This is a genomic window from Paraherbaspirillum soli, assembly GCF_042654985.1.
Lineage (GTDB): Bacteria > Pseudomonadota > Gammaproteobacteria > Burkholderiales > Burkholderiaceae_D > Paraherbaspirillum > Paraherbaspirillum soli.
The window spans coordinates 1-56,780 of record NZ_JBHSMT010000024.1 but is presented as its reverse complement, the minus strand read 5'-3'; the positions used below and the strand labels follow the sequence as shown (position 1 = coordinate 56,780).

Below are 56,780 nucleotides of genomic sequence, written 5' to 3'. Positions count from 1 at the left end.
TGCGCCTGCACGCCGATCACGAGGGGCCGACCCTCATCTTCAATAAAGCATCGCAGCGGCCGATACTTCGGCTTTTGCGTTCTTGACACACGGCGGCAGACGGCAGGGTTCACAGACCGGTACAAGAAGAAAAACCGGCAGCCCGAGGGCTCCCCACCATCACCGCCCATAGGGACGTGCGACGGTGTACGCACAAACCGCGTTGTGCGATTTGCGCGCTTCTTGTATTCCAGGCTGTGAAACCTCATCCCTTGATCTGTTTCTCAGGGACGGGGCCGACTATAAACGCTATTGGATGCCATGACAATCCGGACATTGGCGTGGTTGGGTTGACAAGCCTAACGATTGCGGCATCGGACAGAATAAATGCTGTTAAAACCAACTATCCCGGCAATCCTCGACAGCCGTCTCGCTGCCAAAAAAATCCAGCATGCTGGCGAAGACCGTCTTGCGGTCATTGTCGATGCAAATCAGGTGGTAACTGTTTTCCAATACGACCGCACGCGCGTCCGGTATCGCGCCGCACAGGAAAGCGGCCGACTTCAAGCTGGTCAGTTCGTCGTCCCGGGCATGGACGATCAAGGTCGGACAGCCGATTCGGCAAGCGCGCTCGCGCACCCAATCCCTCAACCGGTCGACTTGCTGCAGGCAGGTGAGCGGCACCCAGCGGTAATGGAAAGCGTCGCCGCGCTCGAATTTGGCCTTGACCAGCCCCCCGCACGAACGCATTCTTGACGCCGAACGGCTCGGATTCCTCGACTTTGACACGCGCCGCAAGCGCCGGTATGCGATACAGCAGGTGCCGCACATCCCGATACCAGGGGGTCGACCAGCCATCGAGGTAGACCGGCGCGGCCAGGATCACGAGCCGGCCCTTGTAGTGCTGCTCGCGTTCGCACAAAGCCAGCGCAAGCAGTCCGCCCATGCACATGCCGATCACATGAAACGTGTCGTAGCGATTGATCAGTTCCCGATATTTTTGCGTCAGCGCGTCAAGCCAATGCTCGGCTTGCACCTCGACCAGATCTGCGGGATGGCCGCCGTGGCCGGGCAAGGTCAAGGTGTGCGCGTCGATATCCGCGCGCCGCAACGCCCTATGCATTGCCCCAAGATCGAATTGGGTGCCGCCCAATCCGTGAATCAGCAAAGCACCGGTTCGCCTGCTCATGATGCCGCCTGGACCGGGTGCGGCGCGCCGTTAGCGTCGGCTTGCCAGGCGCCGGCAATCACCGCCACCTTGCCGTCCGCATCGACGATCGGGCGGCTGGTATCTATCAGGGTATGCGCTGCTGCGGCGTCTAACGGGACCCGGAATTGCCGTGTCGCATAGTCCCGTCCGTATCTTTCGATGGACCAATAGCGCCGCATGAACAAGCGCTCCGCGGGCCGGACCAGCGCCAACACTTTCTCGATGTGGTCGAGATCGCCGGGCGCGCAACCGAGCGTGCCCACCACGTCCCCGTCCCACGCCATGACACCCGTTTGCGGGTCCAGGCAATAGACGAGAGGACCGCGCGTCACAGACCAATTCGACGTGCGAGACGCAGTGCCGGCACCGGAATACGCGATGCCCCACGATAGTGCTGCCGCAATGCGATTTACCTGAAATTTCGTCAACCGCTCAATGTCAGTCTGGCGCATGTTCATAACCCGGCGCTCCTTGTCTTTTCAAAAGAATAATAAACACGAAATATGCAAATTCCTGCGAGAAACACGGACATTCTCGCGGGCAACATATGATTTGTATTTAGGAATATTCTTAAAAAAGAATGGCTGATTGAGCTATTTTTGAGGGTATATCCGAGAGTGCTGCAACGCTGCAAAACCTAACAATGTCGACGTGTGCGGCCGATGCTAGCGAGACGCCTCTGTAAGGTGTCTCGCGTATCGAGCGAGCGAACGGTTGTACCTTGGAAGATAACGGGAAAGCGCTTCAAGGCTTATCGCTACTGCTTCGCGTTCGCGCCCAAGATCGACCAGGGCCAGCGCCAGGAATGCACGTACCGCGCCATCCAGATCGTCGTTCGCAGTTTCAAGTTCGACCGTCAGTAGCTCCGCCGCACGCAGAGGGTTGCCTAAATTGCGCAGCGAACTCGCCATTTGAATGACCGCCCGGCGACGACGCAAACCGGTTAAGCCGATGTCGAGAGCGGCCTGATATAAAGGGACAGCAAGATCGGGATGACCTGTAGAGTCTTGCGCGGCGCCGCGTTCAAACAGTGCAATGGCGCTTCCTGGCGCCAGCTCGGACGCCAACAGGTCGAGTCGCGCGACAAATGCCTCAGGCGCGTAGTCGTCAAATGCGCTCCATAGTTCGGCAACCCGCGCTTCCCATAGTGCTTCAGTATTGCTCATCAAAATTTCCTCAGTAATATCGAATACGCGCCAGACCTGCGTGAGCGGGTTTGGCCGGTTTGCGCCACCCTAAAACGAACGTTCAACCAACAATGAAGCGAGCCATCCTTACCAGATCCCCGGAATCAATCTCGCCGATTGTTTCTTGTAGAGCGCATATTCACTCCCAAACAATTCGGCAAGCTTTTTGTCTTCAACCAAAATCATAGAATTCATCGCGGACGATGGAATGTTCGTTCTACTTAGTGACGCCGATGGCAAAGAATTTTCCAAGGGTTTTTCTAGGGCCTGTTGGCATAACGCCAGACCAATTGCATTGACCGCCCACCCCATGCGGATACCAGCGTACGCCCCCATGGTCATGTCGGCCAAGGTCATGCCGGACGATCGGGTTGGAAGGCCCAACGACTGTTGCAGCAATTAGCAAAAGGGCCAGGATTTATTCAGCGATAAATCCGCCGAACAAACCCTGACCCTTTTAATCTTGCGTAAAACAATATCGCTGGATATTGCTTACTCAATTGCGCCGGCCTGGTGATGACTAATCCATTCCCAGCCGCCGCACTTTTCGCAATTACGCCTTCTTGGCAGCCTTGTGATGGTGCTTCACTTGATGCTTCACTTTGGCCACGTGCTTCGCGCCTTTGTGCGCTTTGTGTGCAACAGGCGCATGCTCGTAGGACTCTGCAGCAGGACGGTCGTTACGGGCTTCTGGATGGCCGGCCAGAGCGTCGTTGCCTTGCGCTTGTGCCAGTGGCGAGAAAGCGAGGATGATTGCAGCAATGCCAAGTAATTTTTTCATGTTCGTTCCTTCGAGTGATCAGGTTTCAAAAGCCGCATTCGCTGCGGGATGAGATAAGAACGCTGCCGGAGATATTCGGTTGACAGGAAGGAAGATCTTCCATAACGAACTCTGACGCCGTTTAACTACAGAAGCCTGATCGCTTAAACAGCAACCGCCTGTCCCACTTCGTCGTCGTCCGCCTCTTCCCCCAGAAAGCCGCCACTCTGATGCGCCCACAGCCGCGCATACAAGCCGCCCCGTGCCAGCAGCGTATGGTGATCGCCCTCCTCCACGATGCGCCCTTTGTCGAGCACGATCAGGCGGTCCATCGCGGCGATGGTGGACAGGCGGTGGGCGATGGCGACCACGGTTTTGCCTTCCATCAGGCGGTACAGGCTGGCTTGGATCGCCGCTTCCACTTCGGAATCGAGCGCGCTGGTGGCTTCGTCTAGCAACAGGATAGGCGCGTCTTTCAGCATCACGCGCGCAATCGCGATCCGCTGCCGTTGTCCGCCCGACAATTTGACGCCGCGTTCGCCGACGTGGGCGTCGTAGCCGGTGCGGCCCTTGGGATCGGTCAGGGTCTGGATGAAGTCGTCCGCCTCGGCGCGCTTGGCGGCCGCCAGCATGTCGGCGTCGGTGGCGTCGGGCCGGCCGTACAGCAGGTTGTCGCGCACCGAGCGATGCAGCAACGAGGTGTCTTGCGTGACCATGCCGACTTGCGCCCGCAGCGTGTCTTGCGTGACTTCGGAGACGTCCTGGCCGTCGATCAGGATGCGGCCTTGCTCGACGTCGTAGAAGCGCAGCAGCAGGTTGACGATGGTCGATTTGCCGGCGCCGGAACGGCCGACCAGGCCGATCTTTTCGCCGGGACGGACGTGCAGCGACAGTTGTTCGATCACCGGGCGCATGCCGCCGTAAGCAAAACTGACTTGTTCGAAATGCAGTTCGCCGCGGGTGACCTTGAGCGGCTTGGCGTTGGGCTGGTCTTCCACCGCGTGCGGGCGCGATAGCGTGTTGATGCCATCCTGCACCGTGCCGACCTGCTCGAACAGCGATGCCATCTCCCACATGACCCAGTGCGAAATGCCGTTCAGGCGCAGCGCCATGGCGGTGGCGGCGGCGACTGCGCCGACTCCGACCTGGCCTTGGGTCCACAGCCACAGCGCGACGCCGGCGGTGCTCAGGATCAGCAGCATGCTGATGGCGTGGTTGGCGATTTCGAAACCGGTCACCAGACGCATCTGGCCGTGCACCGTCAGCAGGAATTCCTGCATCGCTGCACGCGCGTAACCGGCTTCACGCCCGGCGTGGGAAAACAGTTTGACGGTAGCGATGTTGGTGTAGGCATCGGTGATGCGGCCGGTCATCAGCGAGCGCGCATCGGCTTGCTTTTTGGCGACCCGGCTCAGGCGCGGCACAAAGTAGCGCAAGGCAAGCACGTACAGCGCGACCCAGCCCAAAAACGGCGCCAGCATCCAGCCGTTGAAGCTGCCCACCACAGCCACCATGGTGATGAAGTAAATCAGCACGAACACCAGGATGTCGCACAGGATCATGCAAACGTCGCGTACCGCCAGCGCGGTTTGCATGACTTTGGCGGCGACCCGGCCGGCGAACTCGTCCTGGTAAAAGTGCATGCTTTGACTGAGCATCAGGCGGTGGAATTGCCAACGCAGCAGCATCGGGAAATTGCCGGCCAGCGCCTGCTGCTTGAACATGCTTTGCAGGGCAATCAGCACCGGGCTGGCCACCAGCACGCCGGCCAGCGCCAGCAGATGGTTACGTTCCTGGCTCCACAGCATGGCCGGCTGCACATGGCTCAGCCAATCGACGATGCGGCCCATCATCGCGAACAGCAGCGCTTCGAACGCACCGCAGGCGGCGGTCAGCAGCGTCATCGCGGCGATATAGCGCCGCAAGCCTTTGGTGCAGGCCCAGATAAAAGGAAGGAAGCCGCGCGGCGGCGGAGTTACGACGGCGTCGGGGTACGGGTGCAGCAACTTTTCAAACCAGCCAAACATGCCAATGCTCCAGGAAGTATTTATCGCAAGGTCCAACTCAAGGCAGGCAGTATATTGCCATGCTTTAATGTTTTCTCGACGCTTCTTTTAGCGACACCTGTCAGCCCTTCTAAAAAACCCGCTGGCCCACTGCCGGCGGGGTCCATTGATACAGCCAAGTCTCGCTCAACGGTCGGCCGTCGGCCGACGATCATGTTGATTTTAGTCGTGCTGAGGCTCTTAAAACCTAATTACCGAGAGCGCAGTTTGTATGAGCTTATAAATTCAAATTAAGCATTGTCTTATACATTTACCAACTTAAGACTCTTACAATGCAAGCCCTCAACTTGTCTTGCAGGAGATCTTGATGCCTAGCGCCGGCCACGGTTTCTTTATTCACATTTACCAAGGAGACCAATCTTGCTGATCAGCCCGCCCTTCCTGCCGCAAGGCAGCTTCACCGAAGAAGGCTTTTTGAACGCCGCGATGCCGCCGCCGATCTCTGCCGTCAGCGGCACCGGCGGCGCGCCTGAAGGCAGCTTCCCGGTCAGTGGCGGCTTCGAATGGCATAACGGCCTGCACCTGGACTCACCGATCTTGCCGCATGGTTATGGCTGCTTGCCGGTCTGCGCGATTGCCGACGGCGTCGTCATCTACGCCAAACCGCCGCCGCAAGAATGCACGGACCTGAACCACGGCCAAACCTACGGCGCGTTCAGCAATGAGAAAGGCGCCGTCACCTGGACCGACATTGGCATGCTGGTGCTGGCCCACACCACCGAGATCGGCGCCAGCGGCCATGTTCCGACCACGGTCACCTTCTATTCGGCCTATATGCACCTGTCGCAACTGGCGCCCGGCATCGTGCCCGGCAAAAAAGTGGCGCGCAAGGAGGTCATCGGCCAAGGGGGGCAAATCTACGGCCATCGACGCCAGATCCATTTTGAAATCTGCTGCGACGACGCCAATCTGCAAAAACTGATAGGCCGCAAAATCGTCAACGACTACAGCACCCCGTGCTTTCCTGGTCCCTGGAGAGCGGTGGACCAGGTGCCGCCGGAGGATGGCCGCAGCGACAGCGTGTTCGGCCAGATCCATATCTATCTGCCGCCCGAAACCCCGGTCAGATCCAACCCGCCGAGCAGTCACCGGCGTAGCGGCGACGGCAAACGCCTGGAGCAAGAGTTGTGGCTCAGCATCGCCTACCAGCAAGGCCGCAGCATCCTGACCACCCGCGACAAATACGGTCAGGTGATCGCCAGCCGCGAAGAAAAAGAACCGGAGCAGTTCGAGTACAAGCTATATAAAACCGCCAGCGAGCGCCACGCCAGCTTAACGGACGCAAGCGATTCCAGTCCCAGCGGCTGGTACGAACTGCTGCGCTTCGGCCGCAATCTGGGCCGCGATCCGCTGCCGGCCGATGCCCCACACTGGCGCAAGATCGCAACTGCCGACGGCGAACTCTGGGCCGACCTGAATGGGCCCGGCACTCGCAAATTCAGCGACGCCGATTGTCTGCCGGTGATGGGCTGGAATTGCTACGACGACGATCCAAGCCCGGACGACCAGCGCTGCAATTCACTGAAAATGAAAGTGCTGGTGCGCGACCCGGCCGACCCGGAAAGCCTGCTCGACCGGGTCAAACTGGCGGCGCGGCTGGGCAAACCAGAAGTGCGAGCCAAACTGCGGCGCACGATTTGCAAAACGCCGTGCGAATGGGATCGGGCGACGATCGCGAAACGTTACGGCTGGGTGCGGGAACAGATGGATAAGCCGGAAGACTGGGGCCGTTTCGAGCGGCATTTGCTGGCGACGACATTTGACGATTTGCCGCAGGAATATCTGGATGCGCAATGGCATTTTCATCCGCATGAGTTCATTGCGCATTTCAGGCAGTGCGGGTGGTTGAGTCTTTCGGAAATGATTGGCTTGCTACCAGCCGGATTCAAGTCTTACAGGCATATGGCAGAAATTCTAGTATTGGGTCAACGCGCCAAGCTACAGATTTTGCCGTCGCATATAGGCGTTGGCCTCAACAATATGTTGCGTAAATATGGCTTGAACACGCCGCTCCGTACCGCGCACTTTTTTGGTCAAGCGGTGCTGGAGACCGATTATTTGCAGACGGTGGTGGAGTATGCGGATGGATGGGCGTATGACAAGAGGGATGATCCCGACAAAGCTGTGGAGTTAGGGAATGAAGATATTGGCGACGGACCCAAATATAAGGGCCGCGGCCTGATTCAGACGACGGGCAAAACCAACTATGCCAAATACGGAAAACATCGCGGCATTGACATGACCATCGGCGACAACAACCTACTGTTTGAGCATGACGCGTATACAGCCTGTGATTCGGCAGGCTTGTACTGGGTATCGTTACGTACCCGCGACAGAAATCCTGTGCCCAATGTCAAGCCAAAATGGATATTGGATGGCCGTCTCAATATCAGTCAGCGTGCCGATAAATCGCAATTTCAGGGACTGACGGATGCCGCCGGCATCAAGGCCAGCGTCAGCAGAGTGACACGGCAAATCAACAGCGCAGAGAAGCATTTGCCGGAGCGCTGCAAATTTTTTACTCATGCGTATAGCGCCTTGTCGGATTTGACCGAGGGCATGACCCGCAATATGAAAAAGGAAGAGAAATGATGTGTATCGAAACTACCTCGTTATTTTTCTTGCGCACCATACGGAACGCTTGTGCGCTGTTCTTCCTACTAACAACATTCGTCCATGCCGAAATCATAACGTTCACTTGCAAGGGCGCAGAAGTAAAAATTGATGTTCCAAAGTATTTTGAATTGGCGAGGGCAAGCGAAGATTCCTGCACATTCTGGCGGAACAGAGAAGAAAATCCTGATTATTCCGGGTATTACTTTGAGGGAATCGTATCTCTAAGTGCAGTCGGCGATAAAAAACCACGCCGATTTGTAAGTACCTCATATGAACGAGATGACACCTGGAATAAGCTGCTCAGTAAAAAAACCATCCTGGTTCAAGATGGCAAAGAAAAATTCTTGCGTATAGACCAGGGAAATTTCCGATCAAAATTCATCAGGATGATTTCCCCGATGGAGATGGAGGAAAACATAGAGCGCATCACAAGGATAGAGGGAAAAGTATTCAGCAAAGGCGTCTGGGTTGAGGTCGGCTTGGCGCTGCCCTATAAAACACTCACCAAGCAACAAGCGATCGACATGATCAAGTCAGTAGAGGTGGTACGTGGTTTTGATGCAGAGACCAAATAGCGTGTAGACGTCGCAATCAATTTGGCTGGCCACATTGGCAGCCAATCACCCTGGAGCAAGTGCAAGTGCTGATAGACGGGCAAAAACTGGGGATCGACAACCTGATCATGAATAATCCGCCGTATAGCCTGGAGCAACTGTTCCTGGATGAATGCGCACCATCAAATCAGAAAAAAAGAAAGTCCGATTTTCAATGTCAAACCTGCTGCAGATCAAAAAACCCGCTGAGCCGCTGCCGGCGGGGTCCATTGATACAGCCAGGTCTCGCTCAACGGTCTACCGTCGGCGGCGGCCAGGTAGAGCCGCAAGTCGATCGGCGCGACGCTGTCGTCGGTCGGCTTGATGTCGAACATTGCGCGGTAGCCGTGTATCGCATCGAGCGGACGGGCCGAGGTGATTTCGACCTTGCCGCGCGAGGCGCTGATGACGGCTTGCACCTTGGCCTCCTTGCCCAGCTGGGCTAGGTTGGCGCCGGCAAAATCGACCGCGAAACGCCACGAATAGTAGGTCCGGTTGTGGCCGACCACGCCGCCCAGGCCGGTACGGGTCGCCACCACTTGCGCCAGCGGCGGCGTGGATGGCATCTTGCTGCCCCAATGCAGGCGATAGCCGAACAGATATTCCTGCCCTGCTTGCGGCTTGTCGGCCGGGTTCCAGAAGGCGACGATATTGTCGAAGGTTTCGTCGACGGTCGGGATTTCGACCAGTTGCACCGAACCTTTGCCCCAGCCGGATTTCGGTTCCACCCACAGGCTGGGGCGGCGGTCGTAGAACACGCCGTCGTCCTGGTAATGGTCGAAGTTGCGGTCGCGTTGCAGCAGGCCGAAGCCGCGCGGGCTCTCATCCTGATAGGCGTTGAAACGCACTTGTTCGGGGTTGGTCAACGGCCGCCAGATCCACTCGCCGTTACCGCGCTGCATGGCTAAGCCGTCGGAGTCGTGGATCTCGGGCCGCCAGTCGTTGGACGCTTTCGGGCGGCGGTCGTTTTCCGCGTATTGGAACATGCTGGTCAGCGGCGCCACGCCCATCCGTTCGATGGTCTTGCGCGGATACAGCGCGACATCGACCTCCATCACCAGCGTCGCCGAGGGCTGGATTTCAAAGCGATAAGCCCCGGCCACGCTGGGCGAATCGAGCAAGGCGTACACCACCAGCTTGCCGGCATTTTTGGCCGGCCGTTCCAGCCAGAAGTCGGTGAACACCGGAAACTCTTCCGGCCGCTGCATGCCGCTGTCGATCGCCAGGCCACGTGCCGATAAACCGTATTGGCCCTCGACGCCGACGGCGCGGAAATAGCTGGCGCCCAGAAATGCAGTGATGTCGCGTTCCAGGTCGGTATGCGCATTGACCCGGAATCCGGCGAAGCCGAGGTCCTTAGGCATTTGTGCCGCATGCAAGCCGCTTTTGCCGTAGTTGAACATGGCCGGGTCGTAGGCCAGTTGCTGCGCCTGGCCGTTCTTCAGTTCATGAATCCGGACCGGGGTCTTGAAGTACAAGCCGAGGTGAAAGAATTTGACCTGGAATGGCAATTGATCGTTGGCCCACAGCGCATGATCGGCGCGGTAGCCGATCGCCTGATACTGCTCCCAATCGAGTGCCTTGACTTGCTCCGGAACATGGCTTTCCGGCGCTCGGTAAGGCTGGCCGGCCAGGTGTCTGGCGTGGCCTTTGAGCCAGGCGTAATCGAAGGCTTTCGGCTGGCCCAGGAAACTCAGTTTATCCGGGGCCGCCGCTGCCGCCAGCAGCGAACTTGCCGGGAAGCCAGCGGCTGCCAGGGCCGCCGACGCTTTCAAAAAATCGCGTCGTTGCATCGTACCTAATCCTTGTTTCTAAGAGACAGTCAAGCCATCAGCAATTCTTGCCAGCGCTGATGCGCCTGGTTCGAACTCCACACTTCGAAATGCAATTGCGACAGCATCAGCGGGTCGTCCAGCAAGGCGTTTTTTTGTTTCTGCGACAAGCTGTCCGGGCCGTCTTGCAATGCGCTCTGCACCAGCGTTGCGCGCGCCGCCCGGGTGTTGGCCGGCACGCCTGGGCGGGCGGTCAGCGCCGCGCACAGCAAGGCGTTGACGAGCGGGTCGAGCACCGCCTGGTTGAAGCCGGCCAGCGCTTTGCCGTTGTCGTTGTAGACGGTAGTGGCGGCCAGTTCCGACGGCAGGTCGACCTCCTCCGGGATCACGAACAACCGGGCGCGGCGGAAACCGCGGCCGAGCGACACCCGGCTGGAAAACACCGAGATCGGGATCGACAGCATCAGCGAGCCGACAATCGGCAGCAGCCACCACAGGAAACCCGGCTCCAGCCAATACACGCCGCTGCCCCAGACCAGACCCAGCACGGTATGCCAGCCATGTCGGCGGCAGGCTTCGCCCCAACTGGTTTCGGCGTCTTCGCGCGGCGGCGATTTCCAGCTGATGGCCCAGCCGAGAAATGCGGCGACCACGAAGCGGGTATGGAACAGCATGCGCACCGGCGCCAGCAGCATCGAGAACAGCAATTCGATCAGCATGCTGACAGTCAGCCGCAATCCGCCGCCGAACTCACGTGCGCCTTTGGCGCAGATCAACACCACGCTGAGGATCTTGGGCAGGAACAGCAAGGTCGCGGTGGCGGTGAACAAGGCCAGCGCCCGTTCCGGATGCCATTCCGGCCAGACCGGGAACAACTGCCCCGGGGTCACGAAGTATTCCGGTGCGATCAGCGTGTGCATCGCCAGCAGGATAGTGGACAGTACCAGCGACAGGAACCACAGCGGAGCCGACAAATAAGCCATCACGCCGGTCACGAACACCGCCCGATGGACGGTATGCATGCCGCTCGCCAGGAACAGCCGGAAGTTCATCAGGTTGCCTTGGCACCAGCGACGGTCACGCTTGAGCTCATCCAGCAAATTGGGAGGCATTTCTTCGTAACTGCCGGCCAGGTCATAGGCGATCCAGACGCCCCAGCCGGCGCGCCGCATCAGCGCCGCTTCGACAAAATCGTGCGACAAAATCTCGCCGGCCAGCGAGCCTTCGCCCGGCAGCGGCGCCAATGCGCAATGCTGCATGAACGGTTGCAGGCGGATGATGGCGTTATGTCCCCAATAGTGCGATTCGCCCAGTTGCCAGTAGTGCAAGCCAGCGGTGAACAAGGGGCCGTAGACGCGGGTCGAGAATTGCTGGATCCGGGCATACAGGGTGTCGCGGCCGGCGGCGCGCGGCGCGGTCTGGATGATGCCGGCGGTCGGATTGGATTCCATCAGCCGCACCAGCGTCGCCAGGCAGGTGCCGCTCATCACGCTGTCGGCATCCAGCACGATCATGTAGCGATAGTTGGCGCCCCAGCGCCGGCAAAAATCGTCGATGTTGCCGCTCTTGCGCTTGACCCGGCGCCGGCGGTGCCGATAGAAGATGCGGCCGAAGCCGCCGACCGTGCGGCACAGGCTGCTCCAGGCATCCAGTTCGGCGGTGCAGATATCGCTGTCGCCGCTGTCGCTGAGGACGAAGAAATCAAAGTGGTCGAGTTCGCCGCTGTTGGCCACCGACTCGTAGGTGGCGCGCAGTCCGGCGAAGACGCGGGTCACGTCCTCGTTACAGATCGGCATCACGATGGCGGTCCTGGCATCGGCAGCAATCGGGCCGGGGGCCGCGTCTTCGCGTGAAATCACATAGCGGTCGGTGCCCCGCATCAAGACCAGGAAGCCTGCCATCGCGGTCCAGAAGCCGGCCGAAACCCAGCAAAACAGCAGCGCAAACAGCCCCAGCGTGACCATTTCCAGCGGCTTGGCGCCGTGGTAAGGCAGCACCGCGCTCATGAAATAGCTTGCCAGCGCGGTCTGCGCCAGCATCAGGATCAGCAGCACGATGCGCCGCATATTGCCGCGCAGCGTGCTTTTATGGTGATCCTGGCTGTCGCTCGCGGCTGGCGTTTGCGGTTCCGGCAACGCTTGCGCGCCGGCGCTCGAACGCAGCTGTTTTTTATGGCGGCGCGGTGTGGTGAGCGGGCGCAGGTCGAATTTTTTATTCGCCCTGTCGACCCAGCGCACCAGCGGGTTCAGCGTACCCCACGGGTGGGCGACAATCGGGGTCCGCTTCAGCGGCGGCGCAATCTGGACCCGGGTCCGGCCGCAGGCGTCGGTGCTGATGGCCGGACCGGATTGGTCGGCCTCAGTGTTTGGCAAGCCGAACCCCAGTTGCAGTCGCGCCGCCACCGAGCCGTAGGCCGGGCTAACGTCGGGCAAGGCGGCGCCGGCCGCCGTTGCAGCGTTCTCGGCCAGCGCTTGATGCAGGGCGGCCAGTGGCGCATCGGCCGCCGCATCGCAACGCGCGGACAAGGCCGTGCGCTGCTCCGGCGTCAATGGCAGACGGTCGAGATAACGATTGCAATTGGTCGGCGTGGCCGACTCGTGCGCCTGGTCGCGCACTAGTTGGGCGGTAATATGTAACTCCACGTTTCAGATAAGGTTGTACTGCCGCCACGCAGGAAACCGCGTAATTCGACAGCTTTGTTGTCTTCATTGCGGCGCACCCGCAGCATCATGCGCCAGCCGCCGGTAGCTTCGTTCTTGACCACTTTGGTGTCCAGCAGTTTGCCGTTGTCGTCGACGCTAACCACCGCTTCCGGCGGGGTCTTGGCAGACAGTTTTTGAAATACCGGCCCTTCGAAATCGACCACTAGGCCGACGCTATTGTCATCGGTCTTCTTTTGATAGCCCTGGCCGCGCCGGGTTTGCGCCACCCATGACAGCGGCGGCCGCTTTTCGGCATTTTTTTGCCACAGCAAGCTGTATTCCAGATCGAAAGGCTGGCCGACCTTGGGCGGATTATCCGGCACCCAGAAGGCGGCGATATTGTCGTTGGTTTCGTCCGGCGTCGGCAGTTGCACCAGTTCGACCCGACCTGCGCCCCAGTTGCCTTTCGGCTGGACCCAGGCGCTCGGACGCTTTTCGTAATGGGAATCCAGATCCTGGTAATTGGCAAAATCGCGATCGCGCTGCATCAGGCCAAACCCGGCCGGATTGCTCAGCGCATACGACGTCACCAGCATGCGCTTCGGATTGACCAGCGGCCGCCAGATCCACTCGCCGGTGCCCGAGGCCACCGACAGGCCGTCGGAGTCATGCACCTCGGGCCGGTAGTCCTCGCCCTGGGTACGTTGGTTTTCGCCGTGCAGGTACATGCTGGTCAGCGGCGCCAGGCCCAGTTTGGTGACGTTTTCGCGCAGGTACAAGCGGGCTTTGACGTCGATCGCGGTATCCGCCCCGGGTTTCAGCACGAAGCGATAAGCGCCGGTCACGCGGCGCGAATTGAGCAGCGCGTAAATCGTCAACTCCTTGGCGTTCGCTTGCGGCCGTTCGACCCAGAATTCGACAAATTGCGGAAACTCCTCGCCGGAGCCCAGGGCCATATCAATCGCCAGTCCGCGTGCCGACAAGCCGTAGTTTTGGTCCTTGCCCAGTCCCCTAAAAAAACTGGCGCCGAGGAACGACAATACCTCGTCCTTATATTTGGCGGTATTGACCGGGTAATGCACGCGGAACCCGGCAAAGCCCAGGTTACGCAGCTTGCGCGAGTCGACCCGGTTCGCGCCGAAATCGAAATCGCGCGGATCGAAACGGATTTCACGCACGCTCTTGCCGTTGATTTCGTTGATCTTTACCGGCTGGTCGAACGCATATCCTTCATGGAAGTAGGCCAGTTCGAACGGCAACTTCTGGTCGCGCCAGGTCGATTTTTCCGGCCGGAAATGGATGTCCTTGTATTGCATGTAGTCGAGACTGGTGATCTCTTTCGGCAACTTGCTGACCGGCTTGCTGTACGAAGCCGCCGCCAGCTCCTTGGCGCGGCTGGCGACGTTGTTGAAATCGAACGCGGATGCGCTGTCGGCCACCCACGGCAATAGCAGGGCGAGCGCAAGCGGCACGACCGCCACCCGCGCACGCGCTGACGCGACAATGCGTGGCTGCGTCCGCTGAAACAAATTTAAATGCATTGGATTCCCATCTGACACTGCTTTGAATGAGCCGCTCGGCTATACCGCTCCGGCGGCATCGCGAGTAGGCGGTAGTTTACCAGTGTTCCATTGATATTTATGTCTAGTAAGCAACGATTCTGTAACAATTTACATCCATATTTGTGACGCTTGGCTAGCCCACGAGTTTTCCATAAAGCAAATCCAGCGTTAGCGCTTAAGAGCGCATGGAGGCGGACAAAGTTCCATCCGTTACTTATAGTAAGATCTGCCCTTTCCTTGACCTTTCCTATTTACGCTTGACTATTTCAGGCCAATCTACCACCGCCCATGAGTTCTAGCCTGACCATCATCGTCGCCATGGATGCCCACCGCGGCATTGGCATACGCAACACCCTGCCCTGGCATTTGCCGGAGGATCTGGCGCATTTCAAGCGCACCACGTCGGGCCATCCGATCATCATGGGCCGCAAGACTTTCGACTCCATCGGCCGAGCGCTCCCTAACCGGCGCAATATCGTCATCACCCGCAATCCGGACTGGCGTCACGACGGCGTCGAAAGCGCGCCATCGCTGGCGGCGGCAGCGGCCATGGTCGGCGCTGCCGAAGCGTTCATCATCGGCGGCGCTGAAATCTATGCTGCCGCGCAGGCCATGGCGGAGCGCATGATCGTCACCGAAATCGCGCAAAGTTTCGATTGCGACGCCTTCTTCCCGCCGTTCGACCGGCAGCAATGGCAGGAAGTCTCGCGCGAAAACCATCACTCCGCCGCCAACGGCCTGGACTACGCTTTTGTGGTGTATCAACGGCGCTGACCTGAGCTCCAAATTGATAGCTAAACAACATCTGTTATTCGCAACAGATTTTTAGCTATCTTTTCCCCAATTTCCCGCATATCTGCGAGAATTCGGCTTTCGTTTTTTTGGCATCGCCTGTCGCATGCGGCGATGAACCAAGCACTGGCCCGGCAATTTATTTTGTGCTGCAAGGCAACATCCAGATCCGATCGCCATTACTATTAGCGTTTTTGTTCGCCGCGATTATTCGTGGTTTGTTATCAACCACCGTCTCTTGGAGACCTTGATGAAATTCCGCTTCCCGATCGTCATCATTGACGAAGATTTCCGCTCCGAAAACACGTCCGGCCTCGGCATCCGCGCATTAGCCGATGCAATGGAACAAGAAGGCATGGAAGTGCTGGGCGTGACCAGCTACGGCGACCTGTCCCAGTTCGCCCAGCAGCAGTCGCGGGCATCGGCCTTTATCCTGTCGATCGACGACGAAGAATTCGGCACCGGGTCGTTCGAGGAAACCGACAACGCGCTCAAATCATTGCGCGCCTTTGTCGAAGAAATCCGCCACAAGAATGCCGACATCCCGATCTATCTGTATGGCGAGACCCGCACCTCGCGCCATATTCCCAACGACATCCTGCGCGAACTGCACGGCTTCATCCACATGTTTGAAGACACCCCGGAGTTCGTCGCCCGCCACATCATCCGCGAAGCGAAGTCGTATCTGGACGGCTTGTCGCCGCCGTTCTTCCGCGCTCTGGTGCATTACGCCCAGGACGGTTCCTACTCGTGGCACTGCCCCGGACACTCGGGCGGCGTGGCCTTCCTGAAATCGCCTATCGGCCAGATGTTCCACCAGTTCTTCGGCGAAAACATGCTGCGCGCCGACGTCTGCAACGCGGTCGAAGAACTCGGCCAGTTGCTCGACCACACCGGCCCGGTGGCCGACTCGGAACGCAATGCGGCGCGCATCTTCAATGCCGACCACTGCTATTTCGTCACCAACGGCACCAGCACCAGCAACAAGATGGTGTGGCACTCGACCGTGGCGCCGGGCGATATCGTGGTGGTCGACCGCAACTGCCACAAGTCGATCCTGCATTCGATCATCATGACCGGCGCGATCCCGGTGTTCCTGATGCCGACCCGCAATCACCTCGGCATCATCGGCCCGATTCCGCTGGAAGAGTTCACGCTCGAAAGCATCCGCAAAAAGATCGAAGCCAATCCTTTTGCACGCGAAGCCAAAAACAAAAAGCCGCGCATTTTGACCATCACCCAATCGACTTACGATGGCGTGATCTATAACGTCGAAACGCTGAAAGACATGCTGGACGGCGAAATCGAAACCCTGCATTTCGACGAAGCATGGCTGCCGCACGCCACCTTCCATGACTTCTACAAAGACATGCACGCGATCGGCAAGGACCGTCCGCGCGCCAAGAAGTCGATGATCTTCTCGACCCAGTCGACGCATAAATTGCTGGCCGGCCTGTCGCAGGCATCGCAAATCCTGGTGCGTGAATCGGAAACCGTGCAGCTCGACCAGGATGCTTTCAACGAGGCCTACCTGATGCATACCTCGACCTCGCCGCAGTACTCGATCATTGCCTCCTGCGACGTCGCGGCGGCCATGATGGAAGCGCCGGGCGGCACCGCACTGGTTGAAGAAAGCATCCTGGAAGCGCTGGATTTCCGTCGCGCGATGAAGAAGATCGACGAAGAATGGGGCAAGGACTGGTGGTTCCAGGTCTGGGGTCCGAACAGCTTCGCCGAAGACGGCATCGGCAGCCGCGAAGACTGGATCATCCGGGCCGAGGACGACTGGCACGGCTTCGGCAACCTGGCGCCCAATTTCAACATGCTGGACCCGATCAAGGCCACCATCGTCACCCCCGGCCTGTCGCTCGAAGGCAAGTTCGGCGAAAACGGCATCCCGGCCTCGATCGTCACCAAATACCTGGCCGAGCACGGCGTTATCGTCGAAAAGTGCGGCCTGTATTCGTTCTTCATCATGTTCACCATCGGCATCACCAAGGGCCGCTGGAACACGCTGCTGACCGCGCTGCAGCAGTTCAAGGACGACTACGACAAGAACCAGCCGATCTGGCGCATCCTGCCCGAGTTCGCGGCCGCCAACCAGGGCAAGAACGCGCGCTATGAGCGTCTCGGCCTGCGCGACCTGTGCCAGCAGATCCACGAAACCTATCGCGCACACGACGTGGCGCGCCTGACTACGGAGATGTATTTGTCCGACATGCAGCCGGCGATGAAACCATCGGATGCATTCGCCAAGATGGCGCATCGCGAAATCGAACGGGTGCCGCTCGACCAACTCGAAGGCCGCGTCACCTCTATCCTGCTGACGCCTTACCCTCCGGGCATCCCGCTGTTGATTCCAGGTGAGCGCTTCAACAAGACCATCGTCGACTACCTGAAATTCGCTCGCGATTTCAACGAGAAATTCCCAGGCTTCGAAACCGACGTGCATGGCTTGGTCAAACGGGAAGTGAACGGCAAGCGCGATTATTTCGTGGATTGCGTGAGACAGTAACGGGCACCTCTAAAAACCTACTGCGCGGCCCAATCTCGGGGCTGTGATGCTCGCCGTACAGGAGTACGGCTGCAGGTGTTGCAACATCGTCGCCCCGACCTTGAGCCGCTCGCGGTTTTTAGAGGCGCCCAGAAGTAATTTACAAGTACCAAAAAGCAAAAAGCCCTGTGCGACGTGTTGAGCGTCGCACAGGGCTTTTTTTAAAGAATCCAGTAATCAGGTCTTCGGCAAAGTCACGCCGTGCTGGCCCTGATACTTGCCGCCGCGATCCTTGTAGGAGGTCTCGCAAACCTCGTCGCTTTCAAAGAACAGCACTTGGGCGCAGCCCTCGCCGGCGTAAATCTTGGCCGGCAACGGCGTGGTGTTGGAAAACTCCAGCGTCACATAACCTTCCCATTCCGGCTCGAACGGCGTGACGTTGACGATGATGCCGCAACGGGCGTAAGTCGACTTGCCGAGGCAAATGGTCAGCACGCTGCGCGGGATGCGGAAATATTCCATCGTGCGCGCCAGCGCGAATGAATTGGGCGGGATGATGCAGACATCGCCTTTGAAATCGACAAACGATTTTTCGTCGAAGTTCTTGGGATCGACGATGGTCGAATTGATATTCGTGAAAATCTTGAATTCGTCGGCGCAGCGAATATCGTAGCCATACGACGAAGTTCCGTAGGAAACGATCTTGTGGCCGTTGGCCTCGCGCACCTGGCCCGGCTCGTACGGCTCGATCATGCCGGTTTCCTGCGCCATGCGGCGGATCCATTTGTCAGATTTGATTGCCATTGCTTTCTCTTTGCACTCTGTTCGTTTCACATAGCCAAATTAGCTAAATTTTGCGACATTTTACGCTAATCGATGCTCAATTCGGGCTTAAAACACCTATCGCCGTAGCGAACATCAACAATTAATTGCGCGCATCCTTGGGCCGGTCGCCGTTCGGCCAATCCCCGGCTTGCCCGGCATAGGCCGGCCGCGGCTGATGCGTAAAGAATTCGGCGATGTCCAGCGCCTGCTGGTCGCTCAGCGATCCGCCCTGCCCCAACGGCATATTGTGTTTGACGAATGCAGCCGCGGTATACGTGCGCGCCATGCCGGCCCCGACATTAAACGTGTCCGCGCCCCACAACGGTGGGAACACATAGCCGCCGGCCGGGTTCTTGAGGCCGCCGCCATCGGCCGCGTGGCAACTGGCGCATTTCTCCGCGTACACCTGAGCGCCGTGCTTGGCATCCGGCTTCAGCTTTTGATCGATGGCGCCGAAGCCGCGCCCCTTGACGCTGACATTGGTCGGCACCGTGCTCGACAACCACTGCATATACGACAGGATCGCGTTCATCTCCCTGGAATCGAAAGCCAGCGGCTTGCCGTTCATCGAACGCTGGAAACAGTCGTTGACGCGCTCTTGCAGGGTGATCACTTTGCCGCTGCGGGAGCGGTATTCCGGGAACACGCCCCAGATGCCGACCCACGGCGCGGCATTCTGCGTTTTGCCGCCGTTCAGATGACAGCTGGTGCAATTCAATCCATTGCCCACGTTTTGCGGCAACAGTTTATGGGTATCGGTCAGCAACCGCTGACCAGCCCTGATCGCTTCGCCCTTCGGCCCATTCGGCATGGCGGCATCCTCGGGCGGATTGAAATCGGCTGCGGCGATTTCGGCCTGCGCGACGACGGGCAATGCCAGCGCCGAGGCGACGACAATCGCGATTGCGAGGGAAATGGTAGTGCGCGGCTTGCCTGACATGTCTGTTCTCCTGATTGGTCGGGCTGAATTTTAGCAATCTTTGAGAAATGTTTCTCATTGTGCAAGCCGCATTCAGAATGAGCGCTCGATTGAAGGGCACCTCTAAACGCAATCGACATCATGCCCCGAGGAGGCGACACATGGGTTTGTCGTGTCCGCCTGCAACGGCCAACCATTTACTCACAAAAGGATGCACTTTCACATGCAAAAAAATAATTCGCGCAGCAAAACGCTTCTGCTGCTGTCCCCTCTGGTCGCCTGCTTATCGATGGCGTTCGCGCAGCAGGCCGCTGCCCATGGTTACTTACAAACCCCTCCCAGCCGGGTGTTGATGTGCAATAGCGGCGCCAACGACTGCGGCGGCGGCTGGGGCGCAATCAGGACCACCCCGCAAGGCGTCGAAGGCGAGGATGGCTTCTTCGAATCGGCACAATCCGCCGGCAAAGTGGCATCGGGCGGCGTTTACGCTTACGAGAACCTGGACGAGCAAACCGCCGACCGCTGGAAGAAAAACACGATCAAGACCGGTGCGAATAAATTTACCTGGCACCACACCGCGACCCACAAGACCAAGGACTATCGCTTCTTCCTGACCAAACAAGGCTGGAATCCCAACCTGCCGCTGACTCGCGACACCTTCGATTCAAAACCGTTCTGCGAAACCGACTACGGCCAGAAAATGCCGCCCTCGGATCTTTCTTTCAATTGCAACGTGCCGAATGACCGCAGCGGCTACCATGTCATGCTCGTGGCATGGGACGTAGGCGACACCAGCAAGACTTTCTACAATGTGGTCGACCTGAACATCGGCGCCGGCGATGGCGGCGGCGGCACAACCCCGCCGGCAGGCGTGCCGACCTGGAAAGACGTCGGCGATATCCATCCGGACGGCGACCTGAAGGCCGGCGACAAGGTCAAGACCCGCGTATTCAAGTCCAACGGCGAAGTAGCCAGCCTCAGCACATCAATTACGATCGCCTCCGATGCAAGCGGCGCACGCAACAGCTGGCCACTGCAGTTGGCGAAAGAAATCAACAAGCGCCAGACCACGATGATGGCCGGCGTGCTCGGCAGCAACGGCTCTATCGCACCGGTTGCGGGCAAGAACGATCTGTTTGCCAAGGACGGCAGCGGCATCACCAGCATCGAGATCCAGGTGGATGCCAAGCAGCCGCCAGTCGACAACAACGACTTCAGCGTCACGCCGAAGAACAATTATTCCATCGAAAACGGCAAGGCCAAGGTCGACTTCTTCGTCACCGTGGGCAAAAAATCGATGATCGACAGCAAGCTCTACAACAAGCAGAATGAAATGGTTGGTTTCTCTTCAGCCGTTATCGACCGCTCTGCCACGGTAAGCATTGACGCGTCGCCGGCAGTGGCGGGCGAGCATACCTTGGTTGTCACTTCAAGAGAAGAAGGCGGCAAGCTGGAGCAGAAGTCGTTTGAAGTCAAATTGAGCGGCGGTCAGAGCGGCGGCTCCGATAGTGCTCAGTGCCAGCCGGCGTACAACCCAAGTACGGCTTATAACGGCGGCGCCAAGGTCCAGCACAAGGGCAAGATCTACAGCGCCCGCTGGTGGACCCAGAACAGCGAACCGGGCAACGCTGCAAACACTGGCGCCGATGGTTCCGGCAAGGTGTGGAAGGACGAAGGTGCTGCCGCGTGTAAATAACGCAGTGCCAGCTTGAAAATCAAGGCCGCTTCTTCTGGCGAAGAAGCGGCCTTTTTTTATCATCGGAATTTACTGGATCCAGCCATATGGAATCGTAGGTCGGAAAAGCGTAGCGCCTTCCGACATCGCAGTGCGCCTTATCCGTTGGCAAGGCATGCGGCATTTCCTTGCTCTTCGTCAGCAGCGTCGGAAGGCGCTGCGCTTTTCCGACCTACGTCATTCACCTGGCATCAGCGCTGCATCGATTCCCACACTTTTTGCAGGCGCTTGACCGACACCGGCATCGGCGTCTTCAATTCCTGCGCGAACAGCGATACCCGCAACTCTTCCAGCAGCCAGCGAAATTCCTGCATTTTCGGATCGGCGCCGCGATTGCTTTGGCGGGGCGCCCGTTGCCACGATGTCGCCGCTTGCGCCCATTCACTCATCAGCCGTGCGTCGCGGACCGGGTCGGCGCGCAGCTTTTCCAGGCGGACGTTGACGGCTTTCAGGTAGCGCGGGAAATGCGTCAGGTTGGCGTAATCGTTATCGGCAATAAAGCGTTTGCCGACCAGATTTTGCAGCTGCGACTGCATATCGGCCACCGCCTGCGCATGACCCTTGGCCCCTTGCAGCTTCTTCGGCAAGCCATGATATTCGGTCAGGATCAGCGATGCCAAACGGGCGATTTCATTGCACAGCAAACCCAGGCGCGACTTGCCTTCATCCTTGCGCTGGTTGAATTCCGCCGCATTCTTTGGCAACGGCGCTTGCAGACAGGCGCGTTCCAGACCGGCGAAAATGATCTGGTCGCGCAACTCTTCCTGCGAGCCGAGCGCCATGAATTGCATCCCCATTTGCTGCAGCCCGGGGATATTCTTCTCCAAAAATTTCAACTGCTCTTTCAACTGCAACGCAAACAGGCGGCGCAATCCCAGCCGGTGTATCCGCGCCGCCTCATTCGGGTCGTCGAACACTTCGAGGTCGCAATGCGACTGCTTGTCGACCAGCGCCGGAAAGCCGATCAAGGTCTGCTTGCCCTGCTGGATTTCCAGCAGTTCCGGCAGCTCGCCAAAGGTCCAGCTGGTCAGGTTGCTGAATTGGGCTGGAGTACCGCTGCCGGCCTGCGCAGCCGGTTTGGTCGCACTTCCCTGCTTGGCCGGCGGCGCATTTTCGATAACAGCCTGCTCGCTGCCAGCCACTGCGGTCTTTTCCGCCAGCTTCTGGAAACTCTCGCGCGCCTGACCGCCAAGCTCGGCTTGCAGTGCCGCCAGATTGCGGCCCATGTCCAACTGCCTGCCATGTTCGTCGACCACCTTGAAATTCATCGAATGATGGGCCGGCAAGGTTTCCAGCTTGAAGTCGGTGCTGCGTACGGCGACCGTGGTTTCGCTGCGGATGTCGGCGATCAGCGCATCCAGCAGATTGCCGTGGCCGAAGGCATGCCGAGCCTGGATTCGCTCGCAAAAGCCGGCGGCGTAATCCGGCAGCGGCACGCAGTTGCGGCGCAGTTTCTGCGGCAATGACTTCAGCAGCAGATGCACTTTTTCCTTCAGCATGCCGGCCACCAGCCAGTCGCAACGATCCAGGTAGACCTGGTTCAGCGCATACAGCGGCACGGTCAAGGTCACGCCGTCGCGCGGCGTGCCGGGCTCGAAGTGGTAGGACAGCGCCATTTCGATGCCGGCCACCCGCATCACCTTGGGGAACAGCTCGGTGGTGACGCCGGCGGCCTCGTGCCGCATCAAGTCGTCGCGATTCAGGAACAGCAGTTTGGGACTGCTGGCGGTGGCCTCCTTGTGCCATTTTTCAAATGCGATGCCGTTGCAGATATCGGCCGGAATCAGCTGGTCGTAAAACGCCGCGATCAGCTCTTCATCCACCAGCACGTCGAGACGGCGCGACTTGTGCTCCAGGTTCTCGATTTCGCGTATCAGTTTCTGGTTATGCGCAAAGAACGGCGCACGGGTATCGAACTCGCCGCCGACCAGCGCATCGCGGATAAAAATCTCGCGCGCCTCCTGCGGATTGATCAAGCCGAAATTGATCCGGCGCTGGCTATACACCACCAGGCCGTACAGGGTGGCCCGCTCGGACGCCGAGACTTGCGCGGTGCGTTTTTCCCAGCGCGGTTCGCCATACGATTTTTTCAGCAAATGGGCGCCGACCCGCTCCAGCCATTCCGGCTGGATCTGTGCGATGCAGCGCGCATACAGGCGGCTGGTATCGACCAGCTCGGCCGCCATGGTCCATTTGCCGGCCTTCTTCAGCAGATGCGAGCCGGGCCAGATATGGAACTTGATGCCGCGCGCGCCCAGATAATGCGGCTCGTCCTCGGCCTTGAAACCGACGTTGCCGAGCAAGCCGGTCAGCAAGGCGCAATGCAATTGCTCGTAAGTCGCGGGAGCCTCGTTCAAACGCCAGCCCTGCTCGCGCACGATGGTCAGCAGCTGCGAGTGCACATCGCGCCATTCGCGCAGCCGCAATTGCGACAGGAAATTGGCGCGGCAGTTGTCCTGCAACTGACGATTGGTTTTCTTGTGTTCGATCGCTTCTTCAAACCATTTCCAGATTTTCAGATAGCTCTGGAATTCCGATTTTTCATCGGCAAATTTCTTGTGCGCCTGATCCGCCGCGCCCTGCGCTTCCAGCGGCCGGTCGCGCGGGTCCTGCACCGACAACGCGGCGGCGATGATCAGCACTTCGTTCAGGCAGACGTTTTCCAGCGCTGCCAGGATCATCCTGCCGACTCTCGGATCGAGCGGCAATTTGGCCAGTTGGCGGCCGGTCTTGGTCAGCTGATTGTTGTCGTCGACCGCGCCCAATTCCTGCAACAGCTGGTAGCCATCGGCGATGGCCCGGCCCGGCGGCGGCTCGATAAACGGGAAGGTTTCGACATCGGTCAGATGCAACGATTTCATCCGCAAAATGACCGAGGCCAGCGACGAGCGCAAAATTTCCGGCTCGGTAAATTTCGGCCGCTGCAGATAATCCTGTTCTTCATACAGCCGGATGCAAACGCCGGCGGCGACCCGGCCGCAACGGCCGGCGCGCTGGTTGGCGGCGGACTGCGCGATCGGCTCGATCTGCAGTTGTTCCACCTTGTTGCGATAGCTGTAGCGCTTGACCCGCGCCAGACCGGCATCCACCACGTAACGAATGCCGGGCACGGTCAGCGACGTCTCGGCGACGTTGGTCGCCAGTACGATGCGGCGCGCATTGGAAATCTTGAACACCCGCTCCTGCTCTTGCGCCGACAGGCGGGCGAACAACGGCAGGATCTCGACATGGGCCGGATGATGCTTGCGCAGCGCCTCGGCCGCATCGCGGATTTCGCGCTCGCCGGGCAGGAACACCAACACATCGCCGGAACCGATGCGCGCCAGTTCATCCACCGCATCGACCACCGCATCCATCAGGTCGCGTTGATCGCGGTCGCGCTGGGCTGCGCTGGGGGCCGCATTCGGCTTGGCCGCCGCAGCGGCCGGATTGATGCCGCTGCGATCGGCATTGTCGACCGGCCGATAGCGCACTTCGACCGGATACAGCCGCCCGGATACCTCGATCACCGGGGCCGGCCGCTCCGGCTGGCCGAAGTGACGGGCAAAGCGGTCGGCATCAATCGTCGCCGAAGTGATGATGACTTTCAGATCGGGGCGTTTGGGCAGCAACTGCTTCAGGTAGCCGAGCAAGAAGTCGATATTCAGGCTGCGCTCATGCGCCTCATCAATGATGATGGTGTCGTACTGGCGCAGCAAGGGATCGGTCTGGGTCTCGGCCAGCAAGATGCCGTCGGTCATCAATTTGACCCAGGCGCCTTTGCTCAGCGTGTCGTTGAAACGCACCTTGTAGCCGACCAGCTCACCCGGCGGCGAATTGAGTTCCTGCGCGATCCGCTTGGCGGTCGAGGACGCGGCAATCCGGCGCGGCTGGGTGTGACCGATCAGACCGGTTTGCCCGCGGCCCAGCTCAAGGCAGATTTTGGGCAACTGCGTGGTTTTGCCGGACCCGGTTTCACCGCACACGATGATGACCTGATGCGCACTGATGGCGGCAGAGATTTCATCGCGCTTGCCGGACACCGGCAATTCTTCGGGAAAGACGATAGGCGGCAAGGGATTGCGCTCAGGCGCCGGCCGCGGCGCATTGGAACGCGCGGATTCTGGACGAGGTGACCCGGAGCGCGGCTGCGACGAACGGGGGCCGCTGCGTTGGGGGCTTGGGCGATCGGATGACCGCGATGGTTTGGTGGATTCTGGTGCTGACATGAGGATGGGATTATACAGAGCGGCATCGCCACTCTGTATAGAGGCGATTCAAGAAAATTCTTGAATCTTTAATCGCTGGAGCCAGCCCGAGATACGTAGGTCGGAAAAGCGTAGCGCCTTCCGACGGCGTGAATCGCATCAGCCGGTCAAGCCCTTGGCCTTTTCGGCGATTCGCACAGAACGTCGGAAGACGCTGCGCTTTTCCGACCTACGGACTTATCGACGTTCTTTTACGTGCTTGGCATTGCGGCGCTCGATATCCGCAGCAGCCGTTTCCGCCAGATCGCCGCAAGCGTCGATCGCAAACAGCATCAACCGCTCGCGGGCGGTGACGCTCAGCAGCGGCGGGTGTGCCGGGTCGGCATAAATGCCGCTGGCCAGGTCAGTGGCGTGGATCAGCTCCAGACAGGTTTGGATGCCCAAGCAGTAGTTTTTGGTTTTGGATGAGCGTAGCGCGTCCGCATCGTGCCGTAGCGCCTCGACCAGCCAGGAGAACGGCTTGTGCAGGGCTTCGGGTTCAGGCGTGTCGCGTACAGGTGGGAAGATGAAAGTTTGATCCGGCTTTTTAGCGTAGGTCATACAAGCTCCTGGAGTTAAGCGTTTTCATAGTGGGTTGAAACGGTTTGCGACTCTTCTTTCATGCCAAGGGCGACTGCGACCTGATGCCCCTTGCCGAAATTTCCCTTCTGGACGCCGCGGATAATGCGCGACACCAGGGTGTAATTGAATCCATGCTCATGCGCCCATTGGCGCATCGTCGTTCCTTGCTGGCGCAACTTGCGCTTTACTTGCTCGCCTGTCATAGTTAGCCCCTCATTTGGACACCGAATGGTGCCTTATTGAAGTATTAATTATGTAACCATTTGGTTTACTTGTAAAGAGTTTTTTTGGAGACTTTTGGTGTCTATTGGGACGAGATTAAAAAGCGAACGTTCGCGCCTTGGAATGAACCAAACAGATTTCAGCGCGATCGGTGGCGTCACGAAAAAAACCCAGCTCCTCTATGAATCGGGTGAGCGTTTTCCCTCAGCGGACTATCTAGAAGCCCTGTTTAAATCTGGCGTTGATATTCAGTTCGTCATTACAGGTATACAGAGCGGGGGAAGTATCGTCGGCGCATCAACTGACGCGGTTCGCACGGCGGCACGTAGCGCATTTGAAATGGTGAATGCGAGCAAAATCAAAATCAATCCAGACCAATTTGCTCAGATGGTTATAACTCTTCTGCCTGAAATTTCAATGGCAGCAAGCGCTAGTGAAGACGAGCAATCTCCCCCCACAACGAGCCCTTCTCACGCCAAGAAATTGAAGTCCAATTGAAGTTGAATTGATGGCTATTCATCAAATTGCGTAGTTAATCGGGGACATAGTTTATGAGGCGCCGCGGCGTACCGAATTACTGTGTCCCCGATTAACTACAGAAGCTGTGGGGTTTGACGTTGCTGCTGCGGTTGCCGTTGATCCAATGAACAATTTATAAAAGAGCGTCGGTAGCTTGGATCGCAAAGCCCAATGTTTGCTGCGATGGCGGTGAAAATGTTGGGCTTTCCGGTTATGTAGGGAGGAAAAGCGCAGCGCCTTCCGCCGTTTTATATGCGTCAATCTCATGCGGTACATCGAGCGGCGGATAACGCTACGCTCATCCGCCCTACGCACGTAGTAGTTAATCGGGGGCATAGTTTAAAAGGCACCGTAGCGTGCCGAATTACTGTGTCCCCGATTGACGAACCACAGAGCGCCGAGGGGTTGTTGTTGACGTTGAATTCCGCATTGGGACGCTGCCAAATGTGGCGGCTGTCAGTCGGGAATTGTGGGAAGACATGTTTGAGCCGAAGGCGAGTTTGTCTTCACACCCGACTGATAGACGACACATTTGGGGACCTGACCGAAGGGAAGGCAGTGGCTTGCGGTCGCCTTTTCTTTGCTTCCTTTCTTTTGGCGAAGCAAAAGAAAGGGAGTCGCCGTCAGGGCGAAAAGGTGAGATCGTCAAGACCAAAGCACATAAAAACAACCCTCGGCGCCCCGCAGCCCATTCACGGCCGCTCAACCATCCGCACGTCAGTATCACCAATAACGCAACTGGAAGCCGCCACCCCAGCGCTCCCACGATTACGCAACAACACCAACTCCGCCAATATCGACACCGCAATCTCCGCCGGTGAACGGCTCAGGATAGACAAGCCTATCGGCGCGTGCAGGCGATCGACCTGCTCCGGACTGAGATCCAGCATCAGCAGCCGCTCCTTGCGCGCCACGGTACTCGCCATCGAGCCGATCGCGCCGACGTAGAACGCATCCGTCTTCAGCGCCTCCATCAGCGCCATGTCGTCAACCTTGGGGTCGTGACTGAGCGTCACGATCACGGTGCGCCGGTCCGGCGCGAAAGCCAGCACGGCATCGTCCGGCATGCCATCCAGCCAGGTCACCTGCCCGGCTTGCCAATTGCGCCGCTGCTCTTCGCGCGGGTCGTTCAGATACACCGAAAAATCCAGCGCCGGCGCCATTTGCGCCAGATATTCCGACACCTGGCCGGCGCCGATGATCAGCAAACGCCAGCGCGGGCCGAATACCTGCACCAATTCTTCGTCGTTGAAACGCAACGCAAAATCGGCCTCGGTCGGCTCGATCAGGGCAGCGCCGGTGCGCAGGTTCAGCCGCCGCTGCACCAGCCGGCGCTCGGCAACCGCTTCCAACAACGGCGTCAGCGCGGCGGCATCGGATAGCGGCTCGATCACCAGTTCCAGCGTGCCGCCGCAGGGCAAGCCGAAACGACGCATTTGCTCGGCGCTGATGCCGTAACGGACCAGTTCGATCTGCTGCGGAAACGCGGTCGCAAAACGCTGCATCAAATCGTCCTCGATACAGCCGCCCGAGACCGAACCGGTGAAGTCGCCGTCGGCTGTCAGCGCGAACAACGAGCCCAGCGGACGCGGCGCCGAACCCCAGTTGCGGACCACCGTTGCCAGCACCAGCCGCTTGCCTTGCCGCAGCCAGCCGACCGCGCTTTTCAGGACCTGATAGTCAACTGCGTTCATGGCTCCCCCTTTTTTAATGTCGCTCAGTTTAATGAAAAACAGGACCGGACGCCGACGCATCCGATCCTGTTTCAAGGCGTCGGAAAATCAGTGCGCAGTTGCAGCTTGCCGCAATGCCTTGACCTGCTCGGCGCTCACATTGGCAGGCTGACCGCCCCAACCGGCACGCAGAAAATTGCTCAACTGCGCCAACTCCTGGTCGTTCAGCTTGCCGGCAAAGCCAGGCATTTCCTGCAAGTTTTCCAGGCCCGGAAATTTCTGCGCCTCGATGCCGTCCAGCATCGCCACGATCAGATTGTGCGGATCGGCATTGCGCACCGTTGAGTTGCCCTTCATCGCAACCGCCACATGCGGCTTGCCTTCACCCTCGAAGCCGTGGCAACCGGCGCAGACCGCGGTGTAAAGACGTTTGCCGGCATCCAGTGCGGTCGCGTCGACGGCGATCGCCTTGATCGGCTTCGGCGTCGGCGGCTGGTCGCCCAGCAGATAGGTGGTGATCGCGCTCAGGTCGTCCTTGCTCAGATGCTGGGTGCTCAAATGCACCACCGGGAACATCTCGCCATAGGCCGAACCTTGCGGCGCGACGCCGGTCGCAAAGAAGGTCTGCAAATCGGCCGCGGTCCAGCCTACCGCCGCCAAGCCGGCCGGCGTGATGTCGGGCGCGGCCACCCGTCCCAGTGCAGCGCCGGTCAGCGGTTTGGACAAATCCAGCTGGCCGAACACGCCGCGCGGCGAATGGCATTCGGCGCAGTGGCCGAGCGCATTGCTGAGGTAACGGCCGCGCTGCCAGCTGGCCGATTTTCCGACCGAGGCATCGCTCAAGCCATCCTTGAGGAAGGGCACGTTCCAGAACATCATGCCGAAGCGCATGTTGTACGGGAATTTCAGGTCCGCTTGCTTGCTGACGACCTTGGCCGGCTTCACTTGCATCAGGAAGGCGTAAATGGCGTCGCTGTCGGCCCGCGTCATCGAGCGGTACGAGGTATACGGCATCGCCGGATACAGATGGCGATCCGGCGTCACGCCGTCATGCAGCGCTTTGTAGAACTGCTCGGCGCTCCATTTGCCGATGCCATGCTCTTTGTCCGGCGTGATATTGGAGCCGTAGAATTTACCGAACGGCGAAGCCAGCTCAACGCCGCCGGCGAACGGTGCACCGGTGGCGGTGGTATGGCAAGCGGCGCAGTCGGCTGCCTTGGCCAGATAGCGGCCGAGTGCGACCTGGTCGGCCGCAGCCGGCTTGGTCGCGCTGGCTGCATTGGCGGAACCTTTATCGCAAGCCGCCAACAGCGTTGCCGTCAGCACCGAACCGATCAAAGCGCGCAGCGCCGCGCGGTGATAATTAGCGGTGCTCATCACTTGCCGCCTTTCACCAGTCCAGGTGTCGCCAGCACCACTTCCTTGACCGCTTCGAAGTAGCGCACATAGCCGGTGCAGCGGCAGATATGTTCGTTCAAACCCTCGGTGATGGCTTGATCGAGCTGGTCCCGGGCGACCGGCTGGCGCTTCAATTTTTCCAGCAACACCGTCGCGGCATTGACGAAACCCGGGGTGCAGTAGCCGCACTGAAAGCTGTAATGCTCAAGGAATTTTTGCTGGATAGGCGACAGCGCCACCACTTCGCCCTGCTCGTTGCGTTGAGCGTGGCCTTCGACGGTGCGGACTTTTTTGCCTTCAAAAAAATGAGCGCCGGTGATGCAAGAGCGTACCTCTTCGCTGGTGCCGTCCGGCTTGTCGAGGATCACCACGCAGGCGTGGCAAATGCCTTGGCCGCAGCCCAGGCGAGAACCGGTCAGATCGAGGTATTCGTGCAGGAAATCGATCATCATGATGCCTTCCGGCACCGGCACCGGGCCGACCGGCTTGCCGTTGATGTGTAGCGTAATCGGATGAATGGTCATGCTCATGCCAGAGCCTCCTGGATATTTTGTGGGGTCACCGGCAAGTCGGTGAAACGATGGCCGATGGCGTGCGCGATGCCGTTGACGATGGCGCCGACCACCGGGATCATCACCACTTCGGCGATGCCCTTGGGCGGATCGGTTTCAGTCAGCGGCGGCAGCACTTCGCTGGTCTGCGACCACACGGCCACATCCTTGGCGCGCGGCAGTTGATAGCGGTTGAAATTCCAGCTGCCGTTACCGGGACCGTCTTCGTACAGCGGCAGGTATTCATGCAGCGCGTGGCCGATGCCCATCGCCAGACCGCCTTGCAATTGGCCCGACACCAGTTGCGGCGACAGCTGGTTGCCGCATTCCATGATCGAGTGGTGGGTCAGCAACTCAACCTTGCCGCTGGCTTCGTGCACCGACAATTCCACCAGCGTGCCGACCGCGCTGTAATAGGTCACGGCGGCGTTGTTGCGTTGCGTGGGCGGGATGAATACTTTCTTGCGATCGAGCACCTGGTAGCCGCCCGCGGTCGTCATTTTCAACTTCTGCGGAGCAGCGCCCTTGCCCTCCCCATACTGCAGCGACAAGCCGTCCAGCGGCAGCCGCACCAGCGCGCCGCGAATCTCGAACTCGGCTTCGCTCCACTGCCAACGATTGAACACGTGCACAGTGGCGCCGGTCACCAGCCCCAGTTCGTGCGCCTTTGTCACCAGTTGTTGATACGACAGCGGCTCCAGACCGTCGGCCGACAATTTGCCGTCGACCCAGCGCGCATCCTCGACTCGCACCACGACGGGCGCAGCCTGACCGCCACCTATGCCCTGGCTCCAGATCGCCATCGCTGCCGGCCACAGACCATGCATGAATACCACTCGCGCCGCTTCGCGCGTGCTGTGGGTGAAATAGAACGCCGAGTTGGTGGCGCTGGCCGGCGATGCATAGGTCGGCGACCAGCGCGGATTGGCTGACAGCTTGTCCTGCTCGGCCTGGCTCATGATGTACGGATCGCCGCTGGCGACCACCGGCAAGTCGCTCCAGTCGGTGACCGAGGTGCGCACTTCGTGGGCCGGCTTGCCTAGCCATTTGGCGCAGGCCAGCGCTTGCGAAGTGGACATGCCGGTGCCGATTTCGGCGCCGCTGTGATGCAGCAGAATCCGGCCGTCGGCCGCGATTTCCACCTTGGCGAACGAGGACTCGGCGCCGGTGCCGAAGTCCTTTTGCACGCAGGCGAAACCGACGCCGTAACGATAGCCGGGGTGGCTGGCTTCGAACTCGGCCTTCTTTTTGGCGCGGTTGAGCCAGAGCGGATGGATTTTGGCTTTTTGCAGCACTTCGTCGACCCGGATCGCACCGGCCGGGATCGCGCCCTGGGTGTTTTTCATGCCGGAGCGCAGTGCGTTCTTGAGACGGAAATCAATCGGATCAAGGCCCAGCTTGTCGGCGAATTCGTCGATCATCATCTCGGTCGCCGCCATGCTTTGCAAGGTGCCGTAACCGCGCGCCGAACCGGCGTCAATCGCGCGCGAGGCAATCGCGACGGCGGACAGATCGTTGTTCGGGAAGTAGTAGATCGACTGCGCGGCGGTGGCCGCCACCATCGCCACCGACGGCGAAAAATTGGCGCGGCCGCCGCCGTTGGCTTCAAGCTCGCCCTTGAACGTTTGCAGCAAACCGGTCTTGCGATCCACCGCGATCCGGTAGCGCATCTTGAACGCGTGGCGCTTGATCGAGGCCTGGAACTGCTCGTAACGGTCGTTCGCCAGCCGCACAGGCTTGCCGTCGGCATAGAGCGAGGTCAGCAGGCCGTAGAACGGGAAATTGTAGTGATCCTTGGAGCCATAGCCGACCGTGTAACACGGATGCAGGAACAGTTTTTTAAGCGGGAAACGCCCCTTCTGCAGCATCTCGACCGTGCTCGCCACCACTTCGGACGGCGACTGGGTCGGCACTACCATGTGCAGGGCCTGGCTGGCGCTGTCGTACCAGCAATTGGCGTTGTCCGGTTCCAGCGCGGCAGTGTCGACCGACTGCGTGTTGTACTCGCGCTCCAGCACTAGCCAGTCGGCGGCCGGCTTATCCAGTTGCTGCTGAATCTGGACCGCGTAAAACATGCCCTGCTCGCCCAGCTTGCCGTGCTCTTTGCCGTCCGGCCAGACCGGCTGATGCTTGCGCATCATGCTCGGGAACACCGGCGCATTTTTCAGACTGGAGTAAACGTCGTCGTCGAATGCGGTGGCGCCACCGACCCGAACGAAACGGAAAGTGCCCCAGGGATCGCGTTCCAGCGGCCCGGTCGGCGGACCGTAGCGGATCACTTCATCCTTGAACTGCAATTTGTCTTTGGCGAAACGGAATTTGGCGAAATCGTTATAGATCAGGATCGCCACCGCGTGGCCGAGATAGGCCGGCGTTTTGCCGGCCGGCAGCAGCATGTCCTCGCCGTAAAAGGCCGGGAACGCCAGGCCGTCGCGCAGTAGATCGTCGGCGGTGACGACCCGATCCGGCTTCAGCTCGTCGCCCAGCAGCGACAGATCGAAACCCTGGTAAGCGCGGTCGGCTTTTGTAGTGCGGAGGATAAATGCATGCGCCTGCTGCTGCGGCCAGTGCGGCATGTCGCGGGCGCGGATATCGCGGGCGAAGACTTTGGCGCCGGTGACTTTGGCGATGCCGTCGATACGGAATTTGACCTCGCCGTTCTTGCTATCCCACTGGATAGGACTCAGGATTTTTTCTTCGAACAAGGCGGCAAAGGCTTTGCCGCCTATCGGCGCCACATACACCGCCACCCCTGCCACTACGCTAGCCTTCAAAAAACCGCGACGCGAAAGGTCGAGTTTTGTCATTCTTTTCTCCTAAAAACCTAGGGACGCCCACGCTCGCCGGCGGAATAAATACATCCGAGTCCGAGCACGCGCTTCAGATCCCCCTGGCGAGGTTTGATCTGGGGCCGGCATTATAGTTTGTTACAAGACGAACAATATAATCAAAACAGCATGATTACTATAAGAAACCTGATGACATTAGCAGTTGTGTTTGTGGGAAATATGCATTCTTACTGGATCAAAAGCAACTATTTATCACAAGCAATATTAATGCGGCAATCTTTATTATCAAAACTGAGGGATGAAGCAGTGCACTGGGACGGATTGCCTCCGTCGCCAGCTGAGTGAGAAATCGGGGGGATGGGGAGGTATCAGGTCGAACGACGATCCAGCATTGCGCGCGCGATGGTGCCGGCGTCAACGTATTCGAGTTCGCCGCCGACCGGCACGCCGCGCGCCAGGCGACTGACTTGCAGGCCGCGGGCTTTCATGATTTCGCTGATGTAATGGGCGGTGGCCTCGCCCTCATTGGTGAAATTGGTGGCCAGTACGACTTCGGTCACCACGCCGTCGGTGGCGCGGCCGACCAGCTTTTCAAGTTGCAGGTCTTTCGGACCGATGCCGTCCAGCGGCGACAATCGACCCATCAACACGAAGTACAGGCCTTTGAAAGTCAGGGTCTGTTCGATCATCAATTGGTCGGTCGGCGTCTCGACCACGCACAACAGGGTCGGATCGCGTTCAGGATCGAGGCAGGTTTCGCAGATTTCGCTTTCGGTGAAGGTATTGCACTTGATGCAGTGATGGATTTGCTCCACGGCCTGCGTCAAAGCACGCCCAAGCAGCGCCGCGCCATCGCGATCGTGCTGCAGCAAATGGTAGGCCATGCGCTGCGCCGATTTCGGGCCAACACCGGGCAAATGGCGCAAAGCTTCAGTGAGTAAAGCGAGACTGGAAGGGGTTTTCACATCAGGCCTTGAGATGCTTGCTAGCGGGTTCGGACAACGGATTTTATGAGGTGCATGGCCTGCCACAGGCAGTGATGTTTAGTACATGTGACAAAAGGCCATGCAACGCTGAAGCGAAACGGGATTAAAACGGCAATTTGAAACCGGCTGGCATGCCGGCCGTCAAGCCGGACATTTTTTCCGCCGACGTTGCTTCCGCTTTACGCACCGCATCGTTAAAAGCGGCTGCGACCAGATCTTCCAGCATGTCCTTGTCGTCGGCCAGCAGCGAAGGGTCGATCGACACCCGTTTGACCGCGTTTTTGCAAGTCATCACGACTTTCACCAGGCCCGCGCCCGATTCGCCTTCGACTTCGATCAGGGCCAATTGGTCCTGCATCTTTTTCATGTTGTCCTGCATCGCCTGGGCTTGTTTCATCAGCCCTGCCAGTTGGCCTTTCATCATGGTGATTCTCCTAAAAAATTATTGCGAAATAAAAATAATTGCGGGACAGAGTTTAAGAGGCACCGCAGCGTGCCGAATTACTCTGTCCCCAACTGATTAAATAAAAACGCCCAAATTGCAAAGAACAGCAACAAGGCAGAGTTTAAAAGCCATCGCCACGCGACGCTTCACCCCACCCCAAAATAAAAACCAAATCACCCCAACGGCTTGATCGACCCCGGCACTATCGTAGCCCCAAATTCGCGCACCATGCTTTGTATAAACGGATCGCTTTGCGCCGCCTGTTCGGCCAGGCGCTGACGCTCTTGCCGCTCGGCCTCTTCCTTGGCGCTGGCGGTATGGCGGACACTGCCGATTTCGGTGTCGACCTTCACGGTACGGCCGAAATGCTCGGTCAACACGGCCGCCAGTTTGTCGACGCTGCCGGCCGAGCGCCAGGTATCCAAAGGAATCCTGATCAGGAACTGGACCGCGGCACCGCTGCTGTCGCATTTGACCAGTTCGCTGTGCTTGGCCAGTTGCTGCGCCACGCCACGCACCGCCAGCGAAGCCGCCAGCAGCGGCCAGTCGCCGTCCCAATTCAGATTGGGAACGGGTTGCGGGACGAATGGCTGCGCTGGCTCCTGCTCCGGCGCTTGGGCGTCCGGTTCCGGTGCGTATGCCGCCTGCGCTTGCTGGACGGCGCTCGGCGCGGTCTCGGCCTGACGCCGGGAAGGCGCGGGCATCCCTATAGATGAAAACGCTTCAGTTTTTTTTTCAGCCGCGAAACCGTAAGAGTCGCTATCCGGCAGATCCGTCGGCAGCGGTATCTCCTCTTCCCATGGCGGCATCGAAGAACTGGATGCTGCTGCCGGTGCGGCGGAGACGGGAGCCGGCCGGCTTGCAGCCGCTGGCGGTTGACGCTCTTGCTGCACCGGGGCCGGCGTCGGCGTTGGTGCAGCTGCCGGACGCGCTTCCGCGCCCTTGCGACCAGCGCCAGTGCCGGCACGAGCCGCGGCCAGCGCCGCCATGGCTGGACTGAGAGCGGCGCCGCCTGGGCGCGCTACCGGCGCACTGGCGCTGGCGGCTTGCGGGGCGCTACTCAAACGTGCTGCTGCGGGGGCGGTTGCCGGCGCCGCCTGCGGCTGAGGCCGCGCTGGCGCCGTCGCCTGCGGCGCGGCTGCGGGATTGGCCTGCGGCCGGATTGCCGGCACGGTTGCGACGGTAGCGCCGCCGGCTTGCGGCCGGAAGGCGAGCATGCGCAACAAGGTCATCGAGAACCCGGCGTACTCATCCGGCGCCAAGCCCAGTTCGTTGCGGCCATGCACGGCGATCTGATAAAACAATTGCACTTCTTCCGCATCGAACGCGGCGGCCAGGCGAATCACGTCGTCGCGCTCCGGCAAATCGTCGGGCACCGCCGCCGGCACACTTTGCGCCAAGGCGATCCGGTGCAGCAAAGTGCCAAGATCCTGCAAGGCCGAGCTATAGGACAGGCTGCGGGTCGCCATTTCATCGGCGACCGCCAGCAAGGCCGCGCCGTCTTGCAGCGCCAAGGCATCCAGCACGCGGATCAGGTAAGACTGATCGAGCGCGCCCAGCATGCCCTGCACCGCTTCCAGCGTGACCTTGCCGGCGGCGTAGGCAATCGCCTGATCGGTCAGCGACAGCGCATCGCGCATCGAGCCATGCGCGCCCTGTGCCAACAGGCGCAAGGCAGGCATTTCAAACGCGATTTGTTCTTGCCCGAGAATATTTTCCAGGTGGCCGATGATATGGCCGGGCGGCATTTGCTTCAGATTGAACTGCAGGCAGCGCGACAACACGGTGACCGGGATTTTTTGCGGATCGGTGGTCGCCAGGATGAACTTGACGTGCTCCGGCGGTTCTTCCAGCGTCTTCAGCATCGAGTTGAACGCATGGTTGGTCAGCATGTGCACTTCGTCGATCATGTAGACCTTGAAGCGGGCGTTCGATGGCGCGTACACAGCCTGTTCCAGCAATTGCGCCATTTCATCGACGCCGCGATTGGAGGCGGCATCCATTTCGATATAGTCGACAAAACGCCCGGCATCGATCGCCACGCAGGCCTCGCATACCCCGCACGGTTGGGCGGTAATGCCGCCGTTGCCGTCGGCGCCCAGGCAGTTCAGCGATTTCGCCAGAATCCGCGACAAGGTGGTCTTGCCAACCCCGCGGGTGCCGGTAAAAAGATAAGCGTGGTGCAGCCGTTGCTGCTCCAACGCATGCGTCAGCGCGCGCACGACGTGTTCCTGGCCGACCAGCGTATCGAAGCTTTTGGGGCGATATTTACGAGCAAGGACTTGGTAGGACATAGGGGGCAGGCACATGCTGCTGGTTGTTAAATACAGGCAGCATTTTACCTGACAGGCAGCGTCCGGATGGTTTTTAAAGTCTTGTCGCCCACGTCCACTGCCCTGCCGGCCGCTGCTGCTCGTGTTTCATGACGTTTTGCAAACAACCGCCTCCGCTCATGCCGCTCAAGGTCCGCACACTATCCAAGCACTGCAGCGCCAACAGGTGGAAAATGGCCAGATTAATTTGAGGCATCCCTAAAGCACGCCCCCTATCAGGAGATCCAATATGCAATGGCAAACCCATGAAGTCAGCAATCAGGTACCCGAGCTCTATGGCAACAACCTGTTCAGCAGCGATCCGGTATTGCGCGAAGGCGTGCAGCGCCTGCACGGGCAATGGCACATCGCGGCGCTGGAACGCTACGGCGCGGAGCTCGGCGGCAAGGACGCCTGGCAACTGGCGGAACTGGCCAACCGTCATCCGCCGGAACTGCTGACCCATGATCGCTACGGCAACCGGATCGATGTGGTCGAATTCCATCCGGCCTGGCATGCGCTGCTGGCCATGCTGCGGCGCGAAGGTCTGCATGCGCTGCCGTGGCTGAAGCCGCAGAGCGGGAGCCACGTGGCGCGCGCTGCCGGTTATTTTTTGCATGCCCAGGTCGAGGCCGGATCGCTATGCCCGACCACGATGACGTTTGCCTCGATACCGGTTTTGCAACAGGAATCGCTGCTGTTCGCGGCACTGCAAGCCAAGTTATTGTCATGCGAACACGATGCGCACGATGTGCCGCTGGAGCACAAGAAGTCGATGTTGATCGGCATGGGCATGACCGAAAAACAAGGCGGTTCCGATGTCCGCAGCAACACCACCCTGGCGCGGCCGCTGGCCGGCGGCTGCGGGCGCGGCGCCGGCTATCTGCTGACCGGCCACAAATGGTTTTTCTCGGCGCCGATGTGCGATGCGCATATGGTGCTGGCGCGGACCGAGATGGGTTTGAGTTGTTTTTTCGTGCCACGCTGGCGTCCCGACGGCAGCAAGAATGCGATCTTGATCCAGCGCCTGAAAGACAAACTCGGCAACCGCTCCAACTCCAGCAGCGAAGTCGAATTTGAAGATGCTTTCGGCATCATGGTCGGCGAAGAAGGCCGCGGCATCCCGACCATTATCGAGATGGCCAACCATACCCGGCTCGATTGCGTCATCGGCACCGCCGGCCTGATGCGTCAGGCGCTGGTGCAAGCGCTGCATCATGCGCGCCACCGCAGCGCTTTCGGCCGCCATCTGGCGGAACAGCCGCTGATGCGAAACGTCTTGTCCGATCTGGCGCTGGAGAGCGAAGCGGCGACGCTGCTGATGTTGCAACTGGCCGGCGCGTTTGAAGCCCCCAACGATCCCTTGCAGCGCGCATGGCGCCGCATCGTCACGCCGGCGGCCAAGTTCTGGATTTGCAAACGGGCTCTCGAATTTACCGGCGAATGCATGGAAGTCTGGGGCGGCAACGGTTATGTCGAGACTTCGCCGATGGCGCGTTTTTATCGGGAGGCGCCGGTCAATTCGATTTGGGAAGGGTCCGGCAACGTGATGTGCCTGGACGTCATGCGCGCCATTGAACGCGAGCCTGAAGGCATGGCCTTGCTGGTGGCGCAGCTGCAGCAGGTCGCGGCCGACCACCCCGGCTTGCGCAGCATGCTGGAAGATGTATTGCACGATCTGGCGGCCCCGGCCGAGCAGCGCGAAGCGCTGGCCCGGCGCATCGTGCAGCGACTGGTGCTGGCGATCCAGGCGAGCTTGATGCTGCAACATGCGCCAACCGCAATCGCCGAGGCTTTCATCGCCAGCCGCAGCGAAGCCGCCGGCGGCCGCGTCTATGGCACCTTGGCGGCGGCGCATTTGCAACAGCAGATTTTGCAGCGTACGTGGCCGGGCTAGTGGACTGTAACAGTGGATTCGGAAGTGAAAGGCGCGCACCCGGCGTGCAGGGCAAGGCGCACAGCACAGCGATAGTGGGCTATCGCGAGCATTTGCAACGCCGCCATGCGCGTCGGGTGCGCGAAAGGCACTTTCGAATCTATTGTTACAGTCCACTTGAACAATGCGGAAAGCAATTCGGACAAAAGCGCCTGAACAATGCTTTTGAACGACACTTTCCCAGTAGAAAGTTTCGCTTACAATTCTTGCCTGGATTCACTTGAATCCACCGTACGCCGGGTACAGGCGCAGGAAGAACAAGATGCAAGGATTTATCAAGCGAGCGGTGCTCCCCGTAGGGGTTTTGATTCTGCTGTGGGTGTTGTCCCACACGTTTATCGCATCGGTTCCAGCCAACCACGTCGGCGTCGAATTCAACCGGGTCGACGGCCGTGTGGAGCCGACGCCGCTGACCAGCGGCTGGCACCTGATCGGACTCGGCACCACGGTAGTGGATTTCCCAACTTTCACGCAGACCTATGCATGGACCAAGTCGCTGACAGAAGGCCGAAACGAAAACGAATCGATGAATTTTCAAGTGGCTTCCGGCGTCGTAATCAACGCCGACGTCAGCATCTCGTACGGCATCGACCCCAGCAAAGCGCCAGCGTTATATCAAAAATACAAACGCGGCTTCGAGGAAATCACTTCGCAGATCATCCGCAACGCCATTCGCAACTCCTTGAACGCCTACGGCACGGCATATGACGCCGAGGGCCTGCTATCCGGAGGCAAGATCAAGCTGGCCGAGCAGGTCCGCACTGAGATCAACCGCGAGCTTGCCTCTTACGGGGTGCTGGTTGAACAGTTCGGCTTCATCAATGAACTGAGGTTGCCGGCCAACATCCAGAACTCGATCAACGCCAAGATCCAGGCGACGCAAGAGGCATTGCAGTCCGAGGCCTTGCTGCGCAAGAATCAGGCGGATGCGGCCAACGCCGTCGCCATTGCCAAAGGCAAATCGGACGCAAAAATTGCCGAAGCCGAGGGCGATGCGCGCGCACTGGCGGTGGTTGGCGAAGCCATTAAACGCTATGGTTCCGAAGCCGCTCAGGTCAAGAACCAAACCCGCTGGATCGAGAAGTGGGATGGCAAGCTGCCGGTCACAGCTACCGGCGCCAATACAGCAATGATGATCGGACTCGGGAAGCAATAGTATTACCGGACACGATGTGCAGACCGGCATCCGGCGATTTCATACCGGCTGCCGGTCTGGCAGTGCATCGTTTATTGTTTTAAGACGAATTGCGCCAGCAATCTGATTTCATCCTGACTCAAGGTAGTAAATGGCGGCATCTGCGCCGCTCCCCATTTGCCGGTGCCGCCATTGCGTATGCTGACCTCCAGCTTGCTCAGCGCCTGGGCGTCGTGTTGATAACGCGCAGCCACATCTTTATAGGCCGGTCCCACCTCGGTCTTGTCGATCGCATGGCAAGCGAGGCAGGCGTTAGCGTTGAGCAAGGCCATCACATCGACGGCCTTGGCCGGTGCTGACACCGTCGCCGCTGCCGGCTCAGCTGGAGGAGCCGCTGTGGTTGTCGCCAGCTTGGCGTCGCCGTAGGTGGTCGCCAGATATTCGCCGATTTGTTTCACATCATCGTCGCTCAGCGGCGCACCGTACGCGGTCTTCATTTTCGCTACTTCAGCCGTCCATTGCGTCAGGGTCATTTTGCTGGGCTGCTGATTGACGTAATCGGCAGAATGGCAAATCGCGCACTTCTGCATCGCGATCAGATAACCCGGATGGGTGGACGGTTTAAGTTTGGCGGTCTCCGGCGGCAAGCTGATGCTCAGGGACGCAGCAAGGGTATTCGCGGCCAGCCAGGCGGCGCCGACCAGAACGCCGGCAAGCAGCGTTTTTACCGTTTTTTGAACTCTCATTGCAAACTCCTAAGCGACGGTTATTTTGGTGGTTTCGATCACGTTGCGCGCGTAGCCCGCCGGATTCCAGCTGGCTTCGAGCGGCTGTATTTCGCCGCTTTGCGCGGTCGCCCGCACCATCAATTTCAGCTCGCCCTTGCGCGCCGGCGTCATGCCGATGCGCCATTCGCGGAAAGAATATTTTCCGAGATCCTGGCCCAGCACCGCGCTCTTCCATGTCTGACCGCCATCGTCCGAAATATCGACGGCCTTGATGCCGCTGCCGCCATCGAACGCGATCCCCTTCAACTCCAGACGGCGGCCGGCACGCACCACGGAACCATCTTCCAGGCTGGTGATAAAGGAACGCACTTTCAGGCGTGCGATCGGGCGTGTTTTGGCGGGCGTGGTGCCGGCTGGCACGCAAGCGCAGTCGTTGTCCGGCACGCGATACGCCTTGGCCATGAAAAAGCCGTCATAGACGTGATCCAGCACCTCGATTTGATTCAGGTGCTTGATCCAATAAGTACCGAAATAGCCGGGCACGATCAGTTTGATCGGATAGCCGTTCAGGAACGGGATGTCGGTGCCGTTCATGGCCCAGGCGATGATGGGCTCGCCGCTGAGCGCGTGATCGATATCGAGCGCCTTGACGAAAGCCGGCGTGGTCGGCAATACCGGTTCGTCCAATCCTTTGAAACTCACCTGTTTGGCGTCGGCCAGCACGCCGGCATGGTCCAGCACCGCCCTCAGCGGCACTCCGACCCAGCGCGCATTTCCCATCGAGCCATTGCCGAGCTGCGCGCCAAACACCCGCGGCGTCGAAAAGGCGCGACTGTTGCCGGAGCATTGATTGACCGCGATCACTTCGACCGCCGGCGCCAGGGCTTTGAGTTCCGCCAGCGACAGCGATAGTTCGCGCGTCACCCGGCCGCTAATCTTCAAGCGATAGGTATCGGCATCAATCGCGGTCGGGATATTGGCCAGGTGGTAGCGGACAAAGAAGGCGTCGTTCGCTGTAAACGGTCCTTCGTTAAACACGCTAAAAGGCGTTTCGAGATGCGGCGGGCGGGTCGTGATGCGCATCAGCGGACGCTTTTGCGGATACGCGATCAGCTCGCGTTCACCGTTATCGACCGGTATGTTGGCGCTGGCTGCCGCCATGCTGCGCAACGGCGCAACGGCCAGTGCGGTTGCCGCCAGCCCCGCCTGTTGCAGGAATTTGCGACGGCGAAATGCGGCGTGGCCTTCATCGAATTTCATGGTTGTCTCCTGATACCAATGTTGTTGTCATCATCCGAACTGAGTTTGCTTTCCGGGCACCTCGAAAAACCTACTGCAGGGTTTGGCAAGCCCGCCAATCTCGGGCCTGTGATGCTCGCCCGCTCCGTACGGCTGCAGGTGTTGCAACTTCGTCGACCCGACCTTGGGCCGCTCGCTACGGTTTTTAGAGGTGCCTTTCCGTCGAGAAATGCGACGTGAACTTTATTCTGATAATGCCAACTCGTAAAGCAAATTGCAAAGCTAATACCTACCTGTCAAATAGCTAGAAGCCTGGCGCCAAACCCGTTTGTCGGATTTTTCCAGTAGGTAACAAATTCGTAATAATTCCATGCGATAATTGAAAGTTGCCTTATTGAAATTACGTACAGATTTTCCAACCGGTATCGATACCTCAGGAGTTTTTTTGATGAAATTTGCAAGAGCTGCAGGATTTTGTTGTGCGTTGTTGTTGCCGTTGACCGCTGCGGCTGAATTCAAAATACTGCTGGGTTTCGATCCGGCCGACGACTCAGGCAAACAGGATATGGCTTTCGGCGTGGCTGCCGCACCTTCCTTGTCGGCGGCGCTTGGCACCAAGGTTTCCCTCAATCAGACCACCAACCTGACCGATGCGATGCGCGCTTCGCGGACCCAGGAAAACGATGCGATCATCGCCCCTCCCCATGTGACCGCTTCCGCTGTCAGCCACAACTATCAACTCATTGCGCGCGACCCCAAGAACGCTAGCTACGTGCTGGTAGCGCGCAAGGAAATTGCCCGCATCGAAGACATCGCCGGCAAGCGTTTGTACCTGACGCAGCAGGATTCGGTACGCGCCTACCTGGCCAAGGGGTTGCTGACCGAAGCCGGCTTCAGTAGCAAGTCGTTCAAGCAGACGGTGTATGGCAAGACCAGCGGCGCCGGCTTGTTTGCGCTGGCCTCCAACCTGGCCGACGTTACCGTCGCCGAACAGGCAGAGGCGCAGACCTGGATCAGTTCCCATCCCGGCGTCGCAGCCATCCTGAAAACCAGCCGCCCGGTGCCGGAAGGCATGGCGCTGATGGTGCGCAAGAACCTGGCGGAAGGCGATCGCAAGAAGTTATTGAAATGGATCACCTCGTTCGACACCAACAGCAGCGGCATCGGCAAGCTCCAACTCACCACCGCCGCCGATGAAGAACAGTATCGATATATCGCTTCGCTCGGCATTTTGACGCCGGCCAGCCTCAGCGGTGTGCAGCGGGTAACGGCGAGCGAAGTAGTCAAGCTGATGGCGAACGGCGCAGTGGCGGTCGATACCCGCACGCCGAAGGAATATCAGCTGGCGCATATAACGGGCTCCATCAACGCTCCCTATGTCGAACGGAGCCTGAAGGACCGCGATTTCGATTCCGCCCTGGATGATTTCAGCGCAATTACAGCGCTGCCCAAAGACAAGCCGACCATCTTTTTCTGCAACGGTCCGGAATGCTGGAAATCCTACAAGGCGTCGAAAATTGCGCTGGCAAACGGCATGAAACAGGTCTACTGGTTCCGCGGCGGCGAACCGGAATGGCAGGAACAATCGCGGCCAGTTGCAGGCACAGGCAGCAGCAAGTGAAGTGAAATTACGCTAGAGCCTGTTGAGGCGGCACTCTGTGGTCAGGGGCGCCGCCTGAACCATCCTGCCAGCGACAGCCGATCGCGGGTCGCCGGCAATACTTCGTGCAGCATCTCGGCCGACAGAAACAGCACCATCCGGCTGCCTATCGGCGAAATATCCTGCGCGCACTCGCCATCCGGATGCAGGCGCAACGCCCCACCCTGCTCCGGCAACCAATCTTGATTGAGATAAATCACGACCGACACCGTGCGGCAGCCGTCGTCGCGAAAACGATCCAGATGTTTGAGGTAAGAAGCACCCGGCGCGTAAAACGCAAAGTGGCTTTCATACTCGTCCAGCCCGAGATAGAGCCGTCGGTTCAGCGTCACCCGCAAGCTCTCCATGAGTTGCAGATAATCGTCGCAGGCCGCGGACTGTCCGGCTTGCAGCCATAGAATCCGGTCGCTGCGGATATCCGGCTGCAGCGCTCGCTGCGCGCCACGACCTACGGCGGCCAATTTCAACGCGCCGTTCCCGCTCAACAGACGGCATTCCGCCGCCAGCGCGAGCCTCAGCTGTTCCGGCAGGAAAATGTTTTGCTGCGACCAGCCGTGCTCGACCAAGCCATCGACCATATCGACTTGTAGCGCATCGCTGCAATACTCGGGACAGACTGGGGGATCTACAAGCATCGCTACGGTTCTTTCGCGGTAAATCGCATAGCCATGCTAGCAATGAGACCCGGTCCGCCAGCGTTGATGCCGGCGGACCCTGGATTGGACTTACTGGGCTTTCTTCATGCGCGTGATCGATCCGCTGCTGGCGTCTTCCTTGTAGGCATAAGCCACTTTGCCGTTGCGGATCTCACCCATGACGACCATGTTCAGGTCGATCGCTTCATGGTCGGTCGGCGAGAACGGTTTGTAGTAACGCGAAACGATGGTGGATGTTGTGTGCTGGGTCAAGTTTTCCAGCGCATCCTTGATCTTCGCTCCGTCCTCCGAGTTCGCCTGGAACATCGCCAGCGTAATCAAACGCAGTGCGTCATAGGTTTGAGCAGCGGCCACCGCGGACGGAATGTGGTTGGTCCGGTTGACCTTTCGGTAGGTCAGCGAGAACTGGTTGCTGACCGAACTCAATTCGTTTTCGATGAACGTCACCGAGCTGCGCACGCCTTCCGCTCCTTGGCCGGCCTTGTCGATGAATGTCTGCTGCGACAAGCCCCAAGGCCCGACCATCGGCAGTTTCATCTTCAGTTTTTCCGCGCTCTTCACGACCATCGCGCCCTCGGGGGCGAGGCAGTACATCACGATCGCCTGCGCGCCGCTCTCTTTGGCATGTTGCAGCTGTGTCGTCATGTCTTGATCGCCGACCTTGAAACTCTCCACCACGACCGGCTTGATCCGGCGCCGTGCGAGTTCCGCCAGCATGCTTTGCTTGCCGAACTGGCCATACGGGCTGTCATCATGCAGCAGCGCGATCTTGTCGATCTTGCGGCGGTCGATCACATCGTTGAGGATCACGATCGGCTGTAGGGCGTCGCTGGCGGAAGTGCGGAACACATAGCTGACCGGATAAGCCGGCGGCATGAAGGACTTGGTAATCGTGGCGCCGGTGGCGCCGGTCACGATCAACGGGATCTTGGCTTCCTGGAAAACTTTTGCCGTAGGCAGCGCGACGCCGGTATTGGCCAAACCGACCACCGCGACCACTTTTTCCTTTTCGATCATTTCCTTGGCCATGGCAACCCCGACTTCCGGTTTTGCATGGTCGTCACGCTCGACCAGTTCGATCCGTCGGCCCAGGACCCCGCCCACCTGATTGATGTCGGCAAGAAATACCCGGGCACCGCCTATCATGCTCTGCCCCATGTCGGACGACGGTCCGGTGATAGGACCGATGACGCCGATCTTGATGGGCGGCAGTTCGGCCGATGCGATTCCGCTAAACCCTAATGCTGCCAGACAAACAGTGAAGCCCAACATACTGCGTTTTTGCATTTCATCTCCATGGTAAGTAATAGTTTTTCTGTTTCCACAAGGAAATATACTTGAATGTGATGAAAAAATGCGGAATTTTGATATGCCGAAACAAAAAATTATCGCGTTTGTTGCAAATAGGAAGAATGTCGCCGGCCATCAAGGCGGCTGGATTGGGCCGAAGCGTTAAGCCAAGCGGTTGACGCCGACTCAGTGCGGCTAGTGCGCTGCCGATCCGCGTGCACAGGCTTGCGCGCGCGCCAGCAGCAACTCGCGCTCGCGGACGTTGCGCGTGAGCGCTGCCGCGTGCTCGAACTCCGCCGCTGCCTGGTCGAAGCGGCCGAGCTTTGCCAGCAAGTCGCCGCGCACGCTCGGCAACAAGTGGTAGCCCTTGAGCGACGGCTCCGAGCGCAGCGCATCGACCAGTTCCAGGCCGGCGGCCGGACCGAACGCCATCGCGAGCGCGACTGCCCGATTCAACTCGACGACCGGTGACGGCGCCAACTGGGCCAGCGCATCGTAGAGGGCTGCGATGCGCACCCAGTCGGTCTGTTCCGGGGTAAGCGCACGCGCGTGACAGGCTGCGATCGCGGCCTGCAATGCATACGGGCCGAACGCGCCGCCGAGTTGCTCGGCCCGGGCCAGCGCCGCCAGACCGCGCCGGATCAGCAATTGATCCCAGCGCCCGCGGTCCTGGTCCAGCAACAGTACCGGCACACCAGTCGGGCCGATCCGGGCACGCGTGCGCGAGGCCTGGATTTCCATCAGCGCGACCAGACCATGCACCTCCGGCTCCTGCGACATCAGCTCGGCCAGGATACGCCCTAGCCGCAAGGCCTCTTCGCACAAGGTTGGCCGCATCCAATCGTCGCCGGCAGTGGCCGAATAACCTTCGTTGAAAATCAGGTAGAGCACCTGGAGCACCGAGGACAAGCGATCGGCCAGCTGGTCTGCGCGCGGGACTTCGAACGGGACTTTTGCCTCGCTCAGGGTGCGTTTGGCGCGGACGATGCGCTGGGCGACAGTCGGCTCCGGGATCAGGAAAGCGCGCGCAATCTCGTCGGTCGTCAAGCCGCCCAGCAAGCGCAGCGTGAGCGCCACCCGCGCCTCGGACGGCAGCACCGGATGACAAGCCGTGAATACCAGCCGCAGCAAATCGTCGCCGATGTCATCGTCGATCGCATTGTCGATTGCAGCCTCAAAATCGGCCGCCGCCAACTCTTGCTGGACTTCCAGCTCGCGCCCGAGCTCCTGGTGCTTGCTCTCAAGCAGCTTGCTGTGACGCAGCCGGTCGATCGCGCGATGCTTGGCGGCGGCCATGAGCCAGGCACCCGGGTTGTCCGGAATGCCCGACTCCGGCCAGCGCTCGAGCGCGGTGACCAAAGCGTCCTGCGCCAACTCCTCGGCCAGACCGACATCTCGCAACATCCGCGCCAGAGCGGCAATGATCCTGGCGGACTCGATCCGCCAGACGGCGTCGATCGCACGATGGGTAGCGGAAACCATCACCGCCAGGCAAAGCCCTGCATCAGGCAGCGCTCGATGCAGGTTTTTCGCAGTTAATCATCCACGGTATGCCGAAGCGATCGACCAGCATGCCGAAACGGAGGGCCCAGAAGGTTTCCGTAAGCGGCATTTGCACCGTGCCGTTTTCGGCCAAGGCGTTAAAGATGCGCTCAGCTTCTGCCGGAGTTTCGATACCCAGCGTTACCGAGAAGCCTTTCGGTGCTTCGTACTGATCGGGCGGACAGTCGGAACCCATCAATAGCTTGTCGCCCACAGACATACGCGCATGCATGATCTTGTCCAGCCATTCAGGCGGCGTTTGTGCCTCCATCGATGATCCGCGATGGGGCAGCATGCCAGTGATTTTGCCGCCAAAACATTGCTCGTAGAACTTGAACGCTGCTTCGCATTGGCCGTTGAAAAGAAGATAGGGATTCAATTCCATGGTGGGTCTCCTCTGGTGGGTGATGAACGATTGAACAATCGTTCATTAAAGTTAACGGTGACGCAACGACGAACGCCGCTTATTTACTTTTCGATTACTTCTCAGCGGCGACCTTCAGGTTGGCAAGTCCGGCTTCGAAGTCCTTGCCGATCATGCTGTCCATACTGAAAAATAGACCCATAAGCTTCGCAATGAAAGGCGTGGGGCCGTACATGGCCCAGGTGACGTTGCTCGAGTCGCCTTGGGCATCCAGCGTGAATTCGGCGGTGTTGTGGCCTTCAAACGGCTTGATGAAATCCAGTTTGATCGTGAGCTTGGAGGATGGCGATGACTCCGTGATCTCCATCCGTCCGGCACCGACTTTATTGTCGCCTTGCCACTCATAGACCGCGCCCTTGCCGTTTGCTGCACCGCTGAACGTTCGCTTCATCGCCGGGTCCAGCTTGTCATACGGCGACCACGAACCCCACTGATGGAAGTCGTTGATCAGTGCGAACACCTTCTCTGGCGGCGCCTTGATGCTGGTCGTGCGCTGGACGCGGAAAGTATCCGGCCTGGTCGCAGCAAAGCCGAGCAGTATCGCGAGCAGGACGGCGACGATGAGAGCGATAGTCTTGAGCATTATTTTCTTTCGGTTCGGAATTGAGGTAACTGAGTATTCATTAGCGAGGCGCGATTACGGCTTCGCGCCCAATTGCTTGCCCGATTGCAGAAGGTGCTCGCGCATGCGCTCTTCCTCCTCCCTCAGTTCCGGCGTGAACGCGTCACCGAAGTCCGACGCCTCGTACACCCTGCGCAGTTCCAGCTCGACCTCGCCGCCGCCGTCGAGCGCCGGCCAGCGTTTGACCCATTCGATCGCCTCTTCCTTCGACTTCACTTCTATCATCGTGAAACCGGCGATCAGCTCCTTGGCCTCGGCGAAAGGGCCGTCGATCACGTTCGGCTTGCCTCCCGAAAACTTGATGCGCGCGCCCTTCGCGCTCGGTTGCAGGCCCTCGCCCGCCAGCATGACGCCGGCCTTCACCAGCTCCTCGTTGTATTTCATCATTGCGGCAAGCAACTTCTCGTCCGGGAGAACGCCGGCTTCAGTGTTGTTGTCAGCTTTGCGTATGATCATGAATCGCATCGTAATATCTCCGTTTGGTTACTAGTTAAGAGCCGGGCCTCCGGCCAGTTCTGGCTGGATTCAAACCCTCGCTCTACTGTACGACGAACGAGGAATGCCTAAATCGACAGCCGCAGTATATTTTTTTGGGAAGAATTTGTTAAGCGTCGGCAATATTTATATTGGCGCCGCCTGCTGGCCGGGGTGGTTCCCGACCAGCGCTAATTTTTCGCTTTAATGAGAAAGCTGACCAGCCGAAGCTTTAGCGCTCAACCGCGCGAAAATGCGACACATCGGTTCCATTAACAAAAAACTTACCCTTTTTGATTTCAAAAGTTGACCGGATCGTATCGGCATCGATGCGGATCAGTTGCTTTTGCCTCAAGTCGTCGATGGCTTTAGCGACCATTGAGTCCGACTTCTTATTGACCTCTTCATCGCTGACCGGCTCTTTACCCTGGTGCTCCGACGTCTTGCGCCCCCAAACTCGGGAAATCTCGGTCACCAGCGCCATAGGCACATGTGCTTCGAAACTGCCGGACAGCCTCTTCATGAAATCTTGCTTTTGACTGCCGCGGCCCTGTTTCTCAGCCTTTAACTCGAGATGGCCGCTAAGTCCCGCCCGGAATCCATGGTAAGTAGCGGAAATGTCTTGTATCAGCACGGAGATATCGTGTTTCAACAGTGATTCCATAAATCTCGCGCCTGCCTTTAGCGAGGCCGCGCTACGTTCAGCCATCGTCAAATTGCGCTGCCCCAGTTTCTGTTGATCGGAAACCAATGCAGCAAAGGTCTTGGCGTCCAAATTCGGAAGGCGAAAAGCCACATGTACGGCCTCAACGCTGTCATCGCCCCAACTCACGGACTTGAGCGAAGTATCGACAGTCATATCGAGTAAATTAGCGCGTTGCTGGAGTTCGGACTTGTTGACGATATCTTCGAATTTCAAAGGCAATAGCGCCTCGTCGCCGTCGATTGTCATGCGGGCCAAGCTGATGCTGCCGCTGCCTAACCACACACCAAGCGGACTGCGCCGCTGCTCGGTCTGGTAGCGTAAATCGCTACCGACGATTTGCAAGCGGCTGCCATCGCTGTAATTGAAAGACGGCATTGCGGCAGTCGACTTGGCCTTGGTGAAAGTTTTGTCGAAAGTGACGGTGCCTTTCAGGCTAGCCGAATCGCCTTTAGCCTGGCCGGACTTGTCTTGGTAATGCAGGGCATCGACGCTGAAGTCGACCGCAGTTTCGCCGCTGGCGAGCAATCTGCGTTCAACATGCAAGGGCTTGTCGTTATTGAATAAATTGATGAGCTTTTTCTTGGTAGGCGCGGAGAATTCAAAACGAACCAATTTATCAATATTCCGGCTTATGCCCTTGCCTGATTGGATGACGGTCAACTCAGTGGCGACCGCGGAGTAGGCTTGCCATCCTTCGGAGTCCTGCATCCAGCTCATTTGGTTGGCGCCGGGTGAGGCCGAAAGCGCCTCTGTTTTCGTGCATTCTTCAGAAGTCGCGGCAGACGCGCGCAGAAAAATCGTCGACAGTGCTAAAACTACTATAATTTTCTTCAAAAATAAGTCTCACGGGAAAGTTGTTAGTGCGTTCAAATGTTTTCGCGCGGCAATTATCACTGTAAATACTTACAGGTGCAATGAATACATCTTGCCCAAAATCCACTAAACTCACGCCGTTCAGATATTCCAACCCTCCGGCTCCGCATGCACACCTCCCCCGCAAAACTGCAGCACGCCATTCCGACGGCGACTCATCCTCCTGTAACGACCGTCCCGGCGCTGGAATGTCGCGCCCTGCGCAAGTCCTACGGCCACGGCCGGGTGGTGCTGGCGCATCTCGATTTCGCGTTGGCGGCGGGTGAATACGTGGCGGTGATGGGCGACTCGGGGGTCGGCAAGTCGACTTTGCTGAACCTGATCGCCGGCCTCGACGCTGCCGACGGCGGCGACATATTGATCGACGGCGTGACCATGTCCAGCCTGGACGACGATGCCGCCACGCTGCTGCGGCGGCAAAAACTCGGCTTCATTTTCCAGGCCTTCCATGTGCTGCCGCACCTGACCTTGCAACAGAACGTGGCCTTGCCGCTGTTGCTGAACGACGCCGCGCCGGAGCGCGCGCTGGAACTGTTGGCGGCGGTCGGACTGGGCGGCCGCGGCGGCGACTTTCCGCGCCAGCTGTCGGGCGGCGAAATGCAGCGGGTAGCCATCGCCCGGGCGCTGGTGCATCGCCCCAAATTGATCCTGGCCGACGAACCGACCGGCAACCTCGACCCCGATACCGCGCATGAAGTGCTGACCCTGCTACGCAAGGAAATCAAGGCCAACGGCGCTTCCGCCATCATGGTCACGCACTCGCTGGCCGCCGCCGCCAGCGCCGACCGTATCCTGGTCATGACGAGCGACGGCTTGCACCCGCTGCAAGTCGGCGCGTGAGCATCCGATGATGCAGACTGTCACGCCAGCCCCCTCGGTCAAACCAAGTTCCAGCCCGACCCGGCTGCTGTCGCGCTGGTTGCTGTTCGGCGAGTGGCGCGCTCATCCTGTGCGGGCCTTGGTGGCGATTGCCGCCATCGCGCTCGGGGTCGCCCTCGGCTATGCGGTCGACCTGATCAACGGCGCCGCCTTCAATGAATTCTCCGCCGCCGCCAAGAGCCTGTCCGGACTATCCGACCTGCAAGTGCGCGGCGTCCAGCCGCTGTTCGACGACACCCTGTATCCGCAACTGGCACGCCGCGACGGTGTGGCGCTGGCGAGTCCGGTACTGGAACTGGACGTCACCGTGCCGGGTCAGCGCAGCGCTTTGAAATTGCTCGGCGTCGATGTCTTCAACGCCGCCCGCATCGCCCCCGACCTGATCGGCGTGCCGCAGGCGGACCGTCCGTTCGACACGATGGCCGACGACGCGATCTTCCTGTCGCCGGCGGCGCAAGAATGGCTCAAGGTGCGTCCCGGCCAGCAGTTGGCCTTGCGCAGCGGCACCGGCCTCGTCAACTTGCGGGTCGCCGGCGGACTGGTGCGCGCCCGCGCCGGGCAGCGGATCGCAGTGATGGACATCGGCAGTGCGCAATGGCGCTTTGACCGTATCGGCAAACTGTCGCGGGTCGACCTGAAGCTGGAACGAGGCGTCGATCGCGCCAGCTTCCGGCGCACGCTGCAAGCGCAGATGCGCGGCCGGCTGCTGGTGGAGGAAAGCCAGGACCAGGAGCAGCGCACCGACAATATGTCACGCGCCTACCGCATCAACCTGAATGTGCTGGCGCTGGTGGCGTTGTTCACCGGCGCTTTCCTGGTGTTCTCGACCCAGGCGCTGTCGGTGATCCGGCGCCGTTCGCAGCTGGCGCTGCTGCGCGTGTTGGGGCTGAAGCGCGGCCAGTTGTTGCGCCAGATTCTGCTGGAAGGCGGCCTGCTTGGCGCGCTCGGATCGTTGCTGGGGCTGGCGCTAGGCTACGCGATGGCGGCCGCGGCGCTGCATTTTTTCGGCGGCGACCTGGGCGGCGGTTATTTCCGCGGCGTGCAACCGCAGGTGCAGTTCGACGCCCCGGCAGCGCTAGTCTTTTTTGTGCTCGGCAGCGGCATCGCCCTGCTCGGCAGTTTGGCGCCGGCGCTCGAAGCTGCTAGGGCACGACCGGCCGCGGCACTCAAATCCGGCAGCGAAGAAGGCGCACTGGCGCACCTGGCGACGCCGTGGCCGGCGCTGGCCTGCCTGCTGGTCGGCTTGTTGCTGACGCAATTGCCGCCATTATTCGAGTTGCCGATCTTCGGTTATCTGGCGGTGGCCTTGCTGCTGATCGGCGGCATAGCGCTGATGCCGCGCGTCTCGGCCATGGTGTTTGCGGCGGCGCAAAGACTGATCGCACGCCGCCGCAGCGGCCTCATCACGACGCTGGCGCTGGCGCGGCTGGCCAACGTGCCGGGCCATGCTTCGATCGCCTTGGGCGGCGTGCTGTCGAGCTTCAGCCTGATCGTGGCGATGGCGATCATGGTGTCGAGTTTCCGGATCTCGGTCGACGACTGGCTGACGCACCTGCTGTCGGCCGACCTGTACGTGCGCTCGGCCACCAGCGGCGAGACCGGAGCCATGCGGCGGGCCGAGCAAGCCATGCTGGCGGCGGTGCCGGGTGTGGCGCACGCCGATTTCCTGCATACCTCCAGCTTGACGCTCGATCCCGCGCGCCCGGCGGTGACACTGATTGCACGCGAGATCGATGCTGTCGATCCGGCGCGCACGCTGCCGCTGACGGGCAAACAGCTTGAGCCTGCTGCACTCCCCCCGGACGCGCTGCCGGTCTGGGTCTCGGAAGCGATGGTCGATCTATACGGCTATCGGCTCGCACAACGGGTTCAACTACCTATCGGCGCACAGAACCAGTCGTTCGTCGTGGCCGGTATCTGGCGCGATTATGCGCGGCAAACCGGGACCATTCAGTTGCGCCTGGCCGACTATCGCCGTCTGACCGGCGATGCCGAAGCTACCGATGCCGCGCTGACCTTGCAGCCGGACGCCAGGCCGAGCGCGGTGATTGCCGCCATGCGGGCCCTGCCCTTCGGCGACGCACTGGAGTTTGCCCAGGTGGGCGACATCCGCGCACGTACCTTGACCATTTTCGATCGCAGCTTTGCCGTCACCTATTTGCTGGAATTGGTTGCGATCGTGATCGGGCTGTTCGGCGTCGCGGCCACCTTCTCGGCGCAAACGCTGGCACGCACTCGCGAGTTCGGCATGCTGCGCCATGTCGGCGTCAGCCGCCGCCAGATCCTGGCGATGCTGGCGCTCGAGGGCGGCTTGTTGACCGCGGCCGGGATGGTGGTCGGATTCGTTCTGGGCTGGGCCATCAGCCTAATCCTGGTATTCATCGTCAATCCGCAGTCGTTCCACTGGACCATGCAGCTGCACATGCCGTGGCGCGGGCTGGGCCTGGTCGCGCTGCTGTTGCTGCTGTCCGCCGGCGCCACCGCCGTGCTGTCGGGGCTGAGGGCGGTGTCGATTGATGCGGTGCGCGCGGTGCGGGAGGATTGGTGATGCTGAAGATATTTCGATGCTGGCTGCTGGCCTGCTTGGCTGTGCCGTTATTGACGTTGGCGGCCGCGCCCCAATTCGCGCAAGTGACGCCGGATCGGGCGGTGACGCTGCCGCAAGACAGCGGCGCGCATCCCGATTTTCGCACCGAATGGTGGTATGCCACCGGCTGGCTCAACACTCCGGACGGCAAGCCGCTCGGCTTCCAGATCACCTTCTTCCGCTCGGCCACCGAACATGATCGGGCCAATCCGAGCGCCTTCGCGCCTACCCAGTTGATCATCGCCCACGCGGCGCTGTCCGATCCCGGCCTGGGCAAACTCTTGCACGATCAAAAAAGCGCCCGCGCCGGATTCGGCCTGGCCTACGCCAAGCAAGGCAACACCGATGTCGCGCTGGAAAATTGGCGGCTGGTGCGCGATCCGGACGGCAGTTACCAGGCCAGCATCGCCGCCGCCGATTTCACGCTCAGGCTGACGTTGACACCAACCCAGCAGCCGCTGCTGCAAGGCCGGGACGGCTACTCGCGCAAGGGTCCGCAGCCGGCGCAAGCCAGCTACTACTACAGCGAACCGCAATTGCAGGTCAGCGGCAAGGTCACGCGCAGCGGCCGTCAGGACGCCCAGAGTGTCAGCGGCAGCGCCTGGCTAGATCACGAATGGTCGACCAGCGTACTGGATGCCGATGCCGCCGGCTGGGACTGGCTAGGCGCCAACCTGGACGACGGCTCGGCCTTGATGGCATTCCAGATTCGCAAGCGCAGCGGCGCCAAGCTATGGGCCCACGCCGCGCTGCGCGACGCCAAAGGCAACATCACGCAGTTCGCGCCCGATCAGGTCACTTTCACCCCGCAGCGCAGCTGGCGCTCGCCGCGCACCGATGCCACCTATCCGGTGCAATCGGCGCTGCGCACCGGCGCTGTCGAATGGCTGCTAACCCCATTGCAGGACGACCAGGAACTCGACTCGCGGCAATCGACCGGCTCGGTATATTGGGAAGGTGCGGTGACGGTCAGCCGCGACGGCAAGCGTGCTGGACGCGGTTATTTTGAATTGACCGGTTATGTGAAACCATTGAAATTCTGACTTTCAACAAAACACTAGTCGCCCTCTATGCCATCTCCTCAACTGTATCGCGCGGAATATTCACGACGCATAAACCGCGTCCTCGATTACATCGACCGGCATCTGGACACGCCGCTCGATCTGGATGAGTTGGCCGTCGTCGCCAATTTTTCGCGCTACCATTTTCATCGGGTGTTTGCGGCGTGGATGGGTGAAACGCTGGGCGACTACGCGCGCCGCCGCAGACTCGAATGCGGAGCCATCAAACTGGCCCAGCGTCCCGACATCCCGATACTGGAGATTGCGCTGGCGACCGGTTTCGGTTCCGGCGAAGCGTTTTCCCGTGCGTTCAAGCTCAAGTTCGGTTGCACTCCTAGCGCCTGGCGCGCCGATACAGAACAGCGCCGGGCAACGCAGTTGGCGGCAATGCGCGCCAGAAGCGCAGAACGGCAGAGCAATCCGGATCAGGCCGATAGCAATTCCGATCAGGCGCTGGGCACAGCTTTCGACAATCATGAAGTCTCGCAACAACCTAACGGAGAGATCAACATGAACGTACGGATTATCGATTTACCAGAGGTGAAGGTGGCTTACCAAAGACATATCGGTCCCTATGGCGCACCGGTCAGCGCATTCTGGGCCGAGACCTTCAAGCCCTGGCTGCAGGCCAATGCATTGGACGACCAGACCTGCTACGGCATCGGTCACGACGACCCCAGTCTGACGCCGCCGGAAAAGTGCCGGTATGACGCCTGCGTCGAAGTGCCGGACAGCTTTCAAGCCACCGGCAAAGCCAACCTGACCACCTTGCCCGGCGGCCGCTACGCAGTAGCGCAATTCAAGGGCACAGTGCCCGCCATCGGCGACGCCTGGACCGAGATGCTGCGTGAATGGCTGCCTTCCAGTGGCATGCAGTTCGATGCCCGGCCCTGCTTTGAACGCTACTCGAAAGACGCCAGTTTTGACCCGAAGACCGGCGAATTCGAATGCGAGCTATGCATCCCGGTCAGGCCGCTTTAAGCTGCCGGTCTTTTCGGGTTCATGTGACGCTTAAGCGTTAATCTCGGCGGACGCCTCCGGCGTCCGCCGCTTCATCCTTGTGGTGGAGCGAAGGAGGATCGAACTCCCGACCTCTGCGTTGCGAACGCAGCGCTCTCCCAAACTGAGCTATCGCCCCACTGATTTTTCATTCTAGTAACAATCAGCTCGCACCGCCAGCGCTCAAGCTGGAGACGAATTACCGCCTGCCTCGACACACGGGACCATCTGTGCAGCACGATCGCTGATGCTATGCGCGAATTCAATGGCAAGAACCGAAGTGTCCCGCGCTCGCACGAGAACTATCATCCGGTTCTTTGAGGAGAACTAGCATGTCATTTCGTATTCTTGGGCTAACGCCCGAACAATTCCGTCCGTTGTTTGCCATGACCGACCTTGCGCTTAAGCAGTTGGGTGCTGTGCGCCTCATCGCTGATGGCCAGCGCATTCCATGCCGCGTGAGCATGGAGCACGCCATTCCCGGCGAAGAGATCCTTCTTCTCAACTTCGAACACCAGCCAGCCAACACGCCGTACCGTGCCGCCCATGCCATTTACGTCCGCAAAGGAGCGGATAAAACCTTCAAGGTTGTCGATACGGTTCCAGAATTGCTGGCCTCGCGGCTCCTGTCGGTCCGCGCGTTCGATGGCGGGCACATGATGATAGAAGCTGAAGTCTGTGAAGGCATTGACGCCGCGAAAATGTTCGAGCAGTTGCTCGCGAACCCTCAAACCAGCTACCTGCATGTGCACATCGCAAGGCGTGGTTGCTATCTGGCACGGGTTGAGCGTGGTTGAGCAAGAGGCAGGCAACAAGCCAGTCCTTGTTGACTGGCTTTTTTGTTTTGGATGTATTGATGGTTGCTCACTTGGTCGATGTATTAGAGCGGGGTCGTCGTCGCCTCCCGGTCCATGTATCGACACGGACGGGCCGGTTTGCGGTATTGGATGGGAGTGTTGCAAGGTAAAGGCTACTGGGCAGGAAGGCTGGGTAGCGGTGGTGTCCGGCATCAGAGGCCAGTATCGATGGCGGGGTGTAAAGTTGCAACGCAAAGTCGAAGCCCCAAAGCAAAAACCCTCCCCGAATGCTCGGGGAGGGTTTTCTAATAAAAGCC

General features: G+C 59.5%; 44 protein-coding genes, 1 tRNA gene and 1 pseudogene. 14 read left to right on the top strand and 32 right to left on the bottom strand.

The window, feature by feature from the left end; all coding sequences use genetic code 11:
• Nucleotides 1-372: 372 nt before the first annotated feature.
• The 7 genes and pseudogenes from ACFPM8_RS13340 to ACFPM8_RS13310 all read right to left on the bottom strand — a co-directional run bounded on the left by ACFPM8_RS13340 (nt 373) and on the right by ACFPM8_RS13310 (nt 5,163).
• Entirely contained in the window at nt 373-729 is a 357-nt protein-coding gene (locus ACFPM8_RS13340) for an alpha/beta hydrolase (RefSeq protein WP_378998047.1), read from the bottom strand.
• Nucleotides 701-1,102 (bottom strand): annotated as a pseudogene (locus ACFPM8_RS13335) (alpha/beta hydrolase); the annotation flags it as partial. The gene ACFPM8_RS13340 and the pseudogene ACFPM8_RS13335, both read right to left, overlap by 29 nt.
• Nucleotides 1,103-1,164: 62 nt before the next feature.
• Nucleotides 1,165-1,473, bottom strand: coding sequence for a hypothetical protein (locus tag ACFPM8_RS13330; RefSeq protein WP_378998046.1), 309 nt, complete (start codon nt 1,471-1,473; stop codon nt 1,165-1,167).
• Nucleotides 1,474-1,854: 381 nt separating this feature from the next.
• Complete coding sequence (locus tag ACFPM8_RS13325) at nt 1,855-2,355, bottom strand: tetratricopeptide repeat protein (RefSeq protein ID WP_378998045.1); 501 nt, start codon at nt 2,353-2,355, stop codon at nt 1,855-1,857.
• Nucleotides 2,356-2,463: 108 nt separating this feature from the next.
• Complete coding sequence (locus tag ACFPM8_RS13320; protein ID WP_378998044.1) at nt 2,464-2,733, bottom strand: hypothetical protein; 270 nt, start codon at nt 2,731-2,733, stop codon at nt 2,464-2,466.
• Between the two features lie 196 nt (nt 2,734-2,929).
• A complete protein-coding gene (locus ACFPM8_RS13315) occupies nt 2,930-3,157 on the bottom strand; it encodes a hypothetical protein (RefSeq protein WP_378998043.1) in 228 nt (75 codons plus the stop codon).
• A gap of 143 nt (nt 3,158-3,300) precedes the next feature.
• Nucleotides 3,301-5,163, bottom strand: a complete 1,863-nt coding sequence (locus ACFPM8_RS13310; RefSeq protein ID WP_378998042.1) for an ABC transporter ATP-binding protein — start codon at nt 5,161-5,163, stop codon at nt 3,301-3,303.
• Nucleotides 5,164-5,562: 399 nt separating this feature from the next.
• On the opposite strand from ACFPM8_RS13310, the gene ACFPM8_RS13305 reads away from it, so the two are divergent.
• Both ACFPM8_RS13305 and ACFPM8_RS13300 read left to right on the top strand, forming a co-directional pair.
• Nucleotides 5,563-7,794, top strand: coding sequence for a glycoside hydrolase family 19 protein (locus tag ACFPM8_RS13305; protein ID WP_378998041.1), 2,232 nt, complete (start codon nt 5,563-5,565; stop codon nt 7,792-7,794).
• Nucleotides 7,791-8,393, top strand: a complete 603-nt coding sequence (locus ACFPM8_RS13300; RefSeq protein WP_378998040.1) for a hypothetical protein — start codon at nt 7,791-7,793, stop codon at nt 8,391-8,393. Before ACFPM8_RS13305 ends, ACFPM8_RS13300 begins: the two co-directional genes overlap by 4 nt.
• Before the next feature lie 212 nt (nt 8,394-8,605).
• Here the strand turns inward: ACFPM8_RS13300 and ACFPM8_RS13295 are convergent, their stop codons facing one another.
• From ACFPM8_RS13295 to ACFPM8_RS13285, 3 genes are read right to left on the bottom strand one after another with little or no spacing between them, the layout of a single operon-like run.
• Nucleotides 8,606-10,204 carry an OpgD/OpgG family glucan biosynthesis protein gene (locus tag ACFPM8_RS13295; protein WP_378998039.1) on the bottom strand — a complete coding sequence of 533 codons (1,599 nt, stop codon included), beginning with the start codon at nt 10,202-10,204 and terminating at the stop codon, nt 8,606-8,608.
• Between the two features lie 29 nt (nt 10,205-10,233).
• Nucleotides 10,234-12,825 (bottom strand): glucans biosynthesis glucosyltransferase MdoH, encoded by a 2,592-nt coding sequence (gene mdoH / locus ACFPM8_RS13290; protein ID WP_378998038.1) that lies wholly within the window; start codon nt 12,823-12,825, stop codon nt 10,234-10,236.
• On the bottom strand, nt 12,798-14,366 hold the full coding sequence (locus ACFPM8_RS13285; protein ID WP_378998037.1) for a glucan biosynthesis protein G: 1,569 nt from the start codon (nt 14,364-14,366) through the stop codon (nt 12,798-12,800). The genes mdoH and ACFPM8_RS13285 overlap by 28 nt, the downstream gene beginning before the upstream one ends.
• Nucleotides 14,367-14,675: 309 nt before the next feature.
• On the opposite strand from ACFPM8_RS13285, the gene ACFPM8_RS13280 reads away from it, so the two are divergent.
• Together ACFPM8_RS13280 and ACFPM8_RS13275 are read left to right on the top strand one after the other, a co-directional pair.
• Complete coding sequence (locus tag ACFPM8_RS13280; RefSeq protein WP_378998036.1) at nt 14,676-15,161, top strand: dihydrofolate reductase; 486 nt, start codon at nt 14,676-14,678, stop codon at nt 15,159-15,161.
• Nucleotides 15,162-15,429: 268 nt separating this feature from the next.
• Nucleotides 15,430-17,694, top strand: coding sequence for an Orn/Lys/Arg family decarboxylase (locus ACFPM8_RS13275; RefSeq protein WP_378998035.1), 2,265 nt, complete (start codon nt 15,430-15,432; stop codon nt 17,692-17,694).
• A 216-nt stretch (nt 17,695-17,910) separates the two neighbouring features.
• Here ACFPM8_RS13275 and dcd read toward each other — a convergent pair whose 3' ends face one another.
• Nucleotides 17,911-18,477 carry a dCTP deaminase gene (gene dcd, locus ACFPM8_RS13270; RefSeq protein ID WP_378998034.1) on the bottom strand — a complete coding sequence of 189 codons (567 nt, stop codon included), beginning with the start codon at nt 18,475-18,477 and terminating at the stop codon, nt 17,911-17,913.
• Nucleotides 18,478-18,598: 121 nt separating this feature from the next.
• Complete coding sequence (locus ACFPM8_RS13265; RefSeq protein ID WP_378998033.1) at nt 18,599-19,438, bottom strand: c-type cytochrome; 840 nt, start codon at nt 19,436-19,438, stop codon at nt 18,599-18,601.
• A 202-nt stretch (nt 19,439-19,640) separates the two neighbouring features.
• Here ACFPM8_RS13265 and ACFPM8_RS13260 point away from each other — a divergent pair, with 202 nt between their 5' ends.
• Nucleotides 19,641-21,113: a lytic polysaccharide monooxygenase gene (locus tag ACFPM8_RS13260; protein ID WP_378998032.1), complete on the top strand. Its 1,473-nt coding sequence runs from the start codon at nt 19,641-19,643 to the stop codon at nt 21,111-21,113.
• Nucleotides 21,114-21,343: 230 nt separating this feature from the next.
• Here ACFPM8_RS13260 and hrpA read toward each other — a convergent pair whose 3' ends face one another.
• The 3 genes from hrpA to ACFPM8_RS13245 all read right to left on the bottom strand — a co-directional run bounded on the left by hrpA (nt 21,344) and on the right by ACFPM8_RS13245 (nt 26,163).
• Nucleotides 21,344-25,360 (bottom strand): ATP-dependent RNA helicase HrpA, encoded by a 4,017-nt coding sequence (gene hrpA, locus ACFPM8_RS13255; RefSeq protein WP_378998031.1) that lies wholly within the window; start codon nt 25,358-25,360, stop codon nt 21,344-21,346.
• 216 nt (nt 25,361-25,576) lie between these two features.
• A complete protein-coding gene (locus ACFPM8_RS13250) occupies nt 25,577-25,939 on the bottom strand; it encodes a hypothetical protein (RefSeq protein ID WP_378998030.1) in 363 nt (120 codons plus the stop codon).
• A 14-nt stretch (nt 25,940-25,953) separates the two neighbouring features.
• Nucleotides 25,954-26,163, bottom strand: coding sequence for a DNA-binding protein (locus tag ACFPM8_RS13245; protein ID WP_378998029.1), 210 nt, complete (start codon nt 26,161-26,163; stop codon nt 25,954-25,956).
• Nucleotides 26,164-26,305: 142 nt separating this feature from the next.
• On the opposite strand from ACFPM8_RS13245, the gene ACFPM8_RS13240 reads away from it, so the two are divergent.
• On the top strand, nt 26,306-26,680 hold the full coding sequence (locus ACFPM8_RS13240) for a hypothetical protein (RefSeq protein WP_378998028.1): 375 nt from the start codon (nt 26,306-26,308) through the stop codon (nt 26,678-26,680).
• A gap of 713 nt (nt 26,681-27,393) precedes the next feature.
• Here the strand turns inward: ACFPM8_RS13240 and ACFPM8_RS13235 are convergent.
• The 7 genes from ACFPM8_RS13235 to ACFPM8_RS13205 form a co-directional block, all read right to left on the bottom strand.
• Nucleotides 27,394-28,395 (bottom strand): XdhC family protein, encoded by a 1,002-nt coding sequence (locus ACFPM8_RS13235; protein WP_378998027.1) that lies wholly within the window; start codon nt 28,393-28,395, stop codon nt 27,394-27,396.
• Between the two features lie 87 nt (nt 28,396-28,482).
• Nucleotides 28,483-29,751: a c-type cytochrome gene (locus ACFPM8_RS13230; RefSeq protein WP_378998026.1), complete on the bottom strand. Its 1,269-nt coding sequence runs from the start codon at nt 29,749-29,751 to the stop codon at nt 28,483-28,485.
• On the bottom strand, nt 29,751-30,302 hold the full coding sequence (locus ACFPM8_RS13225; RefSeq protein WP_378998025.1) for a (2Fe-2S)-binding protein: 552 nt from the start codon (nt 30,300-30,302) through the stop codon (nt 29,751-29,753). Before ACFPM8_RS13225 ends, ACFPM8_RS13230 begins: the two co-directional genes overlap by 1 nt.
• The gene (locus ACFPM8_RS13220; RefSeq protein ID WP_378998024.1) at nt 30,299-33,130 is read right to left on the bottom strand and encodes a xanthine dehydrogenase family protein molybdopterin-binding subunit; all 2,832 of its coding nucleotides are present in this window, start codon (nt 33,128-33,130) and stop codon (nt 30,299-30,301) included. Before ACFPM8_RS13220 ends, ACFPM8_RS13225 begins: the two co-directional genes overlap by 4 nt.
• A 350-nt stretch (nt 33,131-33,480) precedes the next feature.
• Nucleotides 33,481-34,077: a recombination mediator RecR gene (gene recR, locus ACFPM8_RS13215; protein ID WP_378998023.1), complete on the bottom strand. Its 597-nt coding sequence runs from the start codon at nt 34,075-34,077 to the stop codon at nt 33,481-33,483.
• A gap of 124 nt (nt 34,078-34,201) precedes the next feature.
• Nucleotides 34,202-34,522 carry a YbaB/EbfC family nucleoid-associated protein gene (locus ACFPM8_RS13210; RefSeq protein WP_378998022.1) on the bottom strand — a complete coding sequence of 107 codons (321 nt, stop codon included), beginning with the start codon at nt 34,520-34,522 and terminating at the stop codon, nt 34,202-34,204.
• 194 nt (nt 34,523-34,716) lie between these two features.
• Nucleotides 34,717-36,837 (bottom strand): DNA polymerase III subunit gamma/tau, encoded by a 2,121-nt coding sequence (locus ACFPM8_RS13205; RefSeq protein ID WP_378998021.1) that lies wholly within the window; start codon nt 36,835-36,837, stop codon nt 34,717-34,719.
• A gap of 268 nt (nt 36,838-37,105) precedes the next feature.
• On the opposite strand from ACFPM8_RS13205, the gene ACFPM8_RS13200 reads away from it, so the two are divergent.
• Both ACFPM8_RS13200 and ACFPM8_RS13195 read left to right on the top strand, forming a co-directional pair.
• Nucleotides 37,106-38,752 carry an isovaleryl-CoA dehydrogenase gene (locus ACFPM8_RS13200; protein ID WP_378998020.1) on the top strand — a complete coding sequence of 549 codons (1,647 nt, stop codon included), beginning with the start codon at nt 37,106-37,108 and terminating at the stop codon, nt 38,750-38,752.
• Nucleotides 38,753-39,053: 301 nt separating this feature from the next.
• On the top strand, nt 39,054-39,947 hold the full coding sequence (locus ACFPM8_RS13195) for an SPFH domain-containing protein (protein ID WP_378998019.1): 894 nt from the start codon (nt 39,054-39,056) through the stop codon (nt 39,945-39,947).
• Nucleotides 39,948-40,018: 71 nt separating this feature from the next.
• Here the strand turns inward: ACFPM8_RS13195 and sorB are convergent, their stop codons facing one another.
• Both sorB and sorA read right to left on the bottom strand, forming a co-directional pair.
• Complete coding sequence (gene sorB, locus ACFPM8_RS13190; RefSeq protein WP_378998018.1) at nt 40,019-40,672, bottom strand: SorB family sulfite dehydrogenase c-type cytochrome subunit; 654 nt, start codon at nt 40,670-40,672, stop codon at nt 40,019-40,021.
• Between the two features lie 9 nt (nt 40,673-40,681).
• Nucleotides 40,682-41,914, bottom strand: coding sequence for a SorA family sulfite dehydrogenase catalytic subunit (gene sorA / locus ACFPM8_RS13185; RefSeq protein ID WP_378998017.1), 1,233 nt, complete (start codon nt 41,912-41,914; stop codon nt 40,682-40,684).
• 427 nt (nt 41,915-42,341) lie between these two features.
• Here sorA and ACFPM8_RS13180 point away from each other — a divergent pair, with 427 nt between their 5' ends.
• The gene (locus ACFPM8_RS13180) at nt 42,342-43,514 is read left to right on the top strand and encodes a PhnD/SsuA/transferrin family substrate-binding protein (RefSeq protein WP_378998016.1); all 1,173 of its coding nucleotides are present in this window, start codon (nt 42,342-42,344) and stop codon (nt 43,512-43,514) included.
• Nucleotides 43,515-43,555: 41 nt separating this feature from the next.
• Here ACFPM8_RS13180 and ACFPM8_RS13175 read toward each other — a convergent pair whose 3' ends face one another.
• The 7 genes from ACFPM8_RS13175 to ACFPM8_RS13145 all read right to left on the bottom strand — a co-directional run bounded on the left by ACFPM8_RS13175 (nt 43,556) and on the right by ACFPM8_RS13145 (nt 50,101).
• Entirely contained in the window at nt 43,556-44,188 is a 633-nt protein-coding gene (locus ACFPM8_RS13175; RefSeq protein WP_378998015.1) for a 2OG-Fe(II) oxygenase, read from the bottom strand.
• A gap of 90 nt (nt 44,189-44,278) precedes the next feature.
• Nucleotides 44,279-45,496: an ABC transporter substrate-binding protein gene (locus tag ACFPM8_RS13170; protein ID WP_378998014.1), complete on the bottom strand. Its 1,218-nt coding sequence runs from the start codon at nt 45,494-45,496 to the stop codon at nt 44,279-44,281.
• A gap of 198 nt (nt 45,497-45,694) precedes the next feature.
• Nucleotides 45,695-46,981 (bottom strand): RNA polymerase sigma factor, encoded by a 1,287-nt coding sequence (locus ACFPM8_RS13165; protein WP_378998013.1) that lies wholly within the window; start codon nt 46,979-46,981, stop codon nt 45,695-45,697.
• 22 nt (nt 46,982-47,003) lie between these two features.
• Entirely contained in the window at nt 47,004-47,426 is a 423-nt protein-coding gene (locus ACFPM8_RS13160) for a VOC family protein (protein ID WP_378998012.1), read from the bottom strand.
• A gap of 94 nt (nt 47,427-47,520) precedes the next feature.
• Entirely contained in the window at nt 47,521-48,048 is a 528-nt protein-coding gene (locus ACFPM8_RS13155) for an SRPBCC family protein (RefSeq protein WP_378998011.1), read from the bottom strand.
• Nucleotides 48,049-48,102: 54 nt separating this feature from the next.
• Nucleotides 48,103-48,552 carry a YciI family protein gene (locus ACFPM8_RS13150; protein ID WP_378998010.1) on the bottom strand — a complete coding sequence of 150 codons (450 nt, stop codon included), beginning with the start codon at nt 48,550-48,552 and terminating at the stop codon, nt 48,103-48,105.
• A 241-nt stretch (nt 48,553-48,793) separates the two neighbouring features.
• Nucleotides 48,794-50,101: a DUF945 family protein gene (locus ACFPM8_RS13145; RefSeq protein ID WP_378998009.1), complete on the bottom strand. Its 1,308-nt coding sequence runs from the start codon at nt 50,099-50,101 to the stop codon at nt 48,794-48,796.
• Between the two features lie 147 nt (nt 50,102-50,248).
• Between ACFPM8_RS13145 and ACFPM8_RS13140 the strand changes: the two genes are divergently transcribed.
• The 4 genes from ACFPM8_RS13140 to ACFPM8_RS13125 are packed head-to-tail and all read left to right on the top strand — an operon-like array spanning nt 50,249 to nt 55,648.
• Nucleotides 50,249-50,980 (top strand): ABC transporter ATP-binding protein, encoded by a 732-nt coding sequence (locus ACFPM8_RS13140; protein WP_378998008.1) that lies wholly within the window; start codon nt 50,249-50,251, stop codon nt 50,978-50,980.
• A 7-nt stretch (nt 50,981-50,987) separates the two neighbouring features.
• Nucleotides 50,988-53,567 (top strand): ABC transporter permease, encoded by a 2,580-nt coding sequence (locus ACFPM8_RS13135; RefSeq protein ID WP_378998007.1) that lies wholly within the window; start codon nt 50,988-50,990, stop codon nt 53,565-53,567.
• Entirely contained in the window at nt 53,567-54,649 is a 1,083-nt protein-coding gene (locus tag ACFPM8_RS13130) for a lipocalin-like domain-containing protein (protein WP_378998006.1), read from the top strand. The genes ACFPM8_RS13135 and ACFPM8_RS13130 overlap by 1 nt, the downstream gene beginning before the upstream one ends.
• A gap of 27 nt (nt 54,650-54,676) precedes the next feature.
• Complete coding sequence (locus ACFPM8_RS13125) at nt 54,677-55,648, top strand: AraC family transcriptional regulator (protein WP_378998005.1); 972 nt, start codon at nt 54,677-54,679, stop codon at nt 55,646-55,648.
• A gap of 80 nt (nt 55,649-55,728) precedes the next feature.
• Here ACFPM8_RS13125 and ACFPM8_RS13120 read toward each other — a convergent pair.
• Nucleotides 55,729-55,805: transfer RNA gene (locus ACFPM8_RS13120), tRNA-Ala, on the bottom strand.
• 193 nt (nt 55,806-55,998) lie between these two features.
• On the opposite strand from ACFPM8_RS13120, the gene ACFPM8_RS13115 reads away from it, so the two are divergent.
• Nucleotides 55,999-56,463 (top strand): DUF1203 domain-containing protein, encoded by a 465-nt coding sequence (locus ACFPM8_RS13115; protein WP_378998004.1) that lies wholly within the window; start codon nt 55,999-56,001, stop codon nt 56,461-56,463.
• The last annotated feature ends 317 nt before the right edge of the window (nt 56,464-56,780 follow it).

Excerpts from the sequence above, each read along its gene's own strand:
- ACFPM8_RS13155 (WP_378998011.1), bottom strand. The coding sequence starts at position 48,048 with ATGCTCAAGACTATCGCTCTCATCGTCGCCGTCCTGCTCGCGATACTG.
- ACFPM8_RS13135 (WP_378998007.1), top strand. The coding sequence starts at position 50,988 with ATGATGCAGACTGTCACGCCAGCCCCCTCGGTCAAACCAAGTTCCAGC.
- ACFPM8_RS13225 (WP_378998025.1), bottom strand. The coding sequence starts at position 30,302 with ATGAGCATGACCATTCATCCGATTACGCTACACATCAACGGCAAGCCG.
- ACFPM8_RS13325 (WP_378998045.1), bottom strand. The coding sequence starts at position 2,355 with ATGAGCAATACTGAAGCACTATGGGAAGCGCGGGTTGCCGAACTATGG.
- ACFPM8_RS13210 (WP_378998022.1), bottom strand. The coding sequence starts at position 34,522 with ATGATGAAAGGCCAACTGGCAGGGCTGATGAAACAAGCCCAGGCGATG.
- ACFPM8_RS13340 (WP_378998047.1), bottom strand. The coding sequence starts at position 729 with ATGCGTTCGTGCGGGGGGCTGGTCAAGGCCAAATTCGAGCGCGGCGAC.
- sorA (WP_378998017.1), bottom strand. The coding sequence starts at position 41,914 with ATGAAATTCGATGAAGGCCACGCCGCATTTCGCCGTCGCAAATTCCTG.
- ACFPM8_RS13295 (WP_378998039.1), bottom strand. The coding sequence starts at position 10,204 with ATGCAACGACGCGATTTTTTGAAAGCGTCGGCGGCCCTGGCAGCCGCT.
- ACFPM8_RS13300 (WP_378998040.1), top strand. The coding sequence starts at position 7,791 with ATGATGTGTATCGAAACTACCTCGTTATTTTTCTTGCGCACCATACGG.
- ACFPM8_RS13320 (WP_378998044.1), bottom strand. The coding sequence starts at position 2,733 with ATGACCTTGGCCGACATGACCATGGGGGCGTACGCTGGTATCCGCATG.
- ACFPM8_RS13195 (WP_378998019.1), top strand. The coding sequence starts at position 39,054 with ATGCAAGGATTTATCAAGCGAGCGGTGCTCCCCGTAGGGGTTTTGATT.
- ACFPM8_RS13285 (WP_378998037.1), bottom strand. The coding sequence starts at position 14,366 with ATGCATTTAAATTTGTTTCAGCGGACGCAGCCACGCATTGTCGCGTCA.
- ACFPM8_RS13230 (WP_378998026.1), bottom strand. The coding sequence starts at position 29,751 with ATGAGCACCGCTAATTATCACCGCGCGGCGCTGCGCGCTTTGATCGGT.
- ACFPM8_RS13310 (WP_378998042.1), bottom strand. The coding sequence starts at position 5,163 with ATGTTTGGCTGGTTTGAAAAGTTGCTGCACCCGTACCCCGACGCCGTC.
- ACFPM8_RS13170 (WP_378998014.1), bottom strand. The coding sequence starts at position 45,496 with ATGCAAAAACGCAGTATGTTGGGCTTCACTGTTTGTCTGGCAGCATTA.
- ACFPM8_RS13165 (WP_378998013.1), bottom strand. The coding sequence starts at position 46,981 with ATGGTTTCCGCTACCCATCGTGCGATCGACGCCGTCTGGCGGATCGAG.
- ACFPM8_RS13275 (WP_378998035.1), top strand. The coding sequence starts at position 15,430 with ATGAAATTCCGCTTCCCGATCGTCATCATTGACGAAGATTTCCGCTCC.
- ACFPM8_RS13330 (WP_378998046.1), bottom strand. The coding sequence starts at position 1,473 with ATGGCGTGGGACGGGGACGTGGTGGGCACGCTCGGTTGCGCGCCCGGC.
- sorB (WP_378998018.1), bottom strand. The coding sequence starts at position 40,672 with ATGAGAGTTCAAAAAACGGTAAAAACGCTGCTTGCCGGCGTTCTGGTC.
- ACFPM8_RS13220 (WP_378998024.1), bottom strand. The coding sequence starts at position 33,130 with ATGACAAAACTCGACCTTTCGCGTCGCGGTTTTTTGAAGGCTAGCGTA.
- ACFPM8_RS13175 (WP_378998015.1), bottom strand. The coding sequence starts at position 44,188 with ATGCTTGTAGATCCCCCAGTCTGTCCCGAGTATTGCAGCGATGCGCTA.
- ACFPM8_RS13140 (WP_378998008.1), top strand. The coding sequence starts at position 50,249 with ATGCACACCTCCCCCGCAAAACTGCAGCACGCCATTCCGACGGCGACT.
- ACFPM8_RS13245 (WP_378998029.1), bottom strand. The coding sequence starts at position 26,163 with ATGACAGGCGAGCAAGTAAAGCGCAAGTTGCGCCAGCAAGGAACGACG.
- ACFPM8_RS13125 (WP_378998005.1), top strand. The coding sequence starts at position 54,677 with ATGCCATCTCCTCAACTGTATCGCGCGGAATATTCACGACGCATAAAC.
- ACFPM8_RS13240 (WP_378998028.1), top strand. The coding sequence starts at position 26,306 with ATGAACCAAACAGATTTCAGCGCGATCGGTGGCGTCACGAAAAAAACC.
- ACFPM8_RS13200 (WP_378998020.1), top strand. The coding sequence starts at position 37,106 with ATGCAATGGCAAACCCATGAAGTCAGCAATCAGGTACCCGAGCTCTAT.
- hrpA (WP_378998031.1), bottom strand. The coding sequence starts at position 25,360 with ATGTCAGCACCAGAATCCACCAAACCATCGCGGTCATCCGATCGCCCA.
- ACFPM8_RS13115 (WP_378998004.1), top strand. The coding sequence starts at position 55,999 with ATGTCATTTCGTATTCTTGGGCTAACGCCCGAACAATTCCGTCCGTTG.
- ACFPM8_RS13315 (WP_378998043.1), bottom strand. The coding sequence starts at position 3,157 with ATGAAAAAATTACTTGGCATTGCTGCAATCATCCTCGCTTTCTCGCCA.
- dcd (WP_378998034.1), bottom strand. The coding sequence starts at position 18,477 with ATGGCAATCAAATCTGACAAATGGATCCGCCGCATGGCGCAGGAAACC.
- ACFPM8_RS13250 (WP_378998030.1), bottom strand. The coding sequence starts at position 25,939 with ATGACCTACGCTAAAAAGCCGGATCAAACTTTCATCTTCCCACCTGTA.
- ACFPM8_RS13235 (WP_378998027.1), bottom strand. The coding sequence starts at position 28,395 with ATGAACGCAGTTGACTATCAGGTCCTGAAAAGCGCGGTCGGCTGGCTG.
- ACFPM8_RS13130 (WP_378998006.1), top strand. The coding sequence starts at position 53,567 with ATGCTGAAGATATTTCGATGCTGGCTGCTGGCCTGCTTGGCTGTGCCG.
- ACFPM8_RS13265 (WP_378998033.1), bottom strand. The coding sequence starts at position 19,438 with ATGTCAGGCAAGCCGCGCACTACCATTTCCCTCGCAATCGCGATTGTC.
- ACFPM8_RS13280 (WP_378998036.1), top strand. The coding sequence starts at position 14,676 with ATGAGTTCTAGCCTGACCATCATCGTCGCCATGGATGCCCACCGCGGC.
- ACFPM8_RS13205 (WP_378998021.1), bottom strand. The coding sequence starts at position 36,837 with ATGTCCTACCAAGTCCTTGCTCGTAAATATCGCCCCAAAAGCTTCGAT.
- ACFPM8_RS13260 (WP_378998032.1), top strand. The coding sequence starts at position 19,641 with ATGCAAAAAAATAATTCGCGCAGCAAAACGCTTCTGCTGCTGTCCCCT.
- ACFPM8_RS13160 (WP_378998012.1), bottom strand. The coding sequence starts at position 47,426 with ATGGAATTGAATCCCTATCTTCTTTTCAACGGCCAATGCGAAGCAGCG.
- ACFPM8_RS13150 (WP_378998010.1), bottom strand. The coding sequence starts at position 48,552 with ATGCGATTCATGATCATACGCAAAGCTGACAACAACACTGAAGCCGGC.
- ACFPM8_RS13180 (WP_378998016.1), top strand. The coding sequence starts at position 42,342 with ATGAAATTTGCAAGAGCTGCAGGATTTTGTTGTGCGTTGTTGTTGCCG.